This window comes from Amycolatopsis sp. NPDC058278, from assembly GCF_042881395.1.
Lineage (GTDB): Bacteria > Actinomycetota > Actinomycetes > Mycobacteriales > Pseudonocardiaceae > Amycolatopsis.
In genome coordinates, this window is record NZ_JBHVXZ010000006.1 from 57,672 (window position 1) to 113,981 (window position 56,310).

A 56,310-nucleotide genomic window follows, 5' to 3' on the forward strand; every position below is an offset into this window, starting at 1 on the left:
TCGGCGTCGACTTCGAGCGGGTCGGCGAGCAGCGTGTCGGCCCGGCTGACCGCGCCGGTGAGCAGCTGCTTGGACAAGGCCGGGCGGTGGTAGGCGATGTCGGGTTCGGCGCCGAGGACCACGACTTCGCCGTCGAACCCGACTTCGCGCAGCCGTTCGGCCGCGCGCAGGCCGGCGAGGCCGGCTCCGGCGATGACGATGCGTTCGCTCATCGGGTGGCTCCCAACAGGTGGATGGCTCTCATGGGGCAGGCGCGCGCGGCGGCCTGGACGTTCGGGACGAGCTGGGCACCCGGGCGCTTCTCGTAGGCGAGCTGCCCGTCGAGGCCGAGCTGGAAGACCTGGGGCGCCTCGGACTGGCAGACCCCGTAGGCGTGGCAGCGCTGGCTGTCGACGTCGACGCGCACGGTGGCCGGCTCCGGGTCGTCCTCTTCGGGCGGCGGCGTCACCAGGCCGGCGCGGGCGAGCACCGCGGCGGGCAGCACGCGCAGGACCGACAGCAGCACCGGCGGGACGAGCAGCGTGAGGCCGGCCAGCCAGACGACGGCGAGGTGCCCGCTCGAGATGGCGCCGAGCCAGGCGTGCACCGCGAGCAGGCCGATGGCGAGGTACCCGGCCTGGTGGAAGCGCAGCCACCGGCCCTCGCCGGCGCTGCGGCGCAGCCCCGCGGTCACGGACACCGCGATGACGAGCTCGAGGCCGGCGATGCCCAGCGCGTGCCGCGGCGTGCCGTCGTAGAAGGGGAGGAGCAGGTCGGCGACGCCGAAGGGGTCGTCCTCCAGGAAGAGGAAGGTCAGCCCGTGCAGGGTCCCGGTGGCGAGGGTGAACGCGGCGAGCACCACGTGCCCGGTGCGGATCGCGTCCTGGCCGCTGAACCGGCGGACCCAGCCGGTGGCGGCCAGGACGCCCCAGCACAGCGTCAGGCACATGAAGAGGTAGGTGAGGCGGCCGGACAGCGCGGCGGCCTCGGCGATCCCGGTGTCGTGCGGCGACCCCGGGACCAGCGCGGCGGAAAGGGACATGGGGCGGCTTACCTCCGGGTGCGCGGCGAGGGCCTGCCGGGGGTTCCGAGCAGGCGGAGCAGGCCGAACGTGGCGACGGCGGCGAGGGCCACGAGAACGGCACCGGCGGCGACGGCACCGCCGCCGAGGGTGTCGTCCTCGGTGGCGGAGACGAGCAGGGAGGTGGTCTCGGCGAGCCCGGTGCTCTCGAGGAGCGTCAGGTGCCCGAGCGAGGTGTCGACGGCGGTCTGGGCGAACGCGCGGACGTCGTCGTCGCGGGTGCCCGCGCGGACGTCGGAGGCGAGCCCGAACAGCGTGCCGTACTCGGCGCGGACGCGGTTGACGTAGGCGCGGTCGAACGCGTCGCCGGAGTCGGCGGCGATCTCGCCGGCCCAGCCGCGCTCCTGGTCGGTCGGCTCCCCCGGCAGGGTGACGGCGAGCCGGTCGGCGACCGCGCGCAGGGCGACGTCGAGGCGGGCCTGGTCGTCGGCGATGCGGACGGCGACGGCGCGCACCCGCCGGTTGGTGGCCCGCTCGGCGGCGAGCCTGCTCGACGGCCCGGCCCACAGCGTGTGCTGCTTCAGCCGGGTCAGCAGGGCGCGGTCGGTCTGCTGCAGTTCCCCGGCCGACGCCGGGACGGCACAGCCCAGCACGAGCGCGGTCGCAGCGGCCAGCAACGCCACGAATCGGAGCGGCATCCCCGTTGTCCCTTCGCGAAGGAGTCCTCACCTCCTGTTACGGCGAGAAGGTGCGATCCGGTTCTCGCCGTCACCTTTTAGTGACCTGTGACGTGCATCACAATACACATTGTGAACCACCCCGCGATGGCCGTCGTCGATGCTGCGTCGAATTAAGTCGGGAAACTAATGCATATGGCCTATTAAGTGTTTTTGCGCTACGCTCCGATGACCCCACGGTCCGCCAGTCAGGTGAGGTTGCGAGCTTTATGGAAGCACCGGGAACAGAAGGTCGCGGCCGCGTCGGCTACGCGTCGTCCGCGACTGCGGTCGACACCGGCCTCGCCGCGGGAGACGACCTCGTCCCGCTGCTCTACAAAGACTTCCGCGCCACCCTGTTTGCGCAGGTCATGAGCCTGACCAACCATGACCGGCAGTGGACCGAAGACGTGGTGCAGGAGACCATGATCCGCGCCTGGCAGCACTCCGACACGCTCGAGCGCGAGCCCGGAATGCTGCGCGGATGGCTGCTCACAGTGGCCCGGCGGATCGTCATCGACGGCTGGAGGAATCGCCGCGTCCGCCCACAGGAGGTCGCTCTGGAGATCCCGGAAAACGCCGAGTCCAAGGACCGCGCGGACAGCTCGTTAGCGGCGCTAACGATTACTCGGGCATTGCGGGAACTGGACGCCAAATATCAGTCCGTCATCTACGAGACGTATCTCGCGGGAAACACCGTTCGACAGGCGGCGGAAATTCTCGGAATTCCGGAGGGAACTGTCAAATCGCGGTTGTACACGGCGATGCGGCAATTGCGGAAGGCGCTCGGGGAAGTGACGATCCGATGAGGGGGCGGAAGGGGGACGCCGCCGCCTACGGGCTCGGCGTCCACGATGATCCGGAAGGGTTCGAAGCCCACCTGCTGGGCTGTGCCCGCTGCCGGGGCCGGGTCTCCGGCTTCACCCCGGTGGCCGGCGCGCTGGCGGAGGCGGTGCGGCTGGGCTACCTGCCGCCGGGCGACGGTGCGGCCCGGCGCCGGAAGTCGGCCGGGGCGGCGGCCCTGCGGGGGCCCGCGGCCGGCCCGCTCCTGCTGCTCGCGCTCGGCGTGGCGACGATGGTCCTCTGCGCGGCCCGGCCGGCCACGGGGAAGATCCGGTTCGCATCCACTGCGTCCATCGTCTCCCCTGGTCAGGTCGTGCCCGGTACCGGCCGTGGTCCGCGGTGTCTCCCGTGGTCGGCCGGTTTCCAGTAGTCTGCCCCAACCCAACATGAAAGTCCTTACGGTGGATACCGAAGTAAATCCCGAGCACCCCGCCAGCGGGGCTTCGGTACCGAAGCGTCCCGCCCCGCGGCTCCCCGGCCGCGAGCCCGAGCTGGGCCGCCTGACCGGTCTCTTCCCGGTCGTGCTGGGCGGCGCGGCCGCCAGCGCGGTGCTGGCCGGCGAGTTCGGCATGGGCAAGAGCGCCACCCTGCGGACCGCCGCGGCGCTGGCCGCGGACGCGGGCTTCACCGTCGCGACGGCCACCGGGTCGCGGCTGGAAAGCCACCTGGCCGGCGGGCTCGTCCGCCAGCTGGCCGACGCGCTCGAGGAGCCGGGGGCGCCCCGGCGCCCGCCCGTCGCCGAGCTGTGCGGGTCGGCCGGCGAGGGCGAAGCGCTCGACCTCTTCTTCCGGATCGTCCGCGACGCGGCCGAGCGGGGTCCGCTGTTCCTCGGCATCGACAACATCCACCTGGCCGACGCCTGGTCCATGCGGTGCCTGGCCTACCTCCGCAACCGCGTGCTCGACCTGCCGGTGCTGATCGTCCTGACGTCCGTCATCGGTTACCCCCCGCACCGCGAGGTCGCGCTGCTGGACATGGTGGGGAGCACGCCGGTCACGATCACGCTGAACGGCCTCGGCGACGCGGCCGCGGCGGAGATCCTCGGCCTCGCCCCCGGGGAGCTGGCCTCCGCCTGCCGCGAGGCGACCGGCGGCAACCCGGTGCTGCTGCAGGCGCTGCGGCCGCGCCTGCTGCCCGGCGCTGACCCGCACGAGCTCGGCTCGTCGCTGATCGGGCAGGTGCTCACCACGCGGGTGCAGGAGTTCCCGCACGCGCCGGACATCCTGCACGCGGCGGCGATCCTCGGCGAGGACGCCGGCTTCGACCTGCTGGCCCGGCTGGCCGGCGTCGACGAGCTCGACGCGCTGCAGGCGATCGACACCCTGGTCCGGCTGCACGTGCTGAACAACAGCGACCAGCCGACGCTGACCTACTCGTTCGTCCGCAACTCCCTGCTGAAGGACATGCCGCAGACCACGCGGGCGGTCAACCACTCCCGGGCGGCGAAGCTGCTGACGGAGGCGGGGGCGCCGCCCGAGCGTGTGGCCGCCCACCTGCTGGAAGCGACGTCGATCCGGATCCCGTGGGCGGTGGACGTGCTGCGGCTGAGCGCGCGCGACGCCGTGTTCTCCGGGCGGTCGGAGCTGGCCGCCCGGCACCTGCGCCGGGCGCTGGAGGAGCGGCTGACCTCGGGGCGCCGGATGGCCGTGCTGCTGCAGCTCGCGCACGCGGAGTTCCAGTTCGACCCGCCCGGCGCGGCGAAGCGGGTGCGGGAAGCCGTCGACACCGTCGGCAACCGCGAGACGGCCGCGTACATCGCCACGGCGATGCTGCTGTCGCTCTGCGGCGGCCAGGACGCCCGGCTGGGGATCAGCGCGGCGGGCCAGATCGCGGCGCGGCTCGACGCGGGCGGCCCGGACGCCGTGTGGCCGCTGCTGTGCATGACCTACCTCGCCGAGGCCGGCAGCAGGCTCGGCCCGCCCCCGGAGTTCCGCGACTTCGAGGAGCAGTGGGCGCCGCTGACCGACCCGGCGGCCCAGCGGAGCCGCTCGGCGCTGCTCGCGCTGGACGCCGTCCGCAGTGGCGAGTCGGCGCAGGACGCCGTCGGGCACTTCGCGGACGCGCTGAGCCAAGCCGGGGCTCCGCCCCGCGCCGGGGACTCCGCCACGCGGAGCCCGCGTGAGCTGAGCAGCGAAGACGGCGGCGAGCTGTTCGAACAGCACTACTTCTTCACGCTGGCCACCGCGGTGCTCGCGGACGAGCCGGCGCACGTCGACCGGCTGTGCCGGGTCCTCGACGTCGAGCGCGAGCCGTGGGACGTGCACGTGCCGCACGGGGCGCTGCCCACCCTGGCCCGCGGGATCGCGCTGCAGACCAGCGGCGACCTGCAGCGGGCGAGCGTCCACTTCGAATCCCTGCTGCGCCGCTTCGACGAGCGCGGCGGGACGACGACCTGCCCGGTCGGCGTGCTGTGCGCGGCGAAGCTCGTCGAGTGCTGGGTGGACCTCGGCCGGTTCGAGGCGGCGACGTCGCTGCTGGACCGGATGGACTTCGTCGCGAGCCAGGGCCTCTTCACGCACACGTACCTCCTGTACGCGCGGGGGCGCCTGCGCGTCGCGACCGGGTACACGCGCTTCGGGTTCGAGGACCTCCTCAGCTGCGGACGGCGCCTGGCGCACCACGGCATGCGGTTCCCGGGGTTCGTGCCGTGGCGCGCGCACGCGGCGCGGGCGGCGCTGGCCCTCGGCCAGACCGACGACGCGGCCCGCCTTGCCGAAGAGGACATCAACGCATCGGCCCGCTGGGGCGCGGCACGGCCGCTGGGCACGGCGCTCACGACGCTGGGGCTGGTCCGCGAGGACGACGAGGCGGAGCGGGCACTGCAGAAGGCGATCACGACACTGCGGTCGTCGCCGGCCCGCCTCCAGCTGGCGACGGCGCTGACGGAGCTCGGCACGCTGCAGTCCCGGCACGGCCAGTCCGAAAAGGCCATCGAAACGCTGCGGCAGGCGGTGGAGCTGAGCGAGCAGTGCGGAGCACGCCCGCTGGCCCGCCGGGCAGCGGAGGAGCTGCGCTCGTCGCGGCGCGCGCTGACCCCGGCGAAGGACAACGAGCACGGGTTGACCCGGCAGGAGAACCGCATCGCGGTGATGGCGGCGCAGGGACTGACCAACCGGGAGATCGCCACAGCCCTGCACTTGACGCGGCGGACGGTGGAGCTCCACTTGTCCGGCGCGTACCGGAAGCTGGGGATTCCCGGCCGGGCGGAGCTCGGTGGGGCGCTGGCGAAGTCTTCGCAGCGGGTGGATGGCCGCTGAGCCTGGGGTACGGGTTGCGGGCGGCGCCGCTGAGCCATTCCCGGACAACGCAGGCTCGGCCGGCGCCGGGGATAGATGGTCGCCGACCTCGGCCCGCGGAAGCTGGCGGGCGGTGAGCCGCTCGCGGCTCGCGCAGGCTCGGCCGGCGCCGGGGATAGATGGTCGCTGGGCTCGGGCCGCAGCGGGGTCGCGGGCGGTATTGAGCGCGGGCGGGCGGTGAGCCGGTCGCGGATCGCGCAGGCTCGGCCGGCGCAGCACCCGGGCGGTCGTTGCGCCGGTGGATCGCGCAAGCTCGGCGCGCAGCACGCCGACAGCCGCTGAGCCGCAAACCGCGCGAGCTCGTGCTTCGGCCCGTCGCTTCCGGCAGGGATGTCCAATTTGGACTCCCGCCCGCGGGGGCGCCCCCCGTCTTCCACGCTACCCGGCGGCACCGACAAAACCGGGCCGCAGTTAGCGTGAACGCGTGAACCTCCTCGCGGGCGCGGCCAGCCTGCTGCTCCTGGCCGGTGTGCTCGTCTTCGCCATCGTCCGGCCGCGGGGGTGGCCGGAAGCCGTTGCCGCGGTGCCGGCCGCCGGGGTTGTTCTGCTGCTCGGCCTCGTGCCGCCCGCCGCGGCCGGGGCGCGGGCCGTGGAAATCCTGCCCACCCTCGGTTTTCTCGCCGCGATTCTGCTTTTGTCCTTTTTGGCCAGTGTCGACGGCGTCTTCGCCTGGCTCGGCAACCGGCTCGCCGAGGCGTGCCACGGCCGGCCGCGGCGGCTGCTCGTCCTCACCTTCGCCGCCGCGGCCGGTGTCACCGCGATCCTCAGCCTGGACGCCACCGTCGTGCTGCTCACCCCGGTCGTCCTCGCCACCGCCGGCAGCCTCGGGCTCCCCGCGCGGCCGCACGTCTACGCCTGCGCGCACCTGGCCAACTCGGCGTCGACGCTGCTGCCGGTGTCCAACCTGACGAACCTGCTGGCTTTCGCCGCGTCCGGGCTGACCTTCGCCGGGTTCACCGCGCTGATGGCGTTGCCGTGGCTGGTCACGATCGCCGTGGAGCTGCTGGTTTTCCTGCGGTTCTTCGCCGCCGACCTGCGGCCGCGCGAGACGACCGAACCGCGGCAGCACCTCGAGACGCCGACCTTCGCCCTCGTCGTCCTCGGCCTCACGCTCGCCGGGTTCGCGGTCGGGCAGCTCGGGCACGTCGAGCCGGTCTGGATCGCCGCGCTGGCCGCGCTGATCCTCGGCGTGCGCGCCGTCGCGGGGGGCAAGGTCCCCCCGTGGCAGCTGGTCACCGAGGCGGCGCCGCAGCTGTGCCTGTTCGTGCTGGGCCTGGCCGTCGTGGTCGAGGCCGTGTCGGAGCACGTCCTCGGCGGCGTGCTCCGCGACGTCCTGCCGACGTCGACGGGCCTGGTCGACCTGCTGGTGGCCGCGGGCGTGGCGGCGCTGCTGGCCAACCTGGTCAACAACCTGCCGGCCACGCTCATCCTGCTGTCGGTGCTGGGCCCGCACCCGGCGCCGGGTGTGCTGCTCGCGGTGCTGCTCGGCGTCAACATCGGCCCGAACGCGAGCTACCTCGGCTCACTGGCGACCCTGCTGTGGCGCCGGACGCTCCCGAAACCACCCTCGCCGAGGACGTTCCACGCCCTGGGGGCGCTCACGACCCCGCTGAGCCTGGCCGCGGCGACCGTCGCGCTGTGGCTGAGCCTCAGCTGGGCATCGTGATCGTCTGACCCGGCTTCATCGTCGCGCCGCAGTCGTCCAACGGGCCGCCGAAGCGGTCGGCCGCCACCGCCGGGATGGTCTTCGCCGCGTACTCCTGCGCCGCCTTCAGCTTCGCCGGGTCCGTCACCGCGTCGCGGCGGACCCAGTCGCCGTTGCGCAGGCCCTCGATCGGGGAGCTGTAGATCAGCACGTAGTCGCGGTCGAGGCGCGGGTCCAGCGCGATCCCGTTGCCCGCCGCCCAGGGGCCCCACGAGTGGATGAACGTCGGCTTGACCGTGTCGAACACGTAGTTGCGCAGGCCCGCCAGGTCGTTGTCGTGCACCAGGTCGGCGATCGGCTTGTTCACCAGGCCGGCCATGTCGACCAGCTCGAGCCGGCTGGTCATCGACGAGCCGCCGAGGTCGGGCAGCAGCAGCGACGCCTTCTGCACGCCGAGGATGTCGGCGTAGGTGTTGAAGCCGCGGCCGAAGCGGTCGGCCACCAGGCACGCGGTGATGTTCGGGTTCTTCGCGAACTTGTCCGCCGCGGCCGCGAAGCCGATGGCCGACGGGACGAACGCGCCCACCAGCACCACGACGACGCCGACGCGCAGCAGCGCCTGCCGGTGGCGCAGCAGCTCACCGGCCGCCAGCGTGCCCGCGATGACCGCCAGCGGCCAGATCGGGCTGGCGAACCGGTGCTGGTACATCCAGTCGGCGACCATCACGCCGTACGCGACGATCCCGAGCCCCAACGGCACGAGCAGCGCGATCAGCGAACGCCGCCACGACGCCTTGACCAGCGCGAACACGATCACCAGCGCCAGCGCGATCACGCCGGCCCAGCCCGCGTAGCCGACCAGCTCGAACGGCCGCTTCACCGCGTCGAACCCGGGGAGACCCTGCTGCTTGGCCACCGAGGGGTTGGCCAGCAGCCGCCCGAACTCCGAGTGCCGCCACACGACGTACGCGCCGAACGGCACGGCGAACGCCGCCACCGACAGCAGCGCGAGCCGGAAGCTCTTCCAGAACAGCCCCGAGCGCAGCAGGAACAGCGCCGCGAGCGGGTACGCGCCCGCGTAGATCAGGCCTTCCGGGCGGGTCAGCGCGGCGAACGCCACCATGACGCCAGCCCACAGCGCGACCTTCGGGGTCAGCAGCTTGTCCCGCTGCACCGACACGAACAGCGTCACGCCCAGCGTGACGACCGCGAAGGCGAACAGCGAGTTCTCCAGGCCGGACACGACCCAGATGACGTACGACGGGATCGTCGCCAGCGTCAGGCCGACGACCAGCGTCGCCAGCCACGCGAAGCGGGTGAAGATCTGCTTCGCGGCGATGTAGCAGGCCGTCAGGACGCCGCCGGTGAACAGCAGGCCCAGTGCCTTCGGGAACAGCACGTAGTCCGGGAGGCCGAAGAGCGAGCCGTGGTCGAAGAGGCCGGCGAGCTTGCCGAGGCCGAGCAGCACCATCCACGTCGGGTCGGAGAAGCCCTCGACCGGCGGGGCGCCCGGCTGCAGCACGGGGCCGAGGCCGTCGGCGAAGCTGCGGGCGTAGGAGAAGGTGATGGCGGCGTCGTCGACGATCCAGTGGCCGTAGCGGGTCGCGTGGACCGCAACGGCCGCGACACCGGCGAGCACGGCCAGCACCGGCGCCAGGCGCGCGCCCCAGCCGCGGGTGGCCGTGGTGGTGGCCGGGTCCTCGGGGACGTCGCTCGGGGAGGTCTCGGTGAGTGCGCTAGCCGTCATGTCCTCGTCACTGTTCCGCCCGCAGGCTTCTGCCGGTGGGATACGCGCGAGCCGGCGCCCCCTTGCTGGACCCGGAGGCCGGACCCGACACCGCGGCGACGCGGTCGAGACACTGTAGCCAATACCCCATCCGGGGTCTTCCACGCGTCGGTGCCGAGCGTGATCCACCCCACATTTTCAGTGGTCAGACCAGGTGCGAGGTGTCGTTGACGAGGCGGACCGACGCGTTCCCATCCGGGTAGAACTCGACGATCGACAGGGACGCCAGGTCCAGGTGCAGCCGGAACAGCAGCTGGGGTCCGGCGTCGAGGCCCATCCGGAGCAGCGTCTTGATCGGCGTCACGTGGCTGACCAGCACCAACGTCTTGCCGCCGTGCTCGGCGATGAGCTCGTCGCGGGCCTTGCGGACGCGCCGGTGCACGACATCGAAGCTCTCCCCGCCGGGCGGCGGCACCGAGCTGTCGCCCAGCCAGGAGCCGTGCAGCTCGGGGTCACGTTCGGCGGCCTCGGCGAACGTCAGGCCTTCCCACTCGCCGAAGTCGGTCTCGATCAGGCCGGGGTGGGTCTCGACGCGGCCGCCGAGCGCGTCGGCGACCGCCTGCGCGGTCTGTTTCGTCCGGGTGAGCGGCGAGGAGATGATCGGGACGGCCTCACCGTCGACGACCAGGCCCTCCATCGCGGCCAGCCGCTTCGCCGCCGCCGCGGCCTGGGTCCGGCCCAGTTCGGTCAGCGGGACGTCGCCGCGGCCGGAGTAGCGGCGCAGCGCCGACATCTCGGTCTGGCCGTGGCGCAGCAGGAGCAGCCGGGTCGGGGTGCCCTGGGCGCCGGTCCAGGCCACCGCCGCGCGGTCGGGTTTCCGGGTCGGCAGCTTCGGTTTCGCGGCGGCTTCCGGGGGGCCGGAGACCCGTTCGGCCGTGGCGGGCCCGCCGACGGCGGTCTGCCGGACGACCTGCCTGGCCCGGCCGGCCGTGGCGGTGCCGGGACGGCCGGCCGCGGGCTTTCCGGTCGCCGCGTCCATGGCCTCGTTGGCCAGCCGGTCGGCGTGGGAGTTCTGCGCGCGCGGGATCCACTCGTACTTGACACGGGAGAAGCCCGCGGCCAGCTCCTTGGCCCGCTCGGCCAGCGGCTGCATGTCCGGGTGCTTGATCTTCCAGCGCCCGGACATCTGCTCCACCACGAGCTTCGAGTCCATCCGGACGTCCACAGTGGACGCGCCGACCTCGGCCGCGGCGGCCAGGCCGGCGATCAAGCCGCTGTACTCGGCGACGTTGTTGGTGACGACGCCGAGACTTTCCTTGCGCTCGGCGAGGACCTGGCCATCGCTGTCTTTCACCACAGCGCCGTAGCCGGCGGGACCCGGGTTGCCCCGCGAGCCGCCGTCGGCTTCGACCACGACATGCAACGTCACAGACCCGACTCCAGGGTCCGGACCAGGATCGCGCCGCAGTTCTCGCACTGGATGACGTCGTCCTCCGGCGCGGCCTTGATTTCGTTGACCGTGTTGCGGTCCAGCTCCAGCTGGCAGGCGCCGCAGCGGCGGGCCCGGAGCAGCGCGGCCCCGATGCCCTTGTGCTCGCGGACGCGCTCGTACAGCTTGAGCAGCGGCTCCGGGAAGCGCGGGAGAAGCTTCACGCGGTCTTCGTCGCGCCGCGCGCGGGTGGTGTCGAGGTCCTTGAACGCTTCGTCGCGGCGTGCGATCGCGGCGGCGACCTCGGCCTCGGCCTTGTCGACCTCGGCGCCGGTGCGCTGCGCGTCCAGGCCGAGGGCCTCGCGCTGCTCCATCAGCTCCAGCAGGTCGTCCTCCAGCGCGCTCTGGCGGCGTTCCAGCGACTGCAACTCGTGCTCGATGTCGGTCATCTGCTTCGAGTTCACCGAGCCGGAGGCCAGGAGCTTGCGGTCGCGGTCCTCGCGGGCGCGCACCGACTCGATCTCCTTCTCCTGCCGGGCGATCTCGCGGTCGAGGTCGGAGGCGGCGGTCTCCACGGACACGAGCGCGTCGCGGCGCTCGCGGGCGGTCTTCTCCCCCGCGTCGATCTCGGCCAGTTCGGGCAGGGTGCGGCGGCGGTGCGCGGTGCGCGAGAGCTCGGCGTCCACCTTGGCGAGCTCGAGCAACTGGCGCTGCACGGCGGGTTCGGCCTTCACGGTGCTCCTCTAAATCGATGTGCGCTCGGCGCGGACGTTCCACGGGTCGGTCCGCCGCGTGGAGACGTGAACGTCGACGTTACCCGCAAAGGCCCGCGCCACGAGCGCCGAGGCTTGCCCGCACCAGGGCCACTCGCTGGCCCAGTGGGTCAGCCCGACCAGCGCGGGCACCGGGCCGCGGCCCGCGAGGTGCTCGCCGGCGGGGTGATGCCGCAGGTCCGCGGTGACGAAGGCGTCGACACCGGCCTCGGTGGCCTGCTTCAGGTAGGAGTCCCCGGCGCCACCGGACACGGCGACGGTCCGGATCGGGCGGTCCGCGTCGCCCGCGCCCAGCACGCCGGGCACGGTCGCGGGCAGGGCGTCGGCGACGCGCTGGACGAACACCGCGAACGGCTCCGGCTCGGGCAGTTCGCCGAGGCGGCCGATGCCGGTGACGCCGTCGGCCTTCGGTTCCAGCGGGCCGGTGACGCGCAGCCCGATCGCCTGCGCGAGCGCGTCGGAGACGCCGGGATCGGCGGAGTCGGCGTTGGTGTGCGCGCAGTGGAGGGCGATGCCTTCGCGGATCATCCGGTGCACGAGGGCGCCCTTGGCGGTGTCGGCGGGGACGCCGTGCACGCCGCGCAGCAGCAGCGGGTGGTGCGCGACGATCAGCTGCGCGCCGAGTTCGACGGCTTCGTCGACGGTCTCGGCGACCGGGTCGACGCAGAACAGCACCCGGTGCACGGGTTCGGCCGGGTCGCCGCAGACGAGGCCGACGGCGTCCCACGACTCGGCGAGCTCGGGCGGATAAGCCCGGTCCAGCACGGAGATGACTTCGGAAATGGCGGGCACGCGGTGATTTTCGCATGTACGGTCCGAAGCCATGCGCCTTCGGTCCTTGCTCGTCACGGTGACAGCGGTCCTCGCCGGCTCCCTGCTCTCCGCGGCCCCCGCTTCGGCGTCGGAGACGTCGTTGTGGCGGCTGACCGACCTGGCGGCGCAGCGCGTCGCGATCGCCGACCAGGTGGCCGCGGCCAAGTACGGCACGCCGTCCCCGATCGACGACCCGGTGCGGGAGCAGCAGATCTACGACTCGGTGGCGGCGCGCGCCCCCGGCCTCGGCCTCGCCCCGGCGGACGCGGTGCGGTTCTTCCGCGCCCAGATCGAGGCGAACAAGCTGGTGCAGCGCGGCCTCTACGCACGCTGGGACGTGCACCCGGCGGAGGCGCCGGCGACCCGCCCCGACCTCGGTCAGATCCGCCCGGTGATCGACGGGCTCAACACCGGCCTGCTGACCGAGCTGGCGGCGACGACCCCGGCGCGGACGGCCCGATCATGCCCGATCCGCCAGCTGGTGACGGCGGGCATCGTCGACGGCGTCCACCGGTTCGACGGCCTGCACGCGCACGCCCTCGCCGAAGCGACCTCGGCGACCTGCGCGACGGATCCGGGCCGAGCCGGGTAGCCGCCTCCTCCGGCCTGCGCAACCCGCGGCCCCCCGGTGCGTCCCGTACGGCGTGACGAGGACCAAGTGGATGATCGCCGCGGTCGTGGCGGCCACCGCGCTGGCCGCGACCGGCGTGTTCGTGCTGGGCGACGGCGCGGGTACGGCGGACGGGATCGTGACGGCGATCCACCCGGACGGCCGGGTGGAGTGGACGGACGCCCGGTTCGTCAAGGCCGAGGAGAACGGCAGCAACGCCGAACCGGTCCCGGGCACCGCGCACAAGGCGGTCCTGGCAGGCGACGTGGAGATCTTCACGGGAGTCGGCAGCTGGTGCGCGTCGGCGGCCGCGGGCCTCGCGGTCGGCCTCGACGGCACGGGTTCCAACCCGTGCACCCGCGCCGAGTTCCTGGCGACCACCCCGGACAGCCTGTACGCGGTCAAGATCACGGCGAAGGGCGACGTGGTCACCCGGATCGCGGAGTACTACCACCCCTGATCCGGAGTCGGGGGGCGCCCCGGCGGCACCGGGCCGCCGCGGGCGCCGGGACCGGTCAGTTGCAGTTGCCGCAGCAGCCGCAGCCCTGGCCGGTGCACTTCGAGCAGCACCCGTGCATGATCGCTCTCCTTTTCCGGTTCGCGTCCTCGCCCGATCGACGCTAAGTGCGCGCCGCGGGCCGCGGATACCGCCGAGCGGGCGGGTGACCGGGTGAACGCGGTGGTTACCCTCGGCGCGCGGGATGCTTGGTGGGTGGCGGATTACCGCTGGGCCTTCGCGGGCTTCGCTCGCCGGACCACGCAGGCGGTCTTCACGCCCATGCGCCCAGCTGGGCCGAGCCAAGCCGACCGTGGCGGCGCGCGGCTGCCCGCTGAGCCGCGCGGGCCCTCCGCACCCCACCTGCGCCGGGCCAGGCGGGTCGCCCTTCGCGGCAGCCCTCCGCACCCCACCTGCGCCGGGCCGAGCCAAGCCGGTCGCCCTTCGCGGCAGCCCGCCGAGCCGAGAGGGCCCCGCGCCGTGCTGGGCCGAGCGGGCGGGCCGGCGACCAGGCGGACCCCGATGGTTACCCTCGGCGCGTGACGCACATCGTCTTCGTCTGCTCCGGCAACATCTGCCGCTCCCCGATGGCCGAGCTGGTGTTCCGGGCCCGGCTCGATGAGGCCGGGCTCGGGGACTCCGTGCGCGTGACCAGCGCCGGGACCGGTCCGTGGCACGCAGGTGAGCCCGCCGACAAGCGCGCCCGTGCCACGCTGAAGGCGCACGGGTACCCGACCGCGCACGTCGCTTCCGAAGTGTCCGGCGAAGACCTCGCCGCCGATCTGGTGCTGGCCGCGGACGAGGGGCACCTCGAGTTCCTGCGGGCGCGGGTCGAGGACCCGGCGAAGGTGCGGCTGCTGCGGTCGTTCGACCCGTCGGCACCCGAGGGCGCCGAGGTCCCGGACCCGTACTACGGCGGCGACGACGGCTTCGAAGACGTCCTCGGCATGATCGAGCGCGCGGTGCCCGGTTTGCTGGACTGGGTGCGTTCGCAGGGGTAGAGGTCACAGCCCGCGACGGACGGCCGGGGGCACGGGCTACCGTGGTGGGGTGCGGTTGCGGTTCCTGCTCCGGCCCGGGTGGCTGGCTCTGACGGCGGTGGTGTTCACCTTCGCCGTCTGCTGCTTCACGCTGCTCTCGCCGTGGCAGTTCAGCCGGAACACCGAGCGCGAGCAGCAGAACGCCGCGCTCGAGACGTCGTTCACCGCGGCGCCGGTGCCGCTGGCTCAGCTGCTGCCGGCCGGGAGCGTGCCCGGCCGGTACACCGAGTGGCACCTCGTCACCGTCACCGGCCAGTACCTGCCGGACAAGGAAGTCGTCGCGCGGCTGCGGACCGTCCAGGGCGAAGGTGCCTTCGAAGTGCTGACGCCGATGCGGACCACCGACGGCACGATCGTGCTGATCGACCGCGGTTACGTCCCCCTGGACAGCAAGTCGGCCGCGCCGCCGTACCCGCCGCCGCCGGCCGGGACCGTGCAGGTCACCGCGCGGGTGCGGGCGGACGAGACCGACCCGAAGAACCGCGACGCGTTCGCCGACGCCTCGACCGGCGGGCGGCTGCAGAGCTACGTTGTCGACTCCCGGGTAGTGGCGCGGGCGGGCGGGCTCGACATCCGGCCGGGCTACTTCCAGCTCGACGTCGGCCAGCCCGGGGTGCTCGGCGCGTTGCCGCTGCCGCAGACGGACTCGGGGCCGTTCCTGTCGTACGCCCTGCAGTGGATCGCGTTCGGCGCGATGGCGCTGCTCGGCTGGCTGTACTTCACGGTCCGCGAACTGAAGCCGGGCGGGGCGCTGGACGCGTCCGACGCCCCTTCGCGCCGGAAGTCCGTCGCGGAGATCCTCGCCGAAGACGAGCTCGCCGAAAGTGGCCATCGGAAGTAGGCCGCAAATGGCCATGCGGTGAGGCCACTTGCCCGGGTGATACTCGGGCCATGCTGATCCACCCGTGGGACGCCGCCGCTTCCGATCCGGAGTGGCGGGAGTGGCTGTCCGGGCACGACTTCGGCCAGCTGATCGCCGGCGGCCGGGGCCGCGACCTGCCGGTGGTGACGCCGGCGCACTTCGCGTTCGACGGCGACCGCACGATCGTCACGCACCTGGCCCGCCCGAACCCGATCTGGCCGCTGCTGGAGGAGCACCCGCGAGCCCTGCTGACCGTGATCGGCGACTACACCTACATCCGCGCGGACTGGAACGCGACCGCGGACCCGGCCTACGGCGTGCCGACCTCGTACTACGCGACGGTGCAGCTCGAAGGCGACGTCCGGCTGGTCGACGATCCGGCGGCGAAGGCGGCGCTGCTGGACGAGCAGCTGCGGCACTTCGAGCCGGACGGGGCGCGGGCGCCGGTGAGCGCCGCCCCGGACGCGCCGGACCGGCGGTTGCTGCCCGGGATCCGCGGCATCGAGTTCTCGATCACGGGGGTCCGGGCGAAGTTCAAGTTCGGCGGGAACCGGACGGCGGAAGACCGGGAACGGATCGGGGCCCGGCTGGCGGAGCGGGGTGGGCCACTGGATGCGGCGGCGCTGGCTCAGCTGCGCCGCCGAGGCTGAGCTCAGCCCGGCCGGCGCCCGAAGCCCGCCACCACGGCGACCGCCACCGAGGTCGCCCCCGCCAGCCAGCCGACCACTCGGGACAGCTCCACCGCGCGCGTCACGTGTCCCGCGTCCGGGTTCCGGCCCACCCCCAGCACCGGCAGCTCCAGCACCCCGTGCGGGTACACCGTCCGGCCCCCGACGCGGACCTCCAGCGCGCCGGCGAACGCCGCCTCCACACGGCCGGCGTTCGGGCTCGGGTGGGCGATCGTGTCGCGGCGCCAAGCCCGCCACGCCCCGCCCGCCGATCCGCCGACCACCGGGGCCGCCACCACCGTCAAGGCCGCCGCCACGCGCGTGGGCAGCAGGTGGACCAGCTCGTCGGCACGGTCCACCGCCCAGTGGCCGCGACGACCCGCGCGCGATCGGCGCAGCAAGCTCACCGCCCGTGCGCCCAGCAAGCCCGGCACGCCCGCCAGCGCGCCCCACACCAGCGGGGCCACCACTGCGTCGGACGTGTTCTCCGCCAGCGTCTCCACCGAGGCACGGGACAGCGCGATCGCGCCCAGGCCGTCGGCCACCCGGGGGTCCAGTTGGGACAGTGTCGCGCGCGCCGGCTCGAAGCGGCACTCCTCCAGGTCGCGGGCCAGTTCCGTGCCCTGCTGGGCCAAGCCCGCCGCGCCGAGGACCGCCCACGTCGTCACCGCCGTCGCCGACGCCTGCAGCACCGGGCGGCCCCGGCCCGCTCGCTCCAGCGCCGCCCCGGCGACCACCGCCGCGGCCGCGACCAGGACGCCCGAACGGTGCGGAAGCCGGCGGAACGCCGTCACCGGGAGGCGGCGGCGGGGATCGCCGAGGGCGCCGTCGGCCGCCACGCCCAACACCAGTCCGATCGCGCGCGCCGCGCTCACCCGTGCCCCCCGGCGGAAAGAAAGTCCAGTTCCCGACGAGGCTACTCGACCTCGGAAGGCCCCTCCGCCACCAGGGCGGCGATCTCGTCACGGGCCTGGACGACGATGTCGCGCATCGCCCGTTCCGCCCGGTCCGCGTCCCCGGCGGCCACCGCCGCGGCCACCTCGGCGTGCAGCGCCACGGCCTCGGGCTGCGGCTCCGGTGGCATCAGGCCGTGCCCGGTCCGCCCGGTGAGCACCTCCGCGACGACCTCCGACAGCTGCCCGAACATCGGGTTCCGGGAGGCGGTGAGCACCAGGTCGTGGAAAGCGATGTCGAAGCCGAGGAACGCCGAGAGGTCACGCGCCCGCGCCGTCCGCGCCAGCCGCTCCCCCAGCGCGCCCAGGCGGCCGCGCTCCTCCGGCGTCGCGCGCAGGGCCGCGTACCGCGCCGCGCACGGCTCGATCGCCGACCGCAGCTCGTTCAGCGTGGCCAGGGCCGCCGGGCGGGCCGGGCCGTCGAGCTGCCAGCGGATCAGGCGCGGGTCGTAGTGGTTCCACGCCGCGGGCTCGCGGACGATCACCCCGACCCGGCGCTTGCTGGTGGTCAGCTGCATCGTCTCCAGCACGCGGACGACCTCGCGGGCCACGGTCCGCGAAGCGCCGAAGCGTTCTTGAAGGTCTTCGGAGCGCAGCACGGTGCCCGGGACCAGGGATCCGTTCGCGATCGCCGCGCCGAGGGCATCCAGCACCTGCTCGTGTCTCACGGCCGAAGGCTATACGTCTGATTCGATTAAGTAGTACTTCATCTTGAATAAGTAGTACTTTTGAGTTTCACTCACCTGGACACAACGAAGTGGGAGGTGCGGATGACCGTCATCGTGGTGATGGGGGTGTCAGGCTCCGGGAAGACGACGATCGGCACGGCGCTCGCCGAGGCCCTCGGTGTCGAGTACGCGGAAGCGGACACGTTCCACCCGAAGGCCAACATCGACAAGATGACCGCCGGCACGCCGCTGACCGACGAGGACCGCGCGCCCTGGCTCGAGGCCATCGCCGGCTGGATCCGCGAACACGAGGGCTCCGGCGGCGTCGTGACGTCGTCCGCGCTCAAGCGCCGGTACCGCGACGTCCTGCGCACCGGCGGCGACGTCTGGTTCGCGCACCTGCACGGCGACCGCGCGCAGCTGGCCGAGCGGATGAAGACCCGCACCGGTCACTTCATGCCGGTGTCGCTGCTGGACTCGCAGCTCGCCGACCTCGAGCCCCTGGAGCCGGACGAGGCCGGGGCCGTCTTCGACAACACCGGGGGCACTCCGGAAGAGATCACCGAAGCCGCGCTGACCGCCTTCCGGGAGCACGCGTGAACGCCGTCCTCGCCGCCGGCTGGACCGGCCACGACACGCGCCTGATCAGCGCGACCGTCGTCGCGATCGCCGTCATCGTCGTGCTGATCACGAAGGTGAAGCTGCACCCGTTCCTGTCGCTGGTCCTCGGCTCGCTCCTGCTCGGCCTGACCGCCGGGATGCCGGTCGCCGACGTGATCAAGAAGTTCTCCGCCGGCGTCGGCAGCACGGTCGCGTCCGTCGGCATCCTGATCGCCCTCGGCGCGATGCTCGGCAAGCTGCTGGCCGACTCCGGCGGCGCCGACCAGATCGTCGACACCGTGCTCGGCCGGGCCCGCGGCGGCGCGCTCCCGTGGGCGATGGCGCTGGTGGCCGCGCTGATCGGGCTGCCGATGTTCTTCGAGATCGGGCTCGTCATGCTGATCCCGGTGGTGCTGCTCGCGGTCAAACGCACCGGGAAGCCGTTGATGCTGCTGGGCATTCCGGCGGTGGCCGGGCTTTCGGTGCTGCACGGGCTGGTCCCGCCGCACCCGGGTCCGCTGGCCGCGGCCGGCGCGCTGAACGCGAACGTCGGCATCACGCTGGCGTTCGGCCTGCTCGTCGGCATCCCCACGCTGGTCGTCGCGGGCCCGCTGTTCGGCAAGCTCGCGGCCCGGCTGGTGCCGGACGCCGTCGCCCCCGAACGGCTCGTCCCGGAACGCGCCGACACCGACAAGCCGCGTCCGAGCTTCGCCGCGACCCTGACGACGGTACTGCTGCCGGTCGTGCTGATGCTGGCGAAAGCGCTGTCGGACATCCTGCTGGCCAAGGACAGCCAGGCCCGCAAGATCCTCGACTTCGTCGGCGACCCGCTGATCGCGCTGCTCGCGGCGGTCCTGGTGGGCATGGTGCTGCTCGGCCGCCCGGCCGGGCTCGGCCGGGACAGGCTGTCCACTGTGGTCGGTGACTCGCTCGGTCCGATCGCCGGGATCATCCTCATCGTCGGCGCGGGTGGCGGGTTCAAGCAGACCCTGGTCGACGCCGGCGTCGGCGACGTCATCACCGGCCTGGCCAAGGACGCGAACCTGTCCCCGCTGCTGCTCGGCTGGCTGGTCGCGGTGGCGATCCGGCTGGCGACCGGCTCGGCGACGGTCGCGACCGTGTCCGCGGCGGGCATCGTGGCACCGCTGGCGGCGGACATGGACCCATCGCAGAGCGCCCTGCTGGTGCTGGCGATCGGCGCCGGGTCGCTGTTCTTCTCGCACGTCAACGACGCCGGGTTCTGGCTGGTCAAGGAGTACTTCGGGCTCTCGGTCGGCCAGACGCTGAAGAGCTGGTCAGTGATGGAGACGCTCATCTCGGTGGTCGCCATCGCGCTGATCCTGCCGCTGTCGCTGATCGTCTAGCCACCGCGCGAACACCAGGCCGTCACCCCGAGCCGGGGTGACGGCCTTTTCGCGTCCGTTGACATGTGACCTTTTGGTCACCTATCCTCGCTGAGTGCCCGACGACGACCTGGTGTTCAAGGCGCTGGCGGATCCGACCCGCCGGTTCCTGCTCGACCTGCTCTTCGAGCGTGACGGCCGCACGCTCACCGAGCTGGAGACCCAGGTGGAGATGACCCGCTTCGGCGTCATGAAGCACCTGAAGCTCCTGGAAGAGGCCGGCCTCGTCGTCGCACGCAAGGAAGGCCGCGAGAAGCGGCACTTCCTCAACCCCGTCCCGATCCGCCAGATCCACGACCGGTGGATCGACAAGTACACCGAGCGCCGGGTCACCGCGCTCCTCGACCTCAAGAACGAGCTGGAAGGCGACGAACCATGACGAACACCGTGCAGGTCTACCGCGTCTACATCAAGGCGTCCCCGGAGCGCATCTGGGACGCCATCACCAAGCCCGAGTGGACGCAGAAGTACGGCTACACCGGACTGGTCGACTTCGACCTACGGCCCGGCGGCAAGCACCGCACCCGCCCGACCCAGGCCTTCATCGACGCCGGGATGACCGGCGACGTCGTCGACGGCGAGGTCCTGGAAGTGGACCCGCCGCGGAAACTGGTCATCACCTGGAAGCTGCTGATGGCCCCGGAGGACGTGGCCGACGAGCCCTACACGACGCTCACCTACGAGATCGAGGAGTCCAAGACCGCGGGCACCCGGCTGACCGTGACCCACGACGTCACCGGCGCCCCCACGATGGCCGCGATGGTCAGCGGGGCGCACGAGCGGCTGGACGCGCCCCCGAACGAGAACGCGGGCGGCGGCTGGGCGTGGATCCTGTCGGACCTCAAGTCCCTGCTGGAGACCGGCGAAACCATCGTCCCGGCGCCGTGACGGGGTCTGGCGGGACCGGCCTCGCGCCGCTTCGAGGCCGGTCCCGCCAGAGTCTTCAGACGCGCTGGGTCGCCGCCTTGAGCGCCGCCTTCGCGGCCTCCGGCGCCCCCAGCGTGTCGAGTCCGAACAACGCCGCCCCGACCACGGGGTTGACGTCGACCACGCGGACCACCGCGCGCGGCGCCACCTTCAGGCACCGCTTTTCGATTTCCGCGATCACCGGGGTGCCGACGCCGGTCAGCACGCCGCCGCCGAGGACGATCTCCGGGGCGTCCGCGGTCAGGTCCAGCTCGCGCAGGATCACCGCCGCGAAGACGCTGACCTCCTCGACGAACCGCGTCACGATGTCCTGGGCGACCTCGTCCCCCGCCGCCGCGACTTCGAACAGCAGCGGGCACAGGCCGTGGATCGACGCCGGGTCGATCTCCTCGAAGTGCAGGCCCTGCACGACGTCCAGCAGCGCCGGCTTCCCGAAGTAGGCCGCCACCGCCGGCATCAGGGCCGTCCGCGGACCGCGGCCGTCCTCGGCGCGCACCGCCCACCACAGCGCCTCCTCGCCGAGCCGGTAGCCGCCACCCCAGTCGCCGGAGATCTTGCCCAGCGCGGGAAAGCGGTGCACGCGGCCGTCGGGGCCGACGCCCGCGCCGTTGATCCCGGCGCCGCAGACGACCGCCACGCCCACCCCCGCGCTGCCCGCCCGAAGCAGCGCGAGGGTGTCGTTGCCGACGGTCAGGGTGTCGCTCCAGCCCCGCGCCGCGAGGGCCGCGTGCAGCGCCTCTTCCTCCCGGGGGAAGTCGAGCCCGGCCAGGTACGCGGAGGTGTGGACCGCTTCCGGCCGCGTCCCGAACGCGGGGTAGGCCTCGAGCACCAGTTCTTCCAGCGCCGCAACGCAACCGGCGACGCCGATGTTCTGCGGCGACGCGCCGGGGCCGCGGGACGACCCCAGCACCACGCCGTCTTCCGAGATCACCAGGACCTCGGTCTTGCTGTTGCCGCCGTCGATGGCAATGACAGCTGGCCTCATCCGCGCGCCCACGGCAGGTACTCGCGATTGATCTGGACCAGCGAATCGGCGAGGGTGTCGGCCTTCGTGTACTGGCCGACCAGCGGGTGCGCCAGCAGCGCGTCCGCCACGCGGTCGCGGCCGCCCTTCAGCGCCGCTTCCAAAGCCAGGAACTCGTACGCCGTCGTGGCCGCGATGAGCCCGGAGAACTGCGGTTCCACCGGCGGCTGCGCGATCGGCGTGGCACCGGAAGAGTCCACAAGGGACCGCGACTCGATGACGGCGTCGTCCGGCAGGAACGGGAAGGTGCCGTCGTTCCGGACGTTCACCACGTGCTCCTCGGCCGGCCCGCCCGCGGTCAGCGCGTGCACCAGCTGCACGGCCGCCTCGGAGTAGTACGCCCCACCGCGCTTCTCCAGGGACTCCGGCTTGGTGTTCCGCTCCGGGTCGAGGTAGATCTTCAGCAGCTCTTCCTCGACGTCGGAGACGACGTCCGCGCGCGGCCGCTCGGTGCGCTGCTTGGTGACCTGCTCGTCGTGCGCGTAGAAGTACTTCAGGTAGTACGACGGCACGACGTTCATCCGCCGCAGCCACTTCCGGGGCACGCTGACCTCGTTGGACAGGTAGTCCAGGTGCTGCTCCAGCAGCTCCGGCAGCCGGTCGACGCCGTCGACGAGCGCCCCGCGTTCCCAGCTCAGGTGGTTCAGTCCGGTGTGGACGAGCTTGACGTCGTCCGCGCCGACGCCCAGGAGCTTCCCGAACTGGCGCTGCAGGTTGATGGCGACGTTGCACAGCCCCACCGCGCGGTGCCCCTCGTCGAGCAGGGCGCGGGTGACGATGCCGACGGGGTTGGTGAAGTTGACGATCCACGTGTCGTCGCCGGCGATCTTGCGGACGCGGTCGGCGATGTCCAGCACCACCGGCACCGTGCGCAGCGCCTTCGCGAGGCCGCCCGCGCCGGTCGTCTCCTGGCCGACGCAGCCGCAGGCGTGCGGGAACGTCTCGTCCGAGCGCCGCGCCCGCTGCCCGCCGACGCGCAGCTGGATCAGCACGGCGGAAGCACCGTCCACGCCTTCTTCCAGCGACTGCGTGGTCCGGACCTGGGCCGGGTGACCGGCGTGGCCGAGGATCCGCCTGCTGAACCCGCCGACGGCCTCGACGCGGTAGGCGTCCGGGTCGACCAGCACGATCTCGTCGACGTCCAAAGTGGACCGGCGGCCGGCGATCCCGTCGATCAGTTCCGGCGTGTAGGTGGACCCGCCACCGACGACTGCCAGCTTCATCCCTTGACTCCCGTGAATGTGATGCCCTTGACGAACGACTTCTGCGCGAACACGAACAGCACGATCACCGGCGCCATGATCAGCGCGGTCGCCGCCATCGTCATGTTCCACTCGACGTGGTGCATGCCGCGGAAGGACGCGATGGCCAGGGAAAGCGGCCAGTGGTCCTGGTTCTCGCCGGTGTAGAGCAGCGGCCCGAAGTAGTCGTTCCAGGTGAACAGGAAGCAGAACATGGCGGTGGCCGCGATCCCGGGCTTGGCCATCGGGATGAGCACGCGGTACATCGCCTGGAACTCGTTGCAGCCGTCGATCTTCGCCGCTTCGAGGTAGTCCTTCGGAATGGTGAGGAAGAACTGCCGGAGCAGGAAGATCGAGAACGCGTCGAAGAAGAAGTACGGCACGATCAGCGGAACCAGCGTGCCGGTGAGGCCCATCCGGACCCACAGGTCGTACAGCGGGACGACGGTGACCTGCGGCGGCAGCAGCATCGCCGCCACGGTCAGCATGAAGAACAGGTTCTGCCCGCGCCACCGCAGTTTCGCCAGTGCGTACGCCGCCGGGATCGCCGAGAGCAGCGCGCCCACCGTCGCCAAGGCCGAATACAGCAGGCTGTTGCCGAAGTATTCGAGCAATGGCGCCTTCTGGAACACCTTGACGAAGTTCTCGAAGTGCCATTCGCTCGGCCACAGGCTCGCCGTCATCGCCTGGTCGCTCTTCATCACCGCGGTGAGGAACACGAACAGCAGCGGCAGCATGAAGATCACGCCGAGCGCGATGCCGATGGCGTGGGTGGCGATGAAGGACAGCCGCTTGTCCCAATTCCGCTTGAACTTGACCCTCGGCGGCACGCCCGCCGCTTTCTGCGGCGCTTCGGCCAGTGCGGTCATGCCCCCTCCTCCTGGTGCTGGGACTTCCGCAGCTGCCGCACGAGAATCCACGTGAAGCCCGAGCTCACGATGAACAACAGGACAGCCATCGCGGCCGCGTAGCCCATGTTGAAGTAGCGGAAGCCCTGGACGTACAGCCAGATCGGGTACGTCAGCGTCGAGTTCTGCGGTGCCCCGATGAGCTTCGAGTTGCCGGCAACGTCGGCGGTGCCCGCGCTCGCGGAGGACGCGACGATCGCCTGGGTGAAGAACTGCAGCGCGTAGATGATCGAGTTGACCACGCCGAACAGCAGTACCGGCGAGATCGACGGCAGCGTGACGTGCCAGAACTTGCGCACCGCGCCGGCGCCGTCGAGCTCGGCGGCCTCGTACTGCTCGGTGGGGACGTCCAGCAGCGCGGCCAGGATGATGATCATCAGCTCGCCGGAGCCCCACAGCGCGAGCAGCGTCAGCGCGGGCTTCGACATCGCCGGGCTGTTGAACCAGAGCCCGCCGTCGATGCCGACGAGCCGCAGGAACCGGTTGACCGGGCCGAACTCCGGGTTGAACACGAAGACGAACGCCAACGTGGCCGCCGCGGGCGGGGCGAGCGTCGGCAGGTAGCAGAGCGTCCGGACCAGGCCGACGCCCGACTTGAGCCGCGAGATCACCGACGCGATGCCGAGGGAGAACGTCACCCGGCAGACCGTCAGGACGACCACCAGCCACAGCGTGTTGTACGCGGCCGTGCCGACCAGCGGCTCGGTGGTGAACATCCGGATGTAGTTGTCGAACCCGATGAACTGCGGCGGGTTGATCAGGTCGTAGCGGGTGAAGGAGTAGTAGACCGTGGCGATCAGCGGGTAGCCGAAGAAGATCAGGAACCCGAGGAAGGCCGGGGCCATGAAGAACAGAACGGTCCGGCGGCGCTTGGCCCGGCGGGCCCCCGCCCGCGCCTTGCTCGGCGCGGACGGGGAACCCTGGGATTTCACCGGAACAGCGGTGGAGGTCATCCGCCCGCGCCCTTCTGCTTCAGTTCGTCGTCGATCTGCGCGTCCACCTTCTTCAGGCCCTCGGTCAGATCGGGCACCGAACCGGCCTGCCACTTCTCGGCGAAGTCGTTGACCGCCTTGAGGTGCGCGTCGCCGATCGGGGTGGTCTGGTTGGCCACCAGCTTGCCGCTGTCGTAGATGTCGAGGAACGTCTTGAACTGCGGCTGCAGGTCCAGCTTCGGCGAGGTCAGCGACGCCTTGGTGCTGGGCACGTTCTTCAGGCCGTTCGCCATGTCCACCAGGGTGTCGGTGTCCAGGGTGACCTGCTTGATCAGCTCCCACGCGGCACCGGGGTTCTTGGCGCCCTTGGGGATCGCGATGATCGTGCCGGTGGTGAAGCCGCCGCCGTAGTGGTCGGCCATGGTGTCGAGCACCGGCGCGGGCGCGGTGCCGTAGTTGACGTCCGGCGCCTGGTCCTTGAGGAAGGCGGTGCGGAACTCGCCGTCGTAGATCATCGCCAGCTTCTTCTTGTGGAAGCCGTGGTCGGCGGAGTACTCGTCACCGAGACCGGCCTTGAACTGCTCGACCTTCTCGTGCCCGCCGTAGAAGTCGATGAGCTGCTTCTGGAACTCGAACATCGCCTTCCAGCCGGGGTTGGTGGCGAGGTCGGACTTGCCGTCCGGGCCGAGGAACGGCGCGCCGAAGTTCGGCGCCCAGTACTGGGCCTGGTTGGCGTAGAACGGCATCGAGGGCAGGAAGCCGGCGACCTTGATCGAGCCGTCCGGGTTGAACTCGGTGAGCTTCTTGGTCGCCTCGAACAGTTCCGAGGTGGTCTTCGGCGGCGAGGTGATGCCCTTCGCCGCGAACATGTCCTTGTTGTAGTAGAGCCCGTAGACGTCGGCGAGCATCGGCATCGCGCACCGCTTGCCCTGGTACTCGGTGTAGTTGCGGACCGCGTCCGGGATCTGGGTCAGGTCGATCTTGTCGCGCTCGATGTAGGGCTTGAGGTCCTGGAAGCTGCCGGTGGAGCACCAGGCGCCGAGGTTGTCGGTGTAGAAGGAGATCGCGACGTCGGGCGGGTTGCCGCCGCGGATCGACTGGGTGAGCTTGTCGTCGTCCTGGTTGCCCTCGTGCTTGATCTCGATGTTCGGGAACTTCGCCTTGAGCTTGTTGAGGCCCGCGGTGACCACGCCGTACTCGCGGTCGGTGAACTTGGAGTACACGGTGATCGTGAGCTTGTCGTCCTTGCCGGGCGCGGCGGCCGCGTCGCCGCCGCTCGGGGCGGCGGCGCCGGAACAGGCGCTGGTCAGCAGGACGGACGCCGCGGCGGCGGCCACCAGCAGGGCGCCGCGGCGGGTCCGGGTGGTCGGGGGCATGGCCCTCCTCCTCATCGGTTGGGGCTACTCGGTCGGGGACGGGTGCTGTCGCCCTCGGGCCTGCGCGACCCGAGGAGCGTGGGGGTGACGACGCCGAAGACGTCCTCACGGGTGGTGGCGAGCGCCGACTGCAGCGCGCCCGCGCGAACGGCGTTGCCCTGCACGGAAGCGCAGCCGACGGGCGTGCGCGGCAGGACGAGTTCGTGCAGCTTTTCCTGGACGAGCGCGGCGAAGTCCTCCCCGCCGGCCCGGCTGGTGTCGCCGCAGAGGAGCACGAGCTGCGGGTCGGCGACGGCGACGAGGTTGGCGACGCCGCCGGCGACCCTTCGGGCGAGATCGTCGAGGAAGGGGTGGCCTTTCCCGGCTTTCTCCACTGCTTCCCAGGCGGTTCCGGCTTCGATGCCGTGGGCGGCGGCGAGGCGGCAAATGGCGGGCGAGTCGACCAGGTTGCCGAAGCGGGCGCCGGCCTCGGGCCAGACGTCGCCGGTGTCCACGGTGGCGGGGTCGGGCACGCGCATCCAGTCGATCTCGCCGCCCCCGCCGGTGGCGCCGCGCAGCAGCCGCCGTCCGATCACGACGGCGCCGCCGACGCCCTCGGACAGCCAGACCATGACGAAGTCGTCGACGTCCTGGGCCTGCCCGACGGTCATCTCCTCGACGGCGACCAGGTTGACGTCGTTTTCGATGAGGACGTCGACGCCGAGTTCGTCGCTGAGCTTCTGCGGGACGTCGAAGCCCAGCCAGCCGGGGATGTGCGGCGCGGAGGAGAGCAGGCCGGTCCGCGGATCGAACGCCCCCTGCGCGCCGATCACGACGTGGGCCAGGTCTTCCCGCTTGATGCCGGCCTCTTCGGCGACCTTTTTGAGGGCTTCACCGAAGGTCCCGACGACGTCGGCACCCGCGTGCACGGGCAGCGGCGTCCGGTATTCGGCGAGCACGACCCCGGCGACGTCCGCGACGACGAAGTCGGCCACGTGCGGCGTGAGGTCGACGGCGGCGACGAAGGCGAGGCCACCGTTGGCCGCCCAGAGCTGGGCCCGCGGCCCGCGGCCACCACCCCGCACGCCGGCCTTGACGACGAGGTCGTCCAGTTCGAGCCGGGTGAGCAGCTGGGCGGTGGCGGGCTTGGAGAGCCCGATGGCGAGCTCGAGTTCGGCCCGCGTGAGCGGCCCCTCCCGCAGGAGGACCTCGATGGCGGCGCGATCGTTGATCTCGCGCAGCATCCGCGGGCTACCGGCTCGCACTCGTTCCTCCGGACTTAATTAGGATACTTTACAGACGGTTTCCGGGGACTGTAGTGAGCCGCGGCACAGCCGTCAACGGTCTCGCGAAACGGCCGGGTAACGCTTGGGCGGGCAGTAGGCCACCTGGCCGTAATGTGCACAGGGCGCAACGAAAACGGCCCCGGCGAGTCGCCGGGGCCGTTCTTGTCGCAGTTCGTGTTCGGGCGGTTACTCCTCCGCGTCCGCCCAGGCCTTGAGCATCACGCGGGCGATCGACGAGTTCCCCGGCAGGATGATCTCCGCCGCCCCATCGGCGATCGGGGTCGGCTTCGAACCCTCACCCCGCACCGAACTGTTCTCGAACGCCGCGCGCACCTCCTCGCGCGACACCCACAGCGCCTCTTCGATCTCGCCGTCCGCCGGCACCAGCGGCGCGAACCGGTCCGCCCGGGCCGTGAAGCCCAGCATGATCGACCGGGGGAACGGCCACGGCTGGCTGCCCAGGTACCGCACGTCCGAGACGACCGCGCCCACCTCTTCGCGGATCTCGCGGACCACGCACGCCTCGAGGGACTCCCCCGCCTCCACGAAGCCCGCCAGCACCGAATAGCGGCCCGCCGGCCAGATCGGCTGGCGGGCCAGCAGCACGTGGGAGCCGTTCACGCCCTCCGTGGAATGGACCAGGCAGATCACCGCCGGGTCCGTGCGGGGGTACTCCTCGCGCCCGCAGCCGGTGCACTTGCTGGCCCAGCCGAACTGGATCAGCTCCGTCGCGCTGCCGCAGCGCGTGCAGAACTTCGCCTGGCGACGCCAGAAGCGCAACGCCTGTGCCGTCGTGAACAGCCCGGCCGACGTGTCGTCCAGCAGGTCGCCGTACCCGCGCAGCTCGACCCAGACCTCGCCGTCCGCGCGCGGGACCTCCTCCACGAACCCCCAGCTGCCCGCCATCTTCACCGTGTCGGCCTCGCCGGACGGCCCGCCCGGCAGCGACCAGTAGTCGACGTCCTGCCACTCGCCGAGGAACACCGCGTCCGCGGGCGGCGAAGCTCCGAAGTCGACGGCCTTCCGGAACGCCAACGCCGACGCGCCTTCGACCACCGGGGTGCGCCCGGCGTCGTCCAGGAGGACGACCCGGGCGTCGGCCCACCGCGACACCAGCCGCGACGGGTTGGTGCGCAAGTCTTCCTGGCGGTCCACAGTGGACCGGGACAGGGTCGGCAGGGCACCGAGGGTGAACGGGACGGACATCAGGCCGGCTCGCCCACGACGACGTCGCCGAGCGCCAGGAGCTTGCGCTCCAGCACCGCCGCGTCGCCGACCACCACGCCCGTGAACCGCTTGGGCGCGAAGTACTTCAGCGCCGCTTCGGCCACCTCGTCGGCCGTCACCGCCGCCACCCGCGCCGGGTGCTCGGTCAGCCACTCCAGGCCGAGCCCGGTCGAAGCCAGCGCCAGCACCTGGCCGGCCAGCCCGGCCTGCGACGACGTCGAGGTCAGCAGCGAGCCGATCGCGTACTGCCGCACCGACTCCAGCTCGTCGCCGGACGGCGGGACCTGGCCGAGGCGGCCCAGTTCGTAGCGCGTCTCCAGCAGCGCCGGGGCCGTCGCGTCGGTCGCGGTGTCCGCGTCGACGTTGACCACCGCGGTGCCGTCGGTGAACTCGAACCCCGAGTGCGCGGAGTAGGTGTAGCCCTTGTTCTCGCGGATGTTCTCGACCAGCCGCGACGAGAAGTACCCGCCGTAGGCCAGGTTCGCCAGCTGCAGCGCCGCGTACCCCGGGTCCGTGCGCGGAAGCGTCTGCGCCGAAAGCCGGATCTGCGACTGCACCGCACCGGCGCGCGGCACCAGCAGCACGTTCGGCCCGGTGAGGTCGGGCAGCGGCGGCAGCCGCACGGCGGAGCGGTCCGACGCCCAGCCGCCGAGCACCTTCTCCAGCTCGCCGAGCACCCCGGCCGGGTCGAGGTCGCCGACCAGCACCATGACCGAACCCCGCGGCAGCACCGACGCCTGGTGCAGCGCCCGCACCTGCTCCGGCGTCACGACGGCGACGTCTTCGGCGCGCGGGACCTCACGCGTTGCCGGGTGGTCGCCGTAGCGGTGCTTCTGCAGGGCCTCCCGCGCGATCGTGCGCGGCTGGGTGCGCGAGACGGCGATCCGCTCGACCAGCCGCTCCTTCTCGCGGGCGATCTCGTCGTCGGCGTAGGTCGCCCCGGTGAGGACGTCGCCGAGGACGTCGAGGAACGTCGGCAGCTTGTCGGCCAGCGCGGACCCGGTGAGCACCAGCCGCTCCGGGTCGACGCCGGCGCCGATGTCGCCGCCGATGAGCGCCAGCTCGGCGTCGATCTCGATGCGGTTGCGGCGGGCGGTGCCGGTCAGGATCGTCTCGGCGAGCACCTCGGCGATCGCCGGGTGCAGCGCGTCGTCACCCGCGAACGGGATCCACAGCCGCGCCTCGACCATCGGCACGGTCGCCTTGCGCACGGCCACCACGCGCAGGCCGTTCGCCAGCGTCGTGTCCACATGGGACAGATCGGCGGCGGCCCGCTGCTCGCCGAGCGGCGGCAGCGGCCGCGGCCCCCGCGCGGTGCGGCCGATCTCGTCGGCGCTGCGGTGCGTTGCTGAAGTCACTGCTCGTTGTTCCCTTCCGAAGCGGGCTTGACCACCAGCACGGCGCGCGCGTCCGGGCGCAGCGCCTTCGCCGCCGCCGACACGGCTTCCGAGGTGACGGCGGACATCCGGTCCGCGAGCCGGTACACCAGTGACGCGTCGCCGTAGAGCAGTTCGAACGAGCCGAGGGCCAGGGTCCGGGAGACCAGCCGGTCGTGCTCCGAGTGCAGGCTCGCCGCCCAGCGGGCGGTGACCTTGCGCAGCTCTTCCTCGCTCGGCGGGGTCTCGGCGAGCTTCTCCAGCTCGTCGTCGAGCGCGGCGAGCACGCGCTCGCGGGACACCTCGTGCGGGTGGATCAGGGTGATGGTGAACGTGTCCGGGTCGCGGGCCTCGAACGGGCCGAACAGCCCGGCGCCGGCGCCGATGTCCACGACCAGGGGCTCGCGGTGCACCAGCCGCTGCTGCAGGCGCGAGCCGTCGCCGTCGGTGAGCACGCCGGCCAGCACGAGGTAGGCCAGGTAGCTGTCGACGTCGTTGATCGGGTCCGGCATCCGGTAGCCGATGCCGAGCGCGGGCAGCGGGGCGTGCGCGTCTTCGATCTCACCGTGCAGCTCGGTGGTCGGCAGCGGCTCGGCGAAGGACGGTCGCTGCGGCGCCGGCCGGTGCGGGACGTCGCCGAAGTGGTCCTCGATCAGCTTCTTGGCGTTGTCCGGCTCGAAGTCGCCCGCCACCGTGAGCACGGCGTTCGCCGGCGAGTAGTAGGTGTCGAAGAACGCCGCGCAGTCCTCGACCGTGGCGCTTTCGAGGTCCTCGAAGCCGCCGTAGCCGTTGTGCGCGTTGGGGAACGTCGAGTACAGCACCGGCGGCAGGGTGATCCACGGGAACCCGCCGTAGGGCCGGTTCAGCACGTTGAGCCGGATCTCCTCCTTGACGACGTCGATCTGGTTCGCCAGGTTCTCCGCCGTCAGCTTGGGCGCGCGCATCCGGTCGGCTTCGAGGAACAGCGCGCGCTCGAGCGCGGCGCTCGGGAGCACTTCGAAGTAGTCGGTGTAGTCCGGGTGGGTGGACCCGTTGAAGGTCCCGCCGCTGGACTGCACGTGCCGGAAGTGCGCGAGTTTCTCCAGGCTCTCGGAGCCCTGGAACATCAGGTGCTCGAAGAGGTGGGCGAAACCGGTGCGCCCCTCCGGCTCGGAACGGAAACCCACGTCGTAGTGCACGCTGACGCCGACCACCGGCGCGGTCGCGTCGGGGGCGAGAACCACGCGCAGACCGTTGTCTAGGGTGTATCGGACGAGCTCGGGATCGGCCATGGCCCCACCCTACGACTCCCGCGCGCTCGCCTGCGTCTCGACTGGCTGCTGGGAACCGGTGTCCCGGACGGCGTCGTCGAGGAGCCGGCCGCGGCGCGCGGCGGCGAACGTCCCCGACAACGCCGTCGCGAAGGATCCGGCCTGGTCAGGGGCGATGTCACCGGCGTGCCAGTAGACCGGCGGCGGGTGTTCGAGGCCGTCGAACGCGGCCACCCACGGGGCCAGTTCGCCCAGAGCGAGCGCGTACGGCAGGCCGCGGGAGAAGACCAGCTCGCGCTGCGGCTCGTCCAGGTCCGCGGCCTTGGCCGACGCGAGCGTCACGCCGAGGCCGCGCAGGCGCCGCGCCACGTCGGCGCCCGCCCGCCGCCGGGCGGGCAGCGCGGCCGAGGCGGCGACGGCGGCGGCCCCGGCGAGCACGACCATGACGCCGAGCTGGGCGTAGCCGACGGTCACGGCCAGCAGGACGGTGAGGAACCCGCCGTAGCAGGCGATCCGGACCCCGGCGCGGCCGAGCCGCCGGGGCCGCGGGGCGAGCCAGCCGCGGCGGACGACGTCGGCGTACAGCTCGGCCGGGCCGACGGTGACGTGCCGCTCCCGCAGTTCGGCGAGGGTCACCGGCTCGTCCGGGACGACGGCCGTGTAGACGGCTTTTTCGAAGGCGGTGAGGTGCTCGTCGGGCGGGTTGCGGCGGGCCAGCCGCCAGCCGCCGTCCTCGGCGCTCACCCAGAGGTAGTTGCGGACGGCCAGGTCGAGCACGGTGGCGGCCAGGTCGGCGGCCCCGGGGCGGGCGCGGAGGAGGACGCCGGCGTGGCCGGGCAGCACGCCCTCGGGTGAGGCGAACTCGCCGTTCGGGGTGACCAGGCTCGTTTTCTCCGGCTCGCCGGTGCCGGCCTCACGGCGGCGGGCCGCCCAGACCAACGCGCCCATGAGCAGCAGCAGCGCACCGAAGGCCGCCCACGCCCAGCCGACCGGGGCGGTGAGGACGAACGCGCCGGCGATCGTCTTGGCCGGGACCAGCACCTCGTTGCCGGGCACGGTGTCCGCGGGCAGTTCGACGGTCGCCGTCATCCGCTCGCCCGCGGCGAGGTTCTGCTGGCTGAACCGGGTCAGCCCGGCGTGGTCGATCTGCGCGGCCGCGCACGGGAAGTCGGAGCCCGGCGGCCCGGCGGCGCAGTCGACGGCGGTGGGGATCTTCGGCGCGGCGAAGGAGGCGCGGAGGAACTTCAGCTCGGTGTTCCAGCCGCCGGCCAGCTCCCAGGTGATCCGGTCGCCGGCGACCGCACCGTCCACTGTGTACCGGACGATCGAGGTCCCGGGAGTGAGGTGGACGGTGAAGGCGTCTTCGTTCACGCTCGCCGTCCCGCCGCCTTCCAGGACGACGTCGCGGACACCGTAGACGCGGTCGCGGTGGTGGGGCGCCGGGACCCGCAGCGCGACCCGGCGATCCATCGTGACGCCGTCGGGGACGGAGATCGCTTCGGCGACCGAAAGAGAGCCGTCGCGCTGGACCTTGAGCTGGATCTCGGCGCTCTGCGGCACGGTGGGCAGGGGCGGCTGATCGGCGGGGCCCGCGGCCAGCGCGAGCGCCAGGAGCGTCCCCGCGAGCACGGTCAGCGGGCCGCGGCGGCGGCGAGCACGCCGTCGAGCGCGGTCAGGAACGACGGGAAGTGCGTGCCGAAGCGGCGCAGGTCGTGCTCGGCCTCCATGCCGCCGTACCAGTACAGCCCGGCCGAGCCGTCCGCCGACGGGTTGAGCGCGGCGAAGGCGCCGAGCCAGCGTTCGGTGTCGCCCAGCACGACCGCGTACGGCAGCGAGCGGGAGAAGACCAGCTCGCGGTCGGCGGCCGGGATGTCCTCGGCCTTCGCGGTGTGCAGGTAGTCGAGCAGGCCGCGGACCTGCCCCACCAGGGCGCGGCCGCGGGCGGTGCGCGACGGCAGCAGCGCGGCCACCGCGACGACCGCGAGGCCGGCCAGCGCGACGGCGACGCCGAGCAGCGCGTACCCGGCGGTGAAGGTGAGCACCGCGGTGGTGACCAGCCCGAGCGTGAAGATCCCGGCGCCGAGCCAGGTCAGCCGGCCGCGGGCGGTGTCCGGGCGGCGGGAGAACCAGCGCTTGGTGACGACGTCGGCGTACATCGCGTCGCTGATCCGGCGCAGGTCGAGCCCGCCGCGGGCGCGCAGCTGCGACACCAGCACGGTGTCGGTGCCCGGTGGCAGCAGGGTTTCGCAGACGGCGCGCTCGAAGTCGTGGAGGTGTTCGTCCGGCGGGTTGCGGCGGGTGAGCTGCCAGTCGGGCCCGGGTACTTCCGCCAGCCACAGGTAGTTGCGGACGGCCAGGTCGACCACGGTGGCGCTGATGTCCACGACGTCGACGGTCTCGTCGACGACCGTACCGACCTGGCCGGGCAGCACGCCGTCGGGACTGGCGAAGAAGACGTGGTCGCCGTCGCGCAGGAGGACTTCGACCGGGCCGGTGGCGGTGCGCAGCGCGCCGGCGTCCTGCTTGCGGCGCCGCCGGACGAAGAGCGCGGCCGCGACGAGGAAGGCGAGCAGGACGGCGAAGGCGATCCCGGTCACGGGCGTCAGCGCGAAGGCGTTCGCGAGCAGGCCGATGTCGGCGAATTCCGCGTTCGCCGGAGTGGTGCCCGCGGGCAGGCCGACGAGGAGGTCGACGCGGTCGCCGGGGCGGACGTCGTTCTGTTCGAGCCGGACGACCCCGGTGTGGTCGAGCTCGGCGAGGGTGCAGCGCTGGCTCGAGCCGACCGGGCCGGCGAAACAGTCCACAGGGGACAATTGGGTGCTCGGGGCGAGCAGCGAGGCCGTGAGCTTGGCCAGCGGGGTGTCGAAGCCGCTGCCGACCTGCCAGCGGACCTGCTGGCGGCCGTTCTGGTCGGCGACGGCGCCGTCGACGGTGAACGTGGCGCTGCCGGTGCCGCCGGCGAAGGTGAGGACGAGCTGGTCACCGGTGAGCTCACCGGTGGCGGCGCCGTCGGTCTTGACGTCGCGGACGGCGAAGACGCGGTCCTGGTCGTCGCTCGCGGGGACCTTGAGGGGGACGCGCGAGACGAGCTGCCGGCCGCCGGGGACGGTGACGTGTTCGGTGACGGAGAGGGTGCCGTCGCGCAGGAGCTTGAGGGCGACGTCGGCGGTGGCCCCTTCGGGCGGCTGGACGTCCTGCCCGGTGAGCAGCTGGGGTTTCTTGACCTGGTCGGCGGGCAGGTTCGGCAGGACGGGCCCGGCCGACGGCCCCTGCGCGGCCGCGGGCCCGGCGGCGGCCAGCACGACCGCGACGGCGATCGCGGCGGCGGTACCCCATTTCATCGGCACAGCACCACACCCTAGAGCACTCGATCTATGCTGACGCCCGGAACGGCGCGATCACCGCAGGTACGCCGCTTCCGACGGGGAAATCGCACGGGGGGTTCCACTCGATGACGCACGGCCCGCAGGGTCCTGGGGTTGGTCCTGGTCCTGGTCCGCACGACCCGCGCCGGCCGTCGCCGCCACCGGGAGCGCGGCCGCTGCCGCCACCGGGGGTGCGGCCGTTGCCGGGGCAGGGCGGGCCGCCGAACCGCTTCGGTGCGCCCGGGCAGGGCGGCCCGGTCCGGCAGGGTGGGCAGCCCGGCCCGTTCGGCGAGCCCCCGCGAGGTCCCGGCAGCGCGCCCGGGCAGGGCGGCCCTTCCGGTGCGTCACCACAGGGCCCCGGCAGCGCGCCCGGGCAGGGCGGCCCTTCCGGTGCGCCACCGCAGGGTCCCGGGCCGCGTGTCCCACAGCCGCCGCGTGGTCCGCACGGTCCGCCCACCGGGCCGTACGGCCGGCCCCTTCCGCCGCCCGCGCGGGCGCCGCTGCCGCCGCCGGCTGCCGCCGCCGTGCCCGTCTTCGTCCCGGGCCGTGCCGGGCCGCCCTCCTTCGGGCCCCGGTTCGCGCCCGGCTACACCCCCTACGTCGCCAAGAAGTCGAACGCCGGGGTGATCGTCGCGGTCGCCCTCTTCGCGATCGTCGCCGTCGCGGGTGGGCTCGTCGCCGCCGTTGCGCTGTCCGGGAACCACAAACGGCACGTCGCCGACGCCGGCTACGCCAGCACCTACCCGACCACCACCGAAGAAACCACCACCGAGGCGAGCACCACCACTTCGGCCACCTCCTCGACCGAGGCAACGACGACCGCGCGCACCACCGAACGCCGGACCCCGACGTCGCAGCCCCCGGCCGGGCCGCGCTCGGTCGTGGCCACCGGGGACAACCCGCTCTTCGCCCGCGCGGACTACGGCCTGCAGAACGTCCCGTGCTCGCTGAGCCGCTGGGCGACCGACCAGAACAGCGTCACGCGCTTCTTCCAGTCCGGCATCGGCTGCCTGGACGCGATGTGGTCACGCATGCTCGGCGCGGTCGACCTGCCGTTCCGGACGCCGAACCTGTCGGTGCCGCGGTCGCTGTCGGAATCGTCGACGCCGTGCGGCAGCGGGGGCACCACCACCGGCGTCACGCCGTTCTACTGCTCGGCGAACAACACGATCTACATGCCGATGGACCGGATCGAGCTCGAGGTGTGGGGCAACCACCCCGGCCCGTACCTGTCGATCCTGGCCCACGAGTACGGCCACCACGTGCAGAACATGTCCGGCATCACCGAGGCGTTCGCCAACCAGCGCTACGACGCGGGCGCCGACTCGGCGGCCGGCCTGGAACTGTCGCGGCGCATGGAACTCGAGGCGCAGTGCTTCTCCGGGATGTTCCTCGGCTCGGCCTCGGTGTCCGGCGGCTCGGTCGACAAGAACCTCTACAACGAAGCCTGGAACGCCCAGGACCGCGGCGACGACTACGCCCGCAACGGCAAACGCGACCACGGCAGCGCCAAGCACAACATCAGCTGGTGGCAGCACGGTGCCACGAAGAACCGGAACCAGCAGTGCAACACGTGGCTGTCGCCCTCGGGCGACGTTTCGTAGCGCCGATCAGCCGCGGTCGTGCAGCGTGACGTGGTAGCCGTCGGGGTCGGCGAAGGTGAACGTGCGGCCGAAGGGACCGTCGATCGGGGCGGAGACGATGGTGTGCCCGTCGGCGGCCAGAGCGTCGTGGATCTCCTGGACGTCGGTGGCGTGGAGCCAGATCGCGGCACCGATGCCGGGCCGGGCGGCGGAGGCGAGGTCCGTGCCGGGAACGATGTCGCGGAGCGCGAACGCGATCGGCTTCGTCTCGAAGACGACGGCGTGCGGCGGTCCGGCCGGCGAGCGGACGAGGCCGAGGTACCGCTCGTAGAACGCCTGCGACGCGGTGAGATCGCGCGCCTGGAGCGAGATGAAGTCGGGTCCGGTGGCGGGCATGGTGTGCTCCTTCGCTGTTCATGTCAGGTTCCTGACACAGCCCACCGTATGTCAGGATCCTGACATGAGTCAAGCCGGCGTTGTCCGGAAACGGGCACGGCTCATCGCCGACCATGCGGCTCTCGCCCGCGAGTGAAGCCAGGGCCCGTCAGCTGGGCGGGGTGAAGGGGTTCTCCACGGGCACCGGCGTGCCGGACGGCGGCGTCGGGAGCTCCGGCTGGTCCGCGGGCGGGCCACCGGCCGGGTGCGGACCCGCCGGCGGCCAAGGCGACGCCGGCGGCCAAGGCGGCCCCGCCGGCCCCGGGGCGGGCTGAGCCGGCGCCACCGGCGGATAGCCGGGCCGGCCCTGAGCCGCATACGCCTGGAACGCCCGGGCGTGGTCGCGGTTGCGCCGCTCCGCCAGTACCGCCGCCAGGAACGCCCACGGCGGCACCTCGGGCGGCACCGGCGTGCCCAGCGCGTTCCCCATCTGCTGCGCGAGCCCCCAGCCCAGCGCGTGCGACGCCTCCGGCCGCAGCTCGCGGAACCGGGCGAGGAACTGGCGGCTCGCCAGCGCGAGGTCGTCCGGCAGCCGCGTCAGGTCGAGCTGCGCCGCCCAGCCCTCGAGGCCCGGCGGCATGGCGACCGCCGCGTACCCGGGGCCTTGCGGGGCTCGTTCGCGGACCACCAGCGTCCCGGCCAGGAAGTCGCCGACGCGGCGGCCGTTCGACGAGCACAGCGACACGACCACCGCGACCGCGCCGAACAACCCGAGCGCCCAGAAGTCCACGACGAAGCCGGCCAGCCCGCGCACCAGCGCGTGCCGGAACCGGATCGGGCCGCCGTCGACGCGCACGACCCGCAGGCCCACCGCCATCTTGCCGAGCGAGCGGCCGCGGGAGAGCGTCTCGAACACGACCGGGTAGCCGACCACGATCAGCACCACGAACACCAGCAGCAGCGCCAGGAACAGCGACTCATCGGCGAACGGCACCACGAACGTGAGCAGCATGAGCGCACCCAGCAGCAGCGCGAGCTGCACGAGCACGTCCAGCGCCATCGCCAGTGCGCGGCTGGCGAGCTTGGCCACGCGCAGGTCCAGGACGACCGCTTCGCCGGTGACCAGCTCCGATTCCTCGTGCACGATGCCCAGCGTATCGACGGATAGGGTGGTCGGCGTGGATGTGGACGTCTTCGTCGCTGCGCACGCGGGGGAGTGGACCCGGCTCGGTGAGCTGATCCGGCGCGGCGGCAAGCTGACCGGGCCGGAAGCCGACGAGCTGGTGACGCTCTACCAGCGGACCGCGACGCACCTGTCGATCGTGCGGTCGGTCGCGCCGGACCCGGCCCTGCTCGGCCGGCTGTCCGACCTGGTCGCCCGCGGCCGGTCGGCGGTCTCCGGGGCGCACAACCCGGCCTGGCGGGAGGTCGCCCGCTTCTTCACGCACCGGTTCCCGGCCGCGGTCTACCTCTCGCGGCGCTGGTGGATCCCGGCCGCGCTGGTGTCGATCGCGGTGATGGTGGTGATCGCCGTCTGGGTCGCGCGCGACCCGCTCGTGCGCGCGTCGCTGGGCACTCCGGAGGAGCTGAGCGAGCTGACCAAGCCCGGCGGCCAGGCGGAGAACTACTACTCGACCGGGCCGGCGGCGTCCTTCGCGGCGCACGTCTGGACGAACAACGCGTGGGTGGCGGCGACCTGCCTGTTCCTCGGCGTCGCGCTGGGCCTGCCGGTGATCGGCGCGCTCTGGCTGAATTCGCTCAACGCCGGGCTGATCATCGGTGCGATGAGCGCGGCCGGCCGCGGCGACGTGATGATCGGTCTCCTGCTCCCCCACGGTCTCCTGGAGCTGACGGCGGTGTTCGTCGCGGCGGGCACCGGCCTGAGACTCGGCTGGACGGTGGTCGACCCGGGCCGCCGCTCCCGCACGGCCGCGCTCGCCGAGCAGGGCCGGTCGGTGGTGGTGATGGCGCTCGGGCTGACGTGCGTGCTGTTCGTGTCCGGGGTCATCGAGGCGTTCGTGACCCCGTCGGGCTGGCCGACGTGGGTGCGCGTCGGCATCGGCGCGCTGGCCGAAATCGCGTTCCTGGCCTACGTTTTCACGCTCGGCCGCCGGGCGGCGAAGGACGGCGAGGTCGGCGACCTCGACGCCCGCGACACCGGCGACGCCCTGCCCGAATCCGCCTGACTCAGAGCCGCCCGGCGGCCTTCAGGGCCAGGTAGCGGTCCGCCAGCGCCGGCGGCAGCTCCTCCGGGACCGCGTCCACCACGCTCACCCCATGCCGCACCAGCCGCTCGGTCACCCGCAGGCGCTCGGCCGTCGTGCGCGCGGCCGCCGCCGCGTCGTAGACCGCTTCCGCGTCACCGCGGGCCGCCAGCATCTCCGCCACCCGGGGGTCCGCCACCGACGCCACCACCAACTCGTGCCGCCCGGTCAGCGAGCTCAGCACCGGGAACAAGCCCTCCTCCATCGGCGCCGCGTCCAGCCCGGTCAGCAACACGACCAGGGCCCGGCGGCGGGTTCGCTGGAGCACCTCCGCGACCATGCCGCGCGCGTCCGTCTCGACCAGCGACGGCTCGAGCGGCGCCATCGCGTTCACCAGCGACGTCAGCAGCGAAGCTCCGGACGAACCGTGCACCGCCGCGCGCAACCGCCGGTCGTAGGCCAGCAGGTCGACGCGGTCGCCGGCCCGGGACGCCAGTGCGGCCAGCAACAACGCCGCGTCCATCGCCGCGTCGAGCCGGGGCGCGTCGCCCACCCGGCCCGCCGAGACGCGGCCCGTGTCGAGCACCAGCACGACGTGCCGGTCGCGCTCGGGGCGCCAGGTCCGGACCATGACGTCGGCCGCCCGCGCGGTCGCGCGCCAGTCGATGGACCGGACGTCGTCGCCGATGACGTACTCGCGCAGCGAGTCGAATTCCGTGCCCTGGCCCCGGATCAGCACCGCGTTGCGGCCGTCGAGCTGCTGCAGCCGCGCCAGCCGGGACGGCAGGTGCTTGCGGCTGTGGAACGGCGGCAGCACCCGGACCGTCCACGGCACCGCGTGCGAACCCTGCCGCGCGGCCAGGCCCAGCGGCCCGACCGACCGGACCGTCACCCGCGCCGCCGTCCGGTCGCCCCGCCGCGACGGCCGCAACGCCGTCACCAGCGCCCGCCGCTCCCCCGCCGGGACGCGCAGGGAATGGCGGTCGGCCGCGCCCGCGCTCGGCGGCCACGCGTCGCGCAGCTGCCCGCGCACCGCGCGGCCACCGGGGTTCGCGACCACCAGCGTCACCTCGCACGGCTCGCCGAGCCGGACCGAAGTGTCGCCCGAGCGCGCGAACGTCAGCGCCCGCACGCTTCCCGCCAGCACGAGGTCGACGACCACGAGCACCAGCAGCACCGCGGCGACCGCCAGCATCCCCGTGCCCGACGGCAGGAGCAGCCCGACCACCAGCGCGCCGAACAGCGCCAGCAGCCCGAGCCTTCCGGTGACCGCCATGTCAGCGCGGCACGGGCACGGACGCGAGCACGCGGTCCAGCACGCCGTCCGCGGTGACGCCCTCGAGCTCCGCCTCCGGCCGGACGTCCAGGCGGTGCCGCAGCGCGGGCCGGGCGAGGGCCTTGACGTCGTCGGGGGTCGCGTAGTCACGCCCGGCGAGCCACGCCCAGGCGCGGGTCACCGCGAGCAACGCCGTGGCACCCCGGGGCGAAACGCCGATCCGCACCGACGGCAGCTGCCGCGTCGCCCGGCACAGGTCGACGACGTACCCGATCACCTCGGGCCCGATCGTCACGCGGGCCACGGCTTCCCGCGCGGCGGCGAGTTCCGGGGCACCGGCGACCGCGCGCAGGCCCGCCGCGGCCAGGTTGCGCGGGTCGAAGCCCTGGGCGTGCCGCCACAGGATTCCGATCTCGTCCTCGCGCGAGGGCGCCGGCATGGTCAGCTTGAGCAGGAACCGGTCCAGCTGCGCCTCCGGCAGCGGGTAGGTGCCCTCGTACTCCACCGGGTTCTGGGTGGCGATCACGATGAACGGGTCGGGCAGCGGCCGCGACTTGCCATCGAGCGAGACCTGCCGCTCCTCCATCGCCTCCAGCAGCGACGACTGCGTCTTCGGCGGGGTCCGGTTGATCTCGTCGGCGAGCAGCAGGTTGGTGAACACCGGCCCCTCGCGGAAGGAGAATTCGCCGCTGTGCGCGTCGTAGACGATCGACCCGGTGACATCCCCGGGCATCAGGTCCGGGGTGAACTGCACGCGCGTGGTCTCCAGGTCCAGCGCCGCGGCCAGGGCCCGCACGAGCAGCGTCTTCGCCACGCCCGGGACGCCTTCGAGCAGCACGTGCCCCCGGCACAGCAGCGCCAGGATCAGCCCGGTGACGGCGGCTTCGTTGCCGACGACGGCCTTGCCGACCTCGGCGCGCAACGCGATCAGCGCGTCGCGGGCCCCGGTCGCGTTCTCGGTACCGCTGGTCAAGTTCGCCCTGCCTCTCGTTCCACGTGATCGAGTTCGCCGGCCAGCCGGACCAGCGCGGGGTCGTCCGGCACCGGCGGGCCGTAGAGGACCGCGCCGACCTCGTGGGCCGGCCGTCCGGTCCGCGTGCTGACCGACTCCACCAGCGCCGCCGGGTCGGCGTCGCGCGGCAGGCCCAGCGCGGTCCGCAGCCGGCCGCGCGCCGCTTCCCGCAGCGTCTCACCCGCGTGCCCGGCCGCCTTGGCCCGCCGGTACAGCCGGGCGCGGCCCTCGGCCGTTTCGGCCGCGCGGACGACGATCGGCAGCGGCTCGGTGACCACCGGGCCGAGCCGCCGGGCCCGCCACAACGCCAGCAGGGCGACGGCGACGAACGCCTGCGCGGCCCCGAAGTACCAGCCGTCCGGGATGAGGTCGAAGATCGACCGGCGGGAGTCGTCGAGCGCCGGGTCCGAGGTGGCCGGCAGGTACCAGACGAGCTTCGGGTGCGCGCCGAGCAGCCGCAGCCCCAGCGCCGCGTTGCCCTGTTCGGCGAGCCGCGCGTTGGTCAGCGGTGCCGGTGAGCCGAGCAGCGTCGTCGTGCCGCCGCCGTCGGCGAGCTGCAGCAGCGTCCCGCCGCCGTCCTCGCCGGGGTAGCACGAGCGCGCACCAGGCGAGGCGTAGCCGATCCCGCCGAGCGTGACTTCGCCCGCCGCGACCGCCGCGGCGACCGTGCACTGCGGCGGCAACGTCCCGACGTCGCTGCGGCCGGCCTGGTGCACCAGCGGCAGCGAATCACGCAGTGTCGGCTCGCCCGGCGTCACGAGGACGACGTCGGCGGCGCGCTCGCGCAGCGCGTCGAACCGCTTCGCCGGGGCCAGATCCGGTGCGGTGACGAGCAGCGTCGCGTCGTCGCCGACTTCGGCGTCCGCTTCGGCGATCGTGTGCACGGTCCGGACGTCGACGCCCTGGTCCTTCAGGAGTTTCGCGAGGGCGTGCGCGCCACCGGGTTCGTACGAGCCGGGTTCGAGGGCGCCGTAGGCCTGCTCGCCGCGGCCGAGCAGGAGCAGGGCACCGGCGATGAAGATCAGGGCCAGGAGCGCGAGGGGAACGCGGGCACCGCGCCAGATCCGGTTCAGGTCGGGCGAAACCGCTGTGCTCATGCCGCCTCCGCGGGAAAGAGCACGTCGGCGGGGCTCACGGGGCCGCCATGGCGACCGGTCGCTCACGGCGGCAGCGTTCGTCCAGCTCGGTCAGCGTGCGGTACGCCGCTTCGGTGCCTTCGCGGCCGCCGTAATGGACGTCGTCGAAGAGCCGGGCGCCCTGCCGCAGCCGGTCCGCGACGTTCGGCAGCAGCAGGCCGGCCTCGGCGGCGGCCTCGTCCGCCGTCCGGCCGGAGCGGGTGTCGAGCAGCGCGCGTTCCTCCAGGGCCCGCACGACGGCGCGGAAGCGGTCGCGGACGGCGTCGTCGAACCGGCCCGCGGCAGCGGCTTCCGCGGCCGACCGGCGGTAGTCGGCGGCGCTCTTGCGCTGCCCGCCGAAGACGACGCGGCCGGCCCGCGCCGAGCCGGCGATCTTGCCCGTGCGCACCCGGATCACCACGACGAGCACGACCAGCAGCGCGACGATCAGCACCACCCCGAAGATCCCGCCGGGCACGTCCGAGGACAGGCTGTTGAGCAGCTTCTCCAGCTGTTCCCCGAGCCACTGGCCGATCTGCTGCAGGAAGCTCGGCCGGGCGTCGCGGTACTTCGGGTCCGACAGCTCCTCTTCGGCCGCGCGGCGGGCCGCGTCCCGGTCGATGTCGACCGGGACGTCGATGAGCCGGAAGGTCACCATGCCTGCGGCGGCTGGACCCCCGCGGCGCGGGCCAGCTCGATGTCCATGCCTTCGCGGCGCATCCGCTGGTCGAGGTAGACGATCACGCTGACCAGCGCGACGAACGGGATCGCGATGGTGCCGGCGACGATCTGCCCGGCCGACGCCAGCAGCAGGTCACCGGTGCTCGGCACGGCTATCTTGCCCGGGTTGAAGATCTGGCTGAGCGTGCCGCTGCCGAAGGTGAACGGCAGCTGGATGATGTTCGCGAAGAACGACTCGATGATCTGGGCCAGCACCAGCACGCCGAGCACCCGCCAGAACGCGCCGCTGACCAGCTTGGCCGACCGCGCGAACGCCGTCCGGAACGTCCCGCGCTCGAGCACGAGCGCCGGGGCCGCCAGCGCCCAGAACACCCAGGCGATGACGCCCGGGATGATGCAGAGCATGACGCCGATGGTGCTCAGGAGCGCGTAGACGAACGCCACGCCGAGCAGCGGCAGCAGCCGCGGCTGCACCTCGCTCCAGGCGATGCCGAAGGTGACCTCGCGGCCCAGCACGGCGCGGCCCATCACCGCGGCCATCAGGCCGGTGGTGACGGTCAGCAGGAACGTCGAGAGCAGCGTCGAAGAGATCAGCACGATGAAGAGGTCGCCGAAGGTGCCGAAGAGGGCGCTGCGGAGCTCCTCTTCGGTCGCCGCGGGGCCGAGGTCGACCGTCGAGGCGAAGCCCGCCAGGTCGGTGAGGATGTACTTCTGCAGGACGAACGTGATCGCGGCGCTGAGCACCGCCACCACCGCGCCGATGCCGAGGATCAGCAGCGCGTGCCGGCGGATCGCCGTGATCGCGCCGTCGAGGATGTCGCCGATGTTGAGCGGCCGCAGCGCGATCACGCCGGGCTTGCCGAGCCCGTGCGGGTTCCAGCGCGGCTGCTGGAACTGCGGCTGCTGCCCGGTGAACGGCGGCAGCGCGTCCGGGCGGTAGGCCGGCCCGTGCTGCCAGCCCGGCGGCGGGGTCGGCGGCGCGGCCTGCGCGTCCGGCGCCTGCCAGCCTCGCGGCGGCGTCGCCGGTGACGCGGCGTGATCTTCGGGCCGCTGGGGCTCACCCGATCCGGGGGCGGGAGCCTGGGGGGTGCCCTGGCTCGGAGTCGGCGTGTCGGCGCCCTCGCCGCCGGGCGCGCCACCGGTGTCTGTCATCGAAGCCCCTCACCTGCAGTACCTGCTTGGCAACACTCTCTCAGAGCCGGTTGCACCCGGCCAGACCTGGGGTGACGTCGGTGCGCCGTGACCACCCGCGCACGGACGGGTGCGAGACGGCCCATTCCCCCGATATGCTGAATGGCGGGATCGGGTACCCCCGGTCCGTACCGAGACCCTTCGGGACTGCCTAGTGACGCAACCGCCCCCCGGCCAGGTACCGCCCCGCGGGACCGTCCAGCCGCCGCCGGTGCCGGATGCGCAACCGGATCTCCCCTGGCTCGGCCGCCCGCACACCGTGTCCGCACCGAGGCGCCGCTCGCCGGCGGCGGTGATCGGCGTGTGCCTCGGCGCGGTCGCCGTGCTGGTGCTCGGCCTGGTCGCGATCGTCGCCCTCAACCGCGACAACACCCCGCTGGCCAACCCGAACCTCCGCGACGTCCCGTCGTCGCAGGACGTCCCCCCGCAGCAGCTGCCGCCCGGCGGCGCGGGTGCCCCCGCGTCGGCGTCGAGCCCGTCGACCGATCCGGCGACGCCCAGCCCGACCGGCCCGCAGAAGATCCTCAAGCTGGCCGACCACCCGATCCTTCAGGACCCCAACGCCGGCCTGCAGAACCGCGTCTGCACGCTGCCGGCCTGGCAGAGCACCCAAGCGGGCGCGGAAGCGTTCTTCACCGCCGCCAGCAAGTGCCTCGACGCGGCGTGGGGCCCGTTCCTCACGGCCTACCACCTGCCGTTCACGCCGCCATCGCTGCACTTCCCGACCGGCGCGAGCTTCGAGACCGAGTGCGGCACCATCCAGGTCGGCATCGCGACCGCCGCGTACTACTGCGAAAACAACCTGTACGTCCCGTTCCGCGGCCTGCAGACCGACCAGTACGGCAACAACCCCGGTGTCTACCTGGCCCTGTTCGCCCACGAGTACGGCCACCACGTGCAAGAGGTCGCCGGCCTGATGGACGCGGCCTGGCAGAAGATCTACGAGGCCGGCCAGAACAGCCCGGCCGGGCTCGAGATGTCGCGGCGCAAGGAACTGCAGGCCCAGTGCTTCTCGGGGATGTTCCTCGGCGCGCACGTCGATCAGGGCGGCACGGTCACCCGCGACATGTACAACAAGGCCTGGAACGACCAGGAGACCCGCGGCGACAACACCTCCCGCAGCCACGACCACGGGACGAACGCGCACTACGCGTCCTGGTGGCGGGCGGGCGCGACGAGCAACCGGATCGCCGACTGCAACACCTTCGCGGCGCCGTCGTCCGAGGTCAGCTAGCCGTTTTGGCGCCGGCCGTCCGGGGACGCAGCGGGATGCTCAGCCAGAGGTAGACGAACATCCCGCCGGAGAAGCACGCGAACACCAGCAGCGCCATGCCGAGCGGGCGCCGGGCGTCCGACGCACCCATCGACGTGTCGGCGAGGGTGACGGCGACCTGGCCCTGGTCCGGCACCACGTCCGGCACGGCGACCTCGACGCGTTCGCCCGGGCCGTGCCCGCAGCCGTCGAGCGTGCCTTCGTGGGCCTTCCCGCCGACGGTGAACTTGACGGTTTCCTTCGCGTCCGGCCGGTCGCACGGCGCCGGCTTGGTCACCTCCGCCTGCACCGGCGCGCCCAGGACGTCGTTGCCGATGCCGAGCAGCCCGGGCCCGGCCAGCCAGGCGAGGAGCACGACGAGCACGCCCGCCGCGGCGGGGATCGCCACCGTGGGCCACTTGAGGGCGAGAGGTCGCGGGGGCACCTGGTCATGGTTCCAGATCCCGCGGGCAAAACCCAGGTGCCCTGGTCAGCGCTCGATCTTCTCCGCCTGCGTCACCTTCTTGACGTACAGCAGCTTGTCGCCCGGTTCGATGGCGTCGGCCTGCGGGGCGTCGACGCGGTAGAGGACGCCGTCGCGGACCAGGCCGAGGACGAGGTCGGCCAGGTGCCGCGGCGACCCGCCCTCCTCCGCCGGCTCGACCGCCCGCTCGGCGATCGCCAGGCCGGATTCGGGGGTCAGCAGGTCTTCCATGATGTCCACGACCAGCGGCGTCGACGTCGCCATGCCGAGCAGCCGCCCGGCCGTCTCGCTGGAGACGACGACCTGGTCGGCGCCGGACTGCTTGAGCAGGTGGACGTTCTCCGCCTCCCGCACCGACGCGACGATGTGCGCCTTGGGCGCCAGCTCGCGGGCGGTGAGCGTGACGAGCACCGCCGTGTCGTCGCGGTTCGGGGCGACCACGACCGCGCGCGCGTGCTGCACGGCGGCGACGCGCAGGACGTCGGACCGGGTGGCCGAGCCGTGCACGGCAACCAGGCCGAGCGCGCTCGCCGCGTCGAGGGCCTGCTGGTCGGTGTCGACGACGACGATCTGACCGGGGGCGATGTTCTCGTCGCCGAGCAGCGCGTTGACGGCGGACCGGCCCTTGGTGCCGAACCCGACGACGACCGTGTGGTCGCGCACCTTCGTCCTCCACTTCTGGATCTTGAACGCCTGGCGGGAGCGCTCGGTGAGCACTTCGAGGGTGGTCCCGACCAGGACGATGAGGAAGAGCACCCGCAGCGGCGTGATCACCAGGACGTTCACCAGCCGGGCGGACGACGTGGCCGGCGCGATGTCGCCGTAGCCGGTCGTCGACAGCGAGACCGTGGCGTAGTACAGGCTGTCCAGCAAGGACAGACCGTCGCCGTTGGCGTCGCGGTAGCCGTCGCGGTCGAGGTAGACGATGACCACCGTGGCCAGCAGCGCGAGCGTCGCACCGATGATCCGCTTGACGATCGCGCGGAGCGGGCTGACCGTCAGTTCCGGCATCCGCAGGATGCCGACGAGCTCGTGGTCGGGCCGATCGGTGAGACTGCCCAGCGGCAACCGTTTGAGGGCCTTCATGCTGGCTCGTGTCGAGCGTCACTCACGCCCGGAGGATAGCCGAACCGGACACCGCGCCGCCGCGTGAAACGATGAGTTCATGGCAACCTCGCAACGGCCCGCGCACTTCCTGGCCGGCGTGCTGGGCACGATGGGCGTCCTGCACTTCGCCGTCCCCAAGCCGTTCGACGGCCTGATCCCCGCTTCGCTGCCGGGTTCGCGGCGGGCTTGGACGTACGGATCGGGCGTGGCGGAGCTGGCGATCGCGGCCGCGGTGGCGGCTCCCCGCACCCGCCGTCTCGGCGGCCTGGCGGCGGCGCTGTTGTTCCTGGGCGTCTTCCCGGGCAACGTCAAGATGGCGGTGGACGCCCGACGCGCCCCGGCTCCCCGCCGGGCGATCGCCTGGGCCCGCCTTCCCCTGCAGTGGCCCCTGATCGCGTGGGCCCTGAAGGTCCGCGACAACGCCTGACCCGCGTGATCGAACCCGGATCTCGCGTGATTGAAGCCGTAACTCACGTGATTCCGGCCGGAACTCGCGAGTTACGGGCTCAATCACGCGAGATCCGGCTCTGATCACGCGAGATCCGGCTCCGCTCACGCCTCGGGGATGTCGCGGAGGAGGCGGCGGAGGGCTTCCGGGTCCAGGAGGTCGGCCGGGCGGATCGTGCGGTTCGCGCGGACGTAGTGGAAGGCCGCGCGGACCTGGTCCACCGGGACGTTCTTCAGGGCCGCCCAGGCCATCCGGTAGGCCGCGAGCTGGACGGACAGGGCCGGGATCCGGGACTCCGGCGGGACCGCGCCGGTCTTCCAGTCGACCACCGTCCAGCCGCCGTCGGGGTCGGCGAAGACCGCGTCCATGCGGCCGCGCAGGGTGAGGCCTTCGACGTCGGCCGAGAACGTCACCTCCACCGCCACCGGGACCCGCGGCGCCCACTCGCTCTTCTCGAACTCCGCCTGCAGTTCCTCGAAGTCCGCGTCGGGGGCCTCGCCGAAGTCGGCCGCGCCCGGGAGGTCGTCGATCTCGATGAGCTGGTCGCCCGCGAACCGGCGTTCCAGCCAGCCGTGGAACTCCGTGCCACGGCGGGCGAAGCTGTTGGGTTCCACCGGGAGCGGCCGGCGCAGGTCGGCGGCGAGCCGGGCGGCGTCGTCGGCCAGGGCGACCAGCTGGCTCACCGAAAGCCGCGATGGTAACGGGACCCGCTTGACGTGGTCGTCCTTGCGCGCCCACTCCTCCAGCAGGACGTCGGTGTCGGTCAGCCAGCCGTCGGGGTCGTCGTCCTCTTCGGACGACTCCGCGGGTTCCGAAGCGGACAGCGCCTCCGACACCAGCTCCACGCCGGTCTGCACGCCGGTGCGGCGGTCGGCGAGGGGGTCGACCGGCCAGCGCGCCGCCCGCGAGTCCGAGACGAGGGGGTTCTCGTCGTCCTCGGTGGGTTCCGGCGCCCACTCCGCGAGCTGCCCGGCGCCGGTCTCGCGCACGACGTGGGCGATCTCGGTGAGGAACTCCGACGGCCCCTTCGCCCGGCTGCTGCTTTCGTTCCACCAGTGCCCGGAGACGATCAGCGCGTGCTCGGACCGCGTCAGCGCGACGTAGCAGAGCCGCCGTTCCTCCGCCTGCTCCCGCTCGACGAACCCGGCTTCGTGCAGCTCCAGTCCTTCTTGGACTTCCTTGCGGTCGTAGCCTTCGGCGATCCGCAGTTCCGGCAGGTCCTCGGCGTCGCCCCGCAACGCGGCCGGCAGCGACGTCGCGGTCCGCAGCCACGACGACGACCGCCGCCGCCCGGGGAACACGTCGTGCACCAGGTGCGGCACGGCGACGACTTCCCACTCGAGCCCCTTCGCCGAGTGCACGGTCAGCACCTGCACCCGGTCCGGGACGACCTCCACCTCACCCGGCGTGAGCCCGTCCTCGGCGTGCGCGGCGGTGTTGAGATAGTCCACAAAGGACAGCAGGGTCGCCGTCGGCGCCGTCTCGGCGTAGTCGGTGACGACCTCGGCGAACGCGTCCAGGTGCGCCCGCCCCGCGGAACCCGGCCGGGCCAGGGATTCGACGTCCAGGAGCATCGTGCGTTCGACGTCGGCGACGAGCTCCGGCAGCGACTGGTCGAGCCGCCGCCGCAGCGCGGCCAGCTCCCAGCCGATCCGCCGGATGCGTTTGTACCCCTCCTCGGAGTACCGCGTCGGGTCGCCCGGCTCGTCGACGGCGTCGATCAGCCCGGCCTGCTCGACGCGCTCGACGACCAGTTCCGGCGTGTCCGGCTTCTCCGGGCTGGACAGCTCACCGGCCCGCCGCCACAACGCGGCGACGTCGGCCGCCGAGAGCCGCCAGCGCGCGCCGGTCAGCAACCGGGCCGCGGCACTCCCGGACAGCGGGTCGGCGAGCACCTTCAGCGTCGACACGAGGTCCGCGACCTCGGGCTCGTCCAGCAGGCCGCCGAGCCCGACGACCTCGACCGGCAGCCCGCGCGCCCGCAGTTCGGCGGCGATCGGGGCCATGTCGGCGCGGCGCCGCACCAGCACGGCGGCGGTCGGCGGCTTGCCGGCCTGCTCCTGGTGGGCGTACCAGCGCCGGGCGAGCGCGTCGGCGACCCACGCGCGCTCGGCGCGGATGTCCGGCAGCAGCGCGCACGCGATGTCCGCCGGCCCGGCGCCTTCCCGCGCCCGCAGCCGTTCGACGCCGAGGCCGCGGGCCCGCAGCGGTTCGGCGATCGCGTTCGCGAGGTCGAGGATCTCCGGCGGGTTGCGGAAACTGGTCAGCAGCCCGAATTCGTGCGCGGGGACGAGCCGTTCGCCGTCGAAGCGCGGGAAGTCCGTGGTGAACCGGGGCAGGTTGGCCGCGCTGGCCCCGCGCCAGCCGTAGATCGCCTGCGCGGGGTCGCCGACGGCGGTGACCGGCATCGGCGGGTTCTCGACGCCGCCGAACAGCGCCCGCAGCAGCACGCGCTGGGCGTGCCCGGTGTCCTGGTACTCGTCGAGCAGCACGGCGCCGTAGCGCTCACGCTCGCCGCGCACGACCGACGGGTACCCGCCGGCCAGCTGGGCGGCCAGCGACATCTGGTCGGCGAAGTCCAGCGCGCCTTCGTTGCGCTTGCGGCGGTGGTAGTCGTCGACGAGCGGCAGCAGCGCGAGCCGGAAGTGTTGCGCGGCCATGATTTCGGTGAGCTTCTGCGGCAGCGCGGCCCGCTGTCCCTTGGCACGCGGGGCGTTCTCGATGACGCGGCACAGCCACGTGGTGTATTCGGCGAGCTGCTCGGTGGAGACGAGGTGCTCGCCCAGCTCACCGGCCAGGGCGAGCAGGTCGGCGGTCACGGTCGGCGGGACGCGGTCGGTGTCGAGTTCGTTGTCCCAAGTGGACACCACCCGGTGCGCGATCTGCCACGACGACGTTTCGGAGAGGAGCCGGACGCCGGGCTGGACCGGGAGGCGGAGACCGTGTTCGGACAGCAGGCGCCCGGCGTAGGCGTGGTAGGTGAGGACGGTGGGTTCGCCGGCGACCACGGTGGACCGCAGGCCGCCGGTCGGGTCGAGCCGGTCGAGCAGGCCGGACCCGGCGAGGCGGCGGAGCCGGGCCCGGACGCGTTCGCCGAGCTGGCGCGCGGCTTTGCGGGTGAAGGTGAGGCCGAGGACGCGGTCGGGGCTGACGATGCCGTTCGCGACGAGCCAGACGACCCGCGCGGCCATGGTTTCGGTCTTCCCGGCCCCGGCCCCGGCGACGACCAGGGACGGTTCGACGGGCGCGGCGATGACGGTGGCCTGTTCGGGCGTGGGCCGGTGCAGGCCGAGGGCATCGGCGAGTTCGGCGGGCTCGACGGGGTTGGCGACGAGGAGCGGGCTCACGCACCCACCTCCGGAACGGCACTTTCCCGTGAAAGTGCCCAGGTGGCCGCAACGGTCATGGCCCCGGCACCTGCCGGCCCTCGGGGCGCAGCGGGCAGCACCCGCGCGCGGGGCACCGGTCGCAGTCCGGGTTCTCCTGCGCCTGGTAGTCCGGTCCCGCCGCCGAGGCCGCCGCCTTCTGGACCAGCTCCAGCCACTGCTTGCCGCCCACCTCGTCGAGCGGCGGCTGCGACCGCTCCGTCGACCCCGTCTTGTTGTTGGCCTTCGCGACGTACACCAGCCGCGCGCCGCCCGCCTCGGTCCGGCCCTCGATCGCGCCCAGCAGCACCGCCAGCTGGTAGGCCGCCAGCTGCGGGTGCGCCTCGGCCTCCGCGCCGGACACCGGGACCTTGCCCGTCTTGATGTCGACGATCACCGGCCGTCCCTCGGCATCCAGCTCCACCCGGTCGACCCGCCCGCGCAGCAGCACCCGGACCTCGTCCTCGCTCGCCGCCGGCAGCTCGACCTCGATGTCCTGCTCGACCCCGGCTTCCTTCAGCTCCGCCCGGCTGCGCTCCAGCCAGGTCGTGAAGTTGCGCAGCATCTGCTCGACCCGGCGCCGCTCGCGCCGGGAGAACCACGGCGCGCCCGCGTCGACGCGCACCCAGGCCTCGTCCAGCGCGGCCTGCAGCTCGGCGTCGGTGCTGCCGGACGCCACCGCCTGGGCGAGCCCGTGCACGAGCGTCCCGGTCACCGCCGCCAGCTGCGCCGGGTCGCTGCCGCCGTGGCGCTCGATCATCCAGCGCAGCGGGCACTTCGTCAGGATCTCCACTGTGGACGGTGAGATCCGGATGAGGTCGCCCGGCGGGTGCACCGGCTCGTCACTGGACGCCGGGAGCAGGCCGTACCACGTGGAGGGGTGCGCGCCGGGCACGCGCGCGTCGGCCAGCCGGGCCAGCTGCTTGGCCGCACGACGACGCCGCGCGGGGTCGGCCTTGTCGTCGCAGACGACCTCGCGCAGCTCCCCCACCAGCTCGGCGAGCACCAGCGACCGGCCCGGTGGCTTCATCCGCGAGTCGAGCCCGCCGTCGTCGGCGCCGTTCTCCTCCAGGTCGTCGAGGAAGCGGGACGGCTGCTCGTCCTCGCCCGACACCGCCGTGACCAGGAGCGTCTGCTTCGCCCGGCTCATCGCGAGGTAGAACAGGCGCCGCTCCTCGGCCAGGATCGGCGCGGTCTGGGAGACGGCGTCGTCGTCGACCCCGGCCACCAGGTCCTTCAGCCGCTCCACACCCAGCACGGACCCGCGCAGCCGCAGGTCCGGCCACGCGCCCTCCTGGACGCCGGCGACGGCGACGACCGTCCACTCGCGACCGGCGGCCGCGTGCGCGGTGAGCAGCGAGACGCCGTCGGCCGGGACGGCCGCCGGTGCCAGCGTGTCGCCCGCGATCCGTTGCGCGCCGAGGTAATCGGCGAAGGAGGCGACGCTCGCGCGGGGCAGCCGGTCGACGTACCGGCCCGCGGCGTCGAACAGCGCGACGACGGCGTCGAGGTCGCGGTCGGCCTGCGCCCCCAGCGACCCGCCGCGCTCGACCTGCTTCAGCAGCTTGTCCTGGAGCCCGCTTTCCCGCCACAGCTGCCACAGCACCTGCTCGACACCCTCGCCGCGCGCCACGGCCTGGTGCGTGACGCGCAGCAGCCCGCCGACGCGCCGCACCGGCTCGGCCTCGGCGTCGGCCAGCCCGGCCAGGATGTCCCCGCCGCGCAGCGCTTCCACGAGCAGTTCGTCGCTCGAGCGCTGTCCGCCGCCGGCCAGTTCGAGCCGGCGCAGGCCGCGTCGCAACCGCCGCAGCGCCAGGGGGTCCGCGCCGCCGAGAGCGGACGAAAGCAGCATTTCGGCAAGATCGATGTCGAGCAGTTCGGGCGACGGCGCGAGCTTCAGCACGGCCAGCAGCGGCCGCACCGCGGGCTGCTTGGCCAGCGGCAGCTCCTCGGTCGCCGACCCGATCGGGACGCCGGCCGCGCGCAACGCGCGTTGCAGCACCAGGAAAGTCCGCGCGGGCGACCGGACGAGCACCGCGATCTCCGACCACGGCACGCCGTCGACGAGGTGCGCGCGACGGAACTGGTCGGCGATCCAGCTCGCCTCGGCGGCCGGGGTCGGCATCACCCGGACCCGCACGTTCCCGCCCGTCGCCCCCGGAGGCGCGACGATCTTGCGGTGCGCCGACGCGCCGGGCAGCGTCGCGCCGATCTTCCGCACCGCCAGGCGGACGGCCGGGGCGAGCCGGTGCGCCGTGGTGAGCGTGACGGTCCGGCTGCCGTCCGGGTCGGCGTCGGCGAACAGGCTCGCGTCGGCGCCGCGGAAGGAGAACACGTTCTGGTCGGGGTCGCCGGCCACGACGAACTCGGCCGCGGTGTGCCCGATCATCCGGACCAGGCTCGTCTGCAGCGGGTCGAGGTGGTGGGCGTCGTCGACGAACAGGTGCCGGACCCGGGTGCGCTCGCGTTCGCGCAGCTCGTCGTCGTCCTCCAGGGCGAGCAGCGCGGAGGTGACCAGCTCGGCGGCGTCCAGCGCGGGCGCGCTCGCCACGCCGAGGGCGTTGCCGCCCGCGCCCTGCAGCTGCGTGACCTCTTCGTACTGCGCCCAGAACTGCCCGGCGGCGATCCACTCCTCGCGCCCGCGGCGGCGGCCCAGCTCGGTGAGGTCCTCGGGGCCGAGCCCGCGCTCGGCCGCGCGCATCAGCAGGTCACGCAGCTCTTCGGCGAAGCCGGGGACCATCAGGGCCGGCCGCAGCTGCTCGGGCCAGTACTCGGCTTCTTCGTCGAGGTCACCGGCCAGGAGCTCGCGGACGACGACGTCCTGTTCGGCACCGGCGAGCAGGCGCGGCGGCGGGAGCTCTTCGGCCATCGCTTCCAGCCGCAGCAGCGAATACGCGTAGGAGTGCACGGTGCGCACGAGCGGCTCGCGGACGGTCCGGGGCAGCGGCCGCGCCTGCTCGGGATCGGCGGTGAGCCGTCGCGTGATGTCGGCACGCAGCGCGTCGGCGGACTTGCGGGACGTGGTGAGCACGAGCACGCTCTCCGGGTCGGCGCCCTCGGCGATGCGGCGGGTGGCGGCCGAGGCCAGCAGCGCCGTCTTGCCGGTGCCCGGGCCGCCGAGCACGCGGAGGAACCCGCCGGGTGCGGAGAGCACGCGCCGGGCGCCTTCGTCCCAGGTGAACGAGGGTGTGGCGGTGATCGGCGTGCGCACCAGCCGCGCACCCGCCTGGGCCGTTCGCCTCCCGTTCACCCCGCGATGGAACCACGCCCGGTCCCCCGGGTGGTGCACCGGCACGGCTTAGCGGAGGGCGCGTTCGGTGAAGGCGCCCGGCGGCGCGGTGGATGGTCACCGAAACTGTCGGTGGTGTCCGGCACAGTAGGGCTCATGGACGACGTTCTGCACGAGCGGGTGCGGGAAATCATCGAGTCCGTGCCGTCCGGCACGGTCGCGACGTACGGCGACATCGCGGCCCTCGCCGGCGCGCCTTCGCCGCGGATGGTCGGCGCCATCCTGGCCGAGGACGGGCACGACCTGCCGTGGCACCGGATCCTGCGCGCGAACGGCACCCCGGCGCCGCACCTGGTCCACGACCAGCTGGAGCGGCTGCGGGCGGAGGGCGTCCTGGCCGACGGCCAGCGCGTCGACCTGCGGAAGTACCGGTGGAAACCGGACGGAGAGGAGGACACCGGCCCGGAGGGGCTGTTCTAGACCCTGGTTATTAGGTTAGCCTCTCCTAATGACGACCACGGAGGCCCTGACCTACCACCGTGCCCGGGTGAGCGCGGTCCGCCCGATCACGCCGCACATGGTGCGGGCGACCTTCGCCGCGGAGAGTTTCCGCGAGGTGCCGGCCGGGGCGCCCGACCAGTACGTCAAGGTGTTCTTCCCGTTGCCGGGGCAGGAAGCGCCGGTGCTGCCGGAGACCGGCTCCGACGTCATGTCCTGGTACCGGACGTACCTGGCGATGCCGGACGACGTCCGGCCGCCGATGCGTACCTACACGGTCCGGGCCCACCGCCCGGAAGCGGCGGAGATCGACGTCGACTTCGTGCTGCACGGCGATTCGGGGCCGGCCTCGGCGTGGGCGTCGCGGGCGGCACCGGGCGACCGGGTGACGTTCACCGGGCCGTACGGGCTGTACGCGCCGTCCGAGACTTGCGACTGGCAGCTGCTGGTGGGCGACGAGACGGCGCTGCCGGCGATCGGCGCGATCGTCGAGCAGCTCCCGCCGGGTGCACGGGCTTCGGTGTACGTCGAGCTGGCGGACCGCGCGGCGCGGCAGACGTTCGAGACGCGCGGAGCGGTGGAGATCCACTGGGTGCTGCGCGGCTCGCGGCCGCTGGGGGAGGCGTTGCTGGCGACGCTGCATGGAGCGGTGTTCCCGGGCGGGACGCCGTACGCGTGGGTGTCCGGCGAGGCGGGAGTGGTCAAGTCGGTGCGGCGGCACCTGGTGCGAGAGCGCGAAGTGGCCAAGGAGCTGATCTGCTTCACGGGGTATTGGCGGCAAGGGATGAGCGAGGAAGCCGTGGCCCGGGAAGCCGTGCAGGCCTGACTACCCCTTGCCGAGCTTCGTGACCAGCAGCTTCACCAGCGCGCCCAGCCGCTGGCGCTCCGGCTGCAGCGTCCTGACGCCCGCCTCTTCCAGGGGCGCCGCCGTCACCGGGCCGACGCACGCGCACACCAGCGGGCCGCGCAGGGCGGCGAGCAGCTGCTGGTAGCGCCCGGACGTGCGGGCCAGCGTCAGGAAGTTCGCCGCGGCCGGGGCGCTCGTGAACGCCAGTGCGTTCAGCTCGCCCGCCACGGCCGCGTCGATCAGGCCGTACACCGGGGTGACGTCCGGCGGCGAATGCCAGCGGTACGGCTGCACCTCCGTCAGCCACGCCCCGGCCTCCACCAGCGGATCGGTGAGCTCCGGCAGCGGCGTCCCGTGCAGCTGGACGGCCACCCGCTGCCCGAGCACGCCCGCCGAAGCGACGGCCTCGAACAGCTCGGCGTTCGACTCGGACTCGGCGGAGAAGAACTCCCGCAGCCCGGCGCCGCGGACCGCGCCCACCGCCTTCGGGCCGCGGGCGTAGATCCGCGACTCCCGCAAGTGGTCCAGCAGCGGCTGCCGCAGGCCCCAGCCCTCGGCCGCGTCCAGCCAGCCGCGGAAGCCCGCGCCGGTCGTGACGACCGTGATGTCGACCGGCGACATCACCAGCTTCAGGGTGGCCTCGTGCAGCTGGGGGTCGGCGTCCAAGGGCACGATGGTGATCGTCGGCGCGTGCCGGACCTCGGCGCCGTAGCGTTCGAGGGCCGCGATGAATTCGCCGGCCCGGCGCTCGGCCGTCACGCCGATGGCGGTGCCGCTCAGCTCACCCATAGAACGCGCCCATCTCCTCGATCGCTTCGGCCAGTTCCGCCCGCAGGTCCGCCGGTGCGAGGACCTCCAGGTGCGGCCCGAAGCGCAGCAGCTCGCCGATGGCCGGTTCGCCCGGCTCCACCGGCAGCTCCACGGTGAGCCAGCCGTCCGCGTCGGGCTCGTTCCGGCACTCCCGCAACGCGCGGGCGCCGACAGAACCTGCGTAGAACGGTACGAGAGCCTGTGCCCGCGGCGAAAGCCGCACCACCGCGACGCGCGGGTACATCCGGCGTTCGAACTGCTCGGACCACTCCTGCCAGTACCGCGCGAGGTCGAACCCGGCCGGCCGCTCGAACACCTCGCCGAGGTCGGTCAGCTCGAGCACCCGCGAAATGCGGTAGGTCCGGTCGGTGCCGTCGCAGCGGCCCGCGAGGTACCAGTTG

General features: G+C 72.9%; 52 protein-coding genes (2 of these 52 running past the window's edge). 19 read left to right on the plus strand and 33 right to left on the minus strand.

What is annotated here, in order from left to right:
* The 3 genes in view from ACFVYA_RS04530 to ACFVYA_RS04540 are tightly spaced (at most 8 nt apart) and all read right to left on the minus strand, a layout consistent with a single transcriptional unit that may run on beyond the window.
* Window positions 1-212: the 5' end (the start) of an NAD(P)/FAD-dependent oxidoreductase gene (locus ACFVYA_RS04530; RefSeq protein ID WP_285988545.1), read on the minus strand. It extends 1,024 nt beyond the left edge of the window; the window shows 212 of its 1,236 coding nt (coding positions 1-212); it begins with the start codon at window positions 210-212; its stop codon lies beyond the left edge, outside the window.
* Window positions 209-1,021: a 4Fe-4S domain-containing protein gene (locus ACFVYA_RS04535; protein ID WP_387042352.1), complete on the minus strand. Its 813-nt coding sequence runs from the start codon at window positions 1,019-1,021 to the stop codon at window positions 209-211. Before ACFVYA_RS04535 ends, ACFVYA_RS04530 begins: the two co-directional genes overlap by 4 nt.
* Window positions 1,022-1,029: 8 nt before the next feature.
* On the minus strand, window positions 1,030-1,698 hold the full coding sequence (locus ACFVYA_RS04540; RefSeq protein ID WP_387042355.1) for a DUF4142 domain-containing protein: 669 nt from the start codon (window positions 1,696-1,698) through the stop codon (window positions 1,030-1,032).
* Between the two features lie 248 nt (window positions 1,699-1,946).
* Here ACFVYA_RS04540 and ACFVYA_RS04545 point away from each other — a divergent pair, with 248 nt between their 5' ends.
* From ACFVYA_RS04545 to ACFVYA_RS04560, 4 genes are all read left to right on the plus strand, one after another.
* Window positions 1,947-2,525: a sigma-70 family RNA polymerase sigma factor gene (locus ACFVYA_RS04545; RefSeq protein ID WP_285988542.1), complete on the plus strand. Its 579-nt coding sequence runs from the start codon at window positions 1,947-1,949 to the stop codon at window positions 2,523-2,525.
* The gene (locus ACFVYA_RS04550; protein ID WP_387042359.1) at window positions 2,522-2,929 is read left to right on the plus strand and encodes a hypothetical protein; all 408 of its coding nucleotides are present in this window, start codon (window positions 2,522-2,524) and stop codon (window positions 2,927-2,929) included. Before ACFVYA_RS04545 ends, ACFVYA_RS04550 begins: the two co-directional genes overlap by 4 nt.
* Before the next feature lie 31 nt (window positions 2,930-2,960).
* Window positions 2,961-5,816 (plus strand): AAA family ATPase, encoded by a 2,856-nt coding sequence (locus ACFVYA_RS04555; RefSeq protein WP_387042362.1) that lies wholly within the window; start codon window positions 2,961-2,963, stop codon window positions 5,814-5,816.
* Between the two features lie 463 nt (window positions 5,817-6,279).
* Entirely contained in the window at window positions 6,280-7,521 is a 1,242-nt protein-coding gene (locus tag ACFVYA_RS04560; RefSeq protein ID WP_387042365.1) for an SLC13 family permease, read from the plus strand.
* On the opposite strand, the gene ACFVYA_RS04565 is transcribed toward ACFVYA_RS04560, so the two are convergent.
* From ACFVYA_RS04565 to ACFVYA_RS04580, 4 genes are all read right to left on the minus strand, one after another.
* Window positions 7,505-9,247, minus strand: coding sequence for a hypothetical protein (locus tag ACFVYA_RS04565; protein ID WP_387042367.1), 1,743 nt, complete (start codon window positions 9,245-9,247; stop codon window positions 7,505-7,507). The two genes, ACFVYA_RS04560 and ACFVYA_RS04565, sit on opposite strands and share 17 nt — an antisense overlap.
* A gap of 184 nt (window positions 9,248-9,431) precedes the next feature.
* Window positions 9,432-10,655 (minus strand): bifunctional RNase H/acid phosphatase, encoded by a 1,224-nt coding sequence (locus tag ACFVYA_RS04570; protein WP_387042370.1) that lies wholly within the window; start codon window positions 10,653-10,655, stop codon window positions 9,432-9,434.
* Window positions 10,652-11,389, minus strand: coding sequence for a zinc ribbon domain-containing protein (locus ACFVYA_RS04575; RefSeq protein ID WP_387042373.1), 738 nt, complete (start codon window positions 11,387-11,389; stop codon window positions 10,652-10,654). The genes ACFVYA_RS04570 and ACFVYA_RS04575 overlap by 4 nt, the downstream gene beginning before the upstream one ends.
* Before the next feature lie 9 nt (window positions 11,390-11,398).
* Window positions 11,399-12,220 carry a Nif3-like dinuclear metal center hexameric protein gene (locus ACFVYA_RS04580; protein WP_285988536.1) on the minus strand — a complete coding sequence of 274 codons (822 nt, stop codon included), beginning with the start codon at window positions 12,218-12,220 and terminating at the stop codon, window positions 11,399-11,401.
* A gap of 31 nt (window positions 12,221-12,251) precedes the next feature.
* On the opposite strand from ACFVYA_RS04580, the gene ACFVYA_RS04585 reads away from it, so the two are divergent.
* From ACFVYA_RS04585 to ACFVYA_RS04605, 5 genes are all read left to right on the plus strand, one after another.
* Window positions 12,252-12,833, plus strand: a complete 582-nt coding sequence (locus ACFVYA_RS04585) for a chorismate mutase (RefSeq protein WP_387042376.1) — start codon at window positions 12,252-12,254, stop codon at window positions 12,831-12,833.
* A 52-nt stretch (window positions 12,834-12,885) separates the two neighbouring features.
* Window positions 12,886-13,311, plus strand: a complete 426-nt coding sequence (locus ACFVYA_RS04590; RefSeq protein WP_387042379.1) for a hypothetical protein — start codon at window positions 12,886-12,888, stop codon at window positions 13,309-13,311.
* Window positions 13,312-13,886: 575 nt separating this feature from the next.
* Complete coding sequence (locus ACFVYA_RS04595) at window positions 13,887-14,348, plus strand: low molecular weight protein-tyrosine-phosphatase (protein WP_285988533.1); 462 nt, start codon at window positions 13,887-13,889, stop codon at window positions 14,346-14,348.
* Window positions 14,349-14,397: 49 nt separating this feature from the next.
* Window positions 14,398-15,228: an SURF1 family protein gene (locus tag ACFVYA_RS04600; RefSeq protein WP_285988532.1), complete on the plus strand. Its 831-nt coding sequence runs from the start codon at window positions 14,398-14,400 to the stop codon at window positions 15,226-15,228.
* A gap of 50 nt (window positions 15,229-15,278) precedes the next feature.
* Window positions 15,279-15,899, plus strand: a complete 621-nt coding sequence (locus tag ACFVYA_RS04605; protein ID WP_285988531.1) for an FMN-binding negative transcriptional regulator — start codon at window positions 15,279-15,281, stop codon at window positions 15,897-15,899.
* A gap of 2 nt (window positions 15,900-15,901) precedes the next feature.
* Here ACFVYA_RS04605 and ACFVYA_RS04610 read toward each other — a convergent pair whose 3' ends face one another.
* Both ACFVYA_RS04610 and ACFVYA_RS04615 read right to left on the minus strand, forming a co-directional pair.
* Window positions 15,902-16,792, minus strand: a complete 891-nt coding sequence (locus ACFVYA_RS04610; RefSeq protein ID WP_285988530.1) for a cobalamin biosynthesis protein — start codon at window positions 16,790-16,792, stop codon at window positions 15,902-15,904.
* A gap of 41 nt (window positions 16,793-16,833) precedes the next feature.
* A complete protein-coding gene (locus ACFVYA_RS04615; protein WP_285988529.1) occupies window positions 16,834-17,538 on the minus strand; it encodes a FadR/GntR family transcriptional regulator in 705 nt (234 codons plus the stop codon).
* Window positions 17,539-17,640: 102 nt separating this feature from the next.
* Between ACFVYA_RS04615 and ACFVYA_RS04620 the strand changes: the two genes are divergently transcribed.
* The 4 genes from ACFVYA_RS04620 to ACFVYA_RS04635 all read left to right on the plus strand — a co-directional run bounded on the left by ACFVYA_RS04620 (window position 17,641) and on the right by ACFVYA_RS04635 (window position 20,429).
* Window positions 17,641-18,138, plus strand: coding sequence for a gluconokinase (locus tag ACFVYA_RS04620; protein ID WP_285988528.1), 498 nt, complete (start codon window positions 17,641-17,643; stop codon window positions 18,136-18,138).
* Complete coding sequence (locus ACFVYA_RS04625; RefSeq protein WP_387042384.1) at window positions 18,135-19,502, plus strand: gluconate:H+ symporter; 1,368 nt, start codon at window positions 18,135-18,137, stop codon at window positions 19,500-19,502. The genes ACFVYA_RS04620 and ACFVYA_RS04625 overlap by 4 nt, the downstream gene beginning before the upstream one ends.
* A 94-nt stretch (window positions 19,503-19,596) precedes the next feature.
* On the plus strand, window positions 19,597-19,920 hold the full coding sequence (locus ACFVYA_RS04630) for a helix-turn-helix transcriptional regulator (RefSeq protein ID WP_285988526.1): 324 nt from the start codon (window positions 19,597-19,599) through the stop codon (window positions 19,918-19,920).
* Window positions 19,917-20,429, plus strand: a complete 513-nt coding sequence (locus ACFVYA_RS04635; protein ID WP_387042388.1) for an SRPBCC domain-containing protein — start codon at window positions 19,917-19,919, stop codon at window positions 20,427-20,429. The genes ACFVYA_RS04630 and ACFVYA_RS04635 overlap by 4 nt, the downstream gene beginning before the upstream one ends.
* A gap of 55 nt (window positions 20,430-20,484) precedes the next feature.
* Here ACFVYA_RS04635 and ACFVYA_RS04640 read toward each other — a convergent pair whose 3' ends face one another.
* The 11 genes from ACFVYA_RS04640 to ACFVYA_RS04690 form a co-directional block, all read right to left on the minus strand.
* Complete coding sequence (locus ACFVYA_RS04640; protein WP_387042391.1) at window positions 20,485-21,453, minus strand: N-acetylglucosamine kinase; 969 nt, start codon at window positions 21,451-21,453, stop codon at window positions 20,485-20,487.
* A complete protein-coding gene (locus ACFVYA_RS04645) occupies window positions 21,450-22,715 on the minus strand; it encodes a 6-phospho-beta-glucosidase (RefSeq protein WP_387042394.1) in 1,266 nt (421 codons plus the stop codon). The genes ACFVYA_RS04640 and ACFVYA_RS04645 overlap by 4 nt, the downstream gene beginning before the upstream one ends.
* Window positions 22,712-23,602 carry a carbohydrate ABC transporter permease gene (locus tag ACFVYA_RS04650; RefSeq protein ID WP_387042396.1) on the minus strand — a complete coding sequence of 297 codons (891 nt, stop codon included), beginning with the start codon at window positions 23,600-23,602 and terminating at the stop codon, window positions 22,712-22,714. The genes ACFVYA_RS04645 and ACFVYA_RS04650 overlap by 4 nt, the downstream gene beginning before the upstream one ends.
* The gene (locus ACFVYA_RS04655; RefSeq protein ID WP_285988521.1) at window positions 23,599-24,594 is read right to left on the minus strand and encodes a carbohydrate ABC transporter permease; all 996 of its coding nucleotides are present in this window, start codon (window positions 24,592-24,594) and stop codon (window positions 23,599-23,601) included. The genes ACFVYA_RS04650 and ACFVYA_RS04655 overlap by 4 nt, the downstream gene beginning before the upstream one ends.
* Complete coding sequence (locus ACFVYA_RS04660) at window positions 24,591-25,949, minus strand: extracellular solute-binding protein (RefSeq protein WP_285988520.1); 1,359 nt, start codon at window positions 25,947-25,949, stop codon at window positions 24,591-24,593. Before ACFVYA_RS04660 ends, ACFVYA_RS04655 begins: the two co-directional genes overlap by 4 nt.
* An 11-nt stretch (window positions 25,950-25,960) precedes the next feature.
* Window positions 25,961-27,172, minus strand: coding sequence for an ROK family transcriptional regulator (locus ACFVYA_RS04665; RefSeq protein ID WP_387042548.1), 1,212 nt, complete (start codon window positions 27,170-27,172; stop codon window positions 25,961-25,963).
* 228 nt (window positions 27,173-27,400) lie between these two features.
* Entirely contained in the window at window positions 27,401-28,420 is a 1,020-nt protein-coding gene (nudC, locus tag ACFVYA_RS04670; protein WP_285988517.1) for an NAD(+) diphosphatase, read from the minus strand.
* The gene (locus tag ACFVYA_RS04675) at window positions 28,420-29,799 is read right to left on the minus strand and encodes a M16 family metallopeptidase (protein ID WP_387042401.1); all 1,380 of its coding nucleotides are present in this window, start codon (window positions 29,797-29,799) and stop codon (window positions 28,420-28,422) included. Before ACFVYA_RS04675 ends, nudC begins: the two co-directional genes overlap by 1 nt.
* The gene (locus tag ACFVYA_RS04680; RefSeq protein ID WP_387042403.1) at window positions 29,796-31,088 is read right to left on the minus strand and encodes a M16 family metallopeptidase; all 1,293 of its coding nucleotides are present in this window, start codon (window positions 31,086-31,088) and stop codon (window positions 29,796-29,798) included. The genes ACFVYA_RS04675 and ACFVYA_RS04680 overlap by 4 nt, the downstream gene beginning before the upstream one ends.
* Before the next feature lie 9 nt (window positions 31,089-31,097).
* A complete protein-coding gene (locus ACFVYA_RS04685) occupies window positions 31,098-32,696 on the minus strand; it encodes a DUF2207 domain-containing protein (RefSeq protein ID WP_387042405.1) in 1,599 nt (532 codons plus the stop codon).
* A 2-nt stretch (window positions 32,697-32,698) separates the two neighbouring features.
* Entirely contained in the window at window positions 32,699-34,408 is a 1,710-nt protein-coding gene (locus tag ACFVYA_RS04690) for a DUF2207 family protein (protein ID WP_387042408.1), read from the minus strand.
* Between the two features lie 548 nt (window positions 34,409-34,956).
* On the opposite strand from ACFVYA_RS04690, the gene ACFVYA_RS04695 reads away from it, so the two are divergent.
* A complete protein-coding gene (locus ACFVYA_RS04695; protein WP_387042411.1) occupies window positions 34,957-36,036 on the plus strand; it encodes a neutral zinc metallopeptidase in 1,080 nt (359 codons plus the stop codon).
* 6 nt (window positions 36,037-36,042) lie between these two features.
* Here ACFVYA_RS04695 and ACFVYA_RS04700 read toward each other — a convergent pair whose 3' ends face one another.
* Window positions 36,043-36,411 (minus strand): VOC family protein, encoded by a 369-nt coding sequence (locus tag ACFVYA_RS04700; RefSeq protein WP_285988511.1) that lies wholly within the window; start codon window positions 36,409-36,411, stop codon window positions 36,043-36,045.
* Between the two features lie 148 nt (window positions 36,412-36,559).
* Window positions 36,560-37,534, minus strand: coding sequence for an RDD family protein (locus ACFVYA_RS04705; protein WP_387042414.1), 975 nt, complete (start codon window positions 37,532-37,534; stop codon window positions 36,560-36,562).
* Window positions 37,535-37,568: 34 nt separating this feature from the next.
* Here ACFVYA_RS04705 and ACFVYA_RS04710 point away from each other — a divergent pair, with 34 nt between their 5' ends.
* Window positions 37,569-38,576 carry a stage II sporulation protein M gene (locus ACFVYA_RS04710; RefSeq protein WP_285988509.1) on the plus strand — a complete coding sequence of 336 codons (1,008 nt, stop codon included), beginning with the start codon at window positions 37,569-37,571 and terminating at the stop codon, window positions 38,574-38,576.
* 1 nt (window position 38,577) lies between these two features.
* Here the strand turns inward: ACFVYA_RS04710 and ACFVYA_RS04715 are convergent, their stop codons facing one another.
* From ACFVYA_RS04715 to ACFVYA_RS04735, 5 genes are read right to left on the minus strand one after another with little or no spacing between them, the layout of a single operon-like run.
* Window positions 38,578-39,870 (minus strand): DUF58 domain-containing protein, encoded by a 1,293-nt coding sequence (locus ACFVYA_RS04715; protein ID WP_285988508.1) that lies wholly within the window; start codon window positions 39,868-39,870, stop codon window positions 38,578-38,580.
* Between the two features lies 1 nt (window position 39,871).
* Window positions 39,872-40,843 (minus strand): MoxR family ATPase, encoded by a 972-nt coding sequence (locus ACFVYA_RS04720; RefSeq protein ID WP_285988507.1) that lies wholly within the window; start codon window positions 40,841-40,843, stop codon window positions 39,872-39,874.
* Window positions 40,840-41,979, minus strand: a complete 1,140-nt coding sequence (locus tag ACFVYA_RS04725; protein WP_387042419.1) for a DUF4350 domain-containing protein — start codon at window positions 41,977-41,979, stop codon at window positions 40,840-40,842. The genes ACFVYA_RS04720 and ACFVYA_RS04725 overlap by 4 nt, the downstream gene beginning before the upstream one ends.
* A 34-nt stretch (window positions 41,980-42,013) precedes the next feature.
* Window positions 42,014-42,655 (minus strand): DUF4129 domain-containing protein, encoded by a 642-nt coding sequence (locus ACFVYA_RS04730; RefSeq protein WP_387042422.1) that lies wholly within the window; start codon window positions 42,653-42,655, stop codon window positions 42,014-42,016.
* Entirely contained in the window at window positions 42,649-43,830 is a 1,182-nt protein-coding gene (locus tag ACFVYA_RS04735) for a hypothetical protein (RefSeq protein ID WP_387042425.1), read from the minus strand. The genes ACFVYA_RS04730 and ACFVYA_RS04735 overlap by 7 nt, the downstream gene beginning before the upstream one ends.
* 250 nt (window positions 43,831-44,080) lie before the next feature.
* Here ACFVYA_RS04735 and ACFVYA_RS04740 point away from each other — a divergent pair, with 250 nt between their 5' ends.
* Entirely contained in the window at window positions 44,081-45,103 is a 1,023-nt protein-coding gene (locus ACFVYA_RS04740) for a neutral zinc metallopeptidase (RefSeq protein WP_387042550.1), read from the plus strand.
* On the opposite strand, the gene ACFVYA_RS04745 is transcribed toward ACFVYA_RS04740, so the two are convergent.
* Together ACFVYA_RS04745 and ACFVYA_RS04750 are read right to left on the minus strand one after the other, a co-directional pair.
* Window positions 45,096-45,530 carry a hypothetical protein gene (locus tag ACFVYA_RS04745; RefSeq protein ID WP_285994088.1) on the minus strand — a complete coding sequence of 145 codons (435 nt, stop codon included), beginning with the start codon at window positions 45,528-45,530 and terminating at the stop codon, window positions 45,096-45,098. The genes ACFVYA_RS04740 and ACFVYA_RS04745 overlap by 8 nt on opposite strands.
* An 81-nt stretch (window positions 45,531-45,611) precedes the next feature.
* Window positions 45,612-46,691: a TrkA family potassium uptake protein gene (locus tag ACFVYA_RS04750; RefSeq protein ID WP_285988502.1), complete on the minus strand. Its 1,080-nt coding sequence runs from the start codon at window positions 46,689-46,691 to the stop codon at window positions 45,612-45,614.
* Between the two features lie 79 nt (window positions 46,692-46,770).
* Between ACFVYA_RS04750 and ACFVYA_RS04755 the strand changes: the two genes are divergently transcribed.
* Window positions 46,771-47,139: a hypothetical protein gene (locus tag ACFVYA_RS04755; protein WP_285988501.1), complete on the plus strand. Its 369-nt coding sequence runs from the start codon at window positions 46,771-46,773 to the stop codon at window positions 47,137-47,139.
* A gap of 125 nt (window positions 47,140-47,264) precedes the next feature.
* Here the strand turns inward: ACFVYA_RS04755 and ACFVYA_RS04760 are convergent, their stop codons facing one another.
* On the minus strand, window positions 47,265-50,507 hold the full coding sequence (locus ACFVYA_RS04760; protein WP_387042429.1) for an ATP-dependent helicase: 3,243 nt from the start codon (window positions 50,505-50,507) through the stop codon (window positions 47,265-47,267).
* Between the two features lie 55 nt (window positions 50,508-50,562).
* Window positions 50,563-53,736 carry an ATP-dependent helicase gene (locus ACFVYA_RS04765; protein WP_387042553.1) on the minus strand — a complete coding sequence of 1,058 codons (3,174 nt, stop codon included), beginning with the start codon at window positions 53,734-53,736 and terminating at the stop codon, window positions 50,563-50,565.
* A gap of 174 nt (window positions 53,737-53,910) precedes the next feature.
* On the opposite strand from ACFVYA_RS04765, the gene ACFVYA_RS04770 reads away from it, so the two are divergent.
* Together ACFVYA_RS04770 and ACFVYA_RS04775 are read left to right on the plus strand one after the other, a co-directional pair.
* Window positions 53,911-54,234 (plus strand): MGMT family protein, encoded by a 324-nt coding sequence (locus ACFVYA_RS04770; RefSeq protein ID WP_387042432.1) that lies wholly within the window; start codon window positions 53,911-53,913, stop codon window positions 54,232-54,234.
* Window positions 54,235-54,262: 28 nt separating this feature from the next.
* Window positions 54,263-55,078, plus strand: a complete 816-nt coding sequence (locus ACFVYA_RS04775; protein WP_387042435.1) for a siderophore-interacting protein — start codon at window positions 54,263-54,265, stop codon at window positions 55,076-55,078.
* On the opposite strand, the gene ACFVYA_RS04780 is transcribed toward ACFVYA_RS04775, so the two are convergent.
* Both ACFVYA_RS04780 and ACFVYA_RS04785 read right to left on the minus strand, forming a co-directional pair.
* Window positions 55,079-55,888 carry a uroporphyrinogen-III synthase gene (locus tag ACFVYA_RS04780; RefSeq protein ID WP_387042438.1) on the minus strand — a complete coding sequence of 270 codons (810 nt, stop codon included), beginning with the start codon at window positions 55,886-55,888 and terminating at the stop codon, window positions 55,079-55,081.
* Window positions 55,881-56,310, minus strand: the 3' end of a protein-coding gene (locus tag ACFVYA_RS04785; protein WP_387042441.1) for a helix-turn-helix transcriptional regulator. It continues 539 nt past the right edge of the window; the window shows 430 of its 969 coding nt (coding positions 540-969); the start codon falls outside the window, past its right edge; the stop codon is at window positions 55,881-55,883. Before ACFVYA_RS04785 ends, ACFVYA_RS04780 begins: the two co-directional genes overlap by 8 nt.

Excerpts from the sequence above, each read along its gene's own strand:
- ACFVYA_RS04535 (WP_387042352.1), bottom strand. The coding sequence starts at position 1,021 with ATGTCCCTTTCCGCCGCGCTGGTCCCGGGGTCGCCGCACGACACCGGG.
- ACFVYA_RS04540 (WP_387042355.1), bottom strand. The coding sequence starts at position 1,698 with ATGCCGCTCCGATTCGTGGCGTTGCTGGCCGCTGCGACCGCGCTCGTG.
- ACFVYA_RS04545 (WP_285988542.1), top strand. The coding sequence starts at position 1,947 with ATGGAAGCACCGGGAACAGAAGGTCGCGGCCGCGTCGGCTACGCGTCG.
- ACFVYA_RS04550 (WP_387042359.1), top strand. The coding sequence starts at position 2,522 with ATGAGGGGGCGGAAGGGGGACGCCGCCGCCTACGGGCTCGGCGTCCAC.
- ACFVYA_RS04565 (WP_387042367.1), bottom strand. The coding sequence starts at position 9,247 with ATGACGGCTAGCGCACTCACCGAGACCTCCCCGAGCGACGTCCCCGAG.
- ACFVYA_RS04585 (WP_387042376.1), top strand. The coding sequence starts at position 12,252 with ATGCGCCTTCGGTCCTTGCTCGTCACGGTGACAGCGGTCCTCGCCGGC.
- ACFVYA_RS04605 (WP_285988531.1), top strand. The coding sequence starts at position 15,279 with ATGCTGATCCACCCGTGGGACGCCGCCGCTTCCGATCCGGAGTGGCGG.
- ACFVYA_RS04620 (WP_285988528.1), top strand. The coding sequence starts at position 17,641 with ATGACCGTCATCGTGGTGATGGGGGTGTCAGGCTCCGGGAAGACGACG.
- ACFVYA_RS04635 (WP_387042388.1), top strand. The coding sequence starts at position 19,917 with ATGACGAACACCGTGCAGGTCTACCGCGTCTACATCAAGGCGTCCCCG.
- ACFVYA_RS04640 (WP_387042391.1), bottom strand. The coding sequence starts at position 21,453 with ATGAGGCCAGCTGTCATTGCCATCGACGGCGGCAACAGCAAGACCGAG.
- ACFVYA_RS04645 (WP_387042394.1), bottom strand. The coding sequence starts at position 22,715 with ATGAAGCTGGCAGTCGTCGGTGGCGGGTCCACCTACACGCCGGAACTG.
- ACFVYA_RS04650 (WP_387042396.1), bottom strand. The coding sequence starts at position 23,602 with ATGACCGCACTGGCCGAAGCGCCGCAGAAAGCGGCGGGCGTGCCGCCG.
- ACFVYA_RS04655 (WP_285988521.1), bottom strand. The coding sequence starts at position 24,594 with ATGACCTCCACCGCTGTTCCGGTGAAATCCCAGGGTTCCCCGTCCGCG.
- ACFVYA_RS04660 (WP_285988520.1), bottom strand. The coding sequence starts at position 25,949 with ATGCCCCCGACCACCCGGACCCGCCGCGGCGCCCTGCTGGTGGCCGCC.
- ACFVYA_RS04665 (WP_387042548.1), bottom strand. The coding sequence starts at position 27,172 with ATGCTGCGCGAGATCAACGATCGCGCCGCCATCGAGGTCCTCCTGCGG.
- nudC (WP_285988517.1), bottom strand. The coding sequence starts at position 28,420 with ATGTCCGTCCCGTTCACCCTCGGTGCCCTGCCGACCCTGTCCCGGTCC.
- ACFVYA_RS04680 (WP_387042403.1), bottom strand. The coding sequence starts at position 31,088 with ATGGCCGATCCCGAGCTCGTCCGATACACCCTAGACAACGGTCTGCGC.
- ACFVYA_RS04690 (WP_387042408.1), bottom strand. The coding sequence starts at position 34,408 with ATGAAATGGGGTACCGCCGCCGCGATCGCCGTCGCGGTCGTGCTGGCC.
- ACFVYA_RS04700 (WP_285988511.1), bottom strand. The coding sequence starts at position 36,411 with ATGCCCGCCACCGGACCCGACTTCATCTCGCTCCAGGCGCGCGATCTC.
- ACFVYA_RS04715 (WP_285988508.1), bottom strand. The coding sequence starts at position 39,870 with ATGGCGGTCACCGGAAGGCTCGGGCTGCTGGCGCTGTTCGGCGCGCTG.
- ACFVYA_RS04725 (WP_387042419.1), bottom strand. The coding sequence starts at position 41,979 with ATGAGCACAGCGGTTTCGCCCGACCTGAACCGGATCTGGCGCGGTGCC.
- ACFVYA_RS04730 (WP_387042422.1), bottom strand. The coding sequence starts at position 42,655 with ATGGTGACCTTCCGGCTCATCGACGTCCCGGTCGACATCGACCGGGAC.
- ACFVYA_RS04735 (WP_387042425.1), bottom strand. The coding sequence starts at position 43,830 with ATGACAGACACCGGTGGCGCGCCCGGCGGCGAGGGCGCCGACACGCCG.
- ACFVYA_RS04750 (WP_285988502.1), bottom strand. The coding sequence starts at position 46,691 with ATGAAGGCCCTCAAACGGTTGCCGCTGGGCAGTCTCACCGATCGGCCC.
- ACFVYA_RS04755 (WP_285988501.1), top strand. The coding sequence starts at position 46,771 with ATGGCAACCTCGCAACGGCCCGCGCACTTCCTGGCCGGCGTGCTGGGC.
- ACFVYA_RS04770 (WP_387042432.1), top strand. The coding sequence starts at position 53,911 with ATGGACGACGTTCTGCACGAGCGGGTGCGGGAAATCATCGAGTCCGTG.
- ACFVYA_RS04775 (WP_387042435.1), top strand. The coding sequence starts at position 54,263 with ATGACGACCACGGAGGCCCTGACCTACCACCGTGCCCGGGTGAGCGCG.
- ACFVYA_RS04780 (WP_387042438.1), bottom strand. The coding sequence starts at position 55,888 with ATGGGTGAGCTGAGCGGCACCGCCATCGGCGTGACGGCCGAGCGCCGG.